Consider the following 48,502-nt stretch of genomic DNA (forward strand, 5'->3'; position numbering starts at 1 on the left):
AGTTAAGCTCTCTAGCGCCGATGGTAGTTGGGACCTTGTCCCTGTGAGAGTAGGACGTCGCCAAGCAACTAAAACACAAGTCTTTTGACTTGTGTTTTTTTGTATTGTTAAACAGTGCATAAAAGAAGTAATGGTAATACAAACACGTTGCCCAAGAGTAAATCATATTATATAAGAGGTGGATGTATATTTTTCTGTAAATTGTTAAGGAATAGAGGTATCAAATATGTTTATTTAAATACAGGGAGGGAAGGTTATGAAATTACAAAGTGAAATTTGCATTGTTTGTGAGACAAAAAGAGAAGAAGGTATATATGTTTATAATAATTTGATATGTCATGAATGTGAAAAAGATATGGTGAGTACTGAGACAGATGATCCAAAATATATACATTATTTAAAACAGCTTCGGAAGTTAGAAGTATCATATTTATAAATAGGCATCTGCCTATTATTTTTTTTTGCCTTAATATCTGTATAATAGATACAGAATGAATAATAAGGAAGAGATAGATATGAATCAAAAGCGTATGCCTTTATATGAGGCGTTAATAGAGTTTAAAGAAAGAGAACCACTGTCCTTTCATGTTCCAGGTCATAAGAATGGTGTAAACTTCCCTCAGGAAGCCATTGGGGAGTTTAAAGATATACTATCCATTGATGTAACCGAACTAACAGGGTTAGACGATTTACATAGTCCGTTTGAATGTATAGATGAAGCACAAAAATTATTAGCTGATGTATATGGTGCGGAAAAAAGTTATTTTTTAATTAATGGTTCAACGGTCGGAAATCTAGCAATGATTTTATCTTGCTGCGGTGAGCGTGATATTGTCCTTGTACAAAGAAATTGTCATAAATCAATCATTAATGGATTAAAACTAGCAGGTGCGAATCCAATTTTTCTAGACCCATGGATTGATGAGGCATATAACGTACCAGTAGGAATTGGTGATGAAGTTATTAAAGGGGCAATTAAAAGATATCCTAATGCTAAAGCCCTCATTTTAACGCATCCTAATTATTATGGTATGGGGATAGATTTAGAAGCAAGTGTTGCTTATGCACATGCACATAAAATCCCTGTTTTAGTAGACGAAGCTCATGGAGCACACTTTTGCTTAGGGGAACCATTTCCAAAGTCAGCATTAGCATATGGTGCAGATATTGTGGTTCATTCTGCACATAAAACATTACCTGCGATGACAATGGGATCTTATTTACATATAAATAGTCATTTAGTGAATGAAGAAAGAGTTTCTGCTTATTTGAGTATGCTACAATCTAGTAGTCCGTCATATCCAATTATGGCTTCACTTGATATAGCGCGCTTTACACTAGCAAGTATAAAGGAAAAAGGTCATGATGAAATTGTCGAGTTTTTACGGAGATTTAAAAAAGGATTGTGTTCCATTTCGCAAATAGCTGTTTTACAATATCCGTTGCAAGATGATTTAAAGATTACTGTACAAACTCGTTGTCAGTTATCAGGATATGAATTACAGTCTGTATTTGAAAGGGCCGGAATATATACAGAAATGGCAGATCCATATAATGTCCTACTTATTTTACCTCTACAAGCAAAAGAGGAGTACATGAGGGCTATAGAGATAATTCGAGTTGCGTTGGAACATTATGAGGTGAAAGACAAGAACGAATCTATTCGTTATACTTATAAAAGAGAATCCTCTCCTTTACCGTATACATATAAACAATTAGAAGGATACAAAACAAAAGTAGTACCTATAGAAGAAGCGGTAGGGATGATAGCGGCGGAAATGATAATTCCATATCCGCCTGGAATTCCATTGATTATGTATGGAGAGAGAATTACTTCAGAACATAAAGAACAAATTATGTATTTAGAGAAAACAGGAGCTCGTTTTCAAGGTAGCACGAAAGATATGAAAGTGTATGATATAGAAAGTAGGTTTTAGGATGAAGGGATTATTTGTAACAATTGAGGGGCCAGAAGGTTCGGGTAAAACAACGTTAATTAAAAAATTATTACCATACTTTGAGCAAAAAGAACAAAAGGTAATGGCGACGAGAGAACCAGGTGGTATAGCAATTTCTGAAGATATTAGAACAATTCTACATAAACAAGAATATACGATGATGGAAGCACGTACAGAGGCGCTTCTTTATGCTGCTGCACGTAGACAGCATTTAGTAGAAAAAGTTATGCCAGCGCTTAATGAGAACTATCTTGTATTATGTGATCGTTTTATAGATAGCTCTTTAGCGTATCAAGGATATGCAAGAGGCTTAGGAATGGATAAAGTATTTGAAATAAATCGCTTCGCAACAGAAGACTGTATGCCTAGTGTAACAATTTACTTAGACATTGAACCAGAGATTGGTTTAGCTCGCATTGAAAAAGATGCGGGGCGCGAAGTGAATCGATTAGATATGGAAGATATCTCTTTCCATAAACGTGTACGTGAAGGGTATTTAGAAGTTGTAGAACGTTTTTCTGATCGTATTGTATTAGTAAATGCTGATCAACCAATGGAAAAACTTATAGAAGAAGTTGTTCAGATTATAGAAGATAAATTGTTATAATAGAAGGAAAGAATGAAATAAGTGAGGTATGCATTATGACGAAGACGTGGGAGCAGCTTTCTGCTATACAGCCCATCGGTGTAAAAATGTTGATGAATAGCATTGCAAAAGAGCGTATATCCCACGCTTACTTGTTAGAAGGAGGGAAAGGAACAGGGAAGTTTGCAACAGCGATTCAAATGGCAAAGAGTTTCCTCTGCTCTCAAAGGAATGAGGTAGAACCATGTCATGTATGTACAAATTGTAAACGAATTGACTCAGGTAACCACCCTAACCTACATATTGTAAAACCAGATGGATTATCTATTAAAAAGCAACAAATTCATGATTTACAGGAAGAATTTTCAAAAACAGGATTAGAGGCAAATAAAAAAGTTTATATTATCGAGCATGCAGATCGTATGACAGCAAATGCGGCAAATACACTATTGAAATTTCTAGAGGAGCCGAGTAGTGATACAACAGCTATTTTACTTACTGAACAAAGTCATCAAATTTTAAATACGATTTTATCTCGCTGTCAAGTTGTTACATTTAGACCGTTACCTACGGAGTCTTTAAGTAGAAGATTACAGGATGAAGGCATTACATCCTCTTTATCAACTCTAGCTGCACAGCTTACGAATAGTTTTGATGAAGCTTTAGCTTTATGTAATGATGAATGGTTTGCACAAGCACGAACTTTAGTGATAAAATTATGTGAAGCGCTCGAAAAAGATAAAGCCTCTATTTTTTTTGTACAAGAAAAATGGGGAAAACACTTTGGAGAGAAAGAACAGTTACAGCAAGGTTTAGATATGTTGCTCCTTATTTATAAGGATTTATTATATGTTCAACTTGGAGAAGAAGATCGTCTTGTTTTTCATGAGCAGAAAGAGATGTTTGAATCTTTTTCCTATGCTCAGAAGCGCATTGTATCAGCTCTCTTTAATATATTAGAGGCAAAAAATAGAATCAACGCTAATGTAAATGCGCAGCTTGTGTTCGAACAGTTAGTGTTGCGGTTGCAGGAGGGATGACCGTTTTGTATGATGTAGTAGGTGTTCGCTTTAAGAAGGCCGGCAAGGTATATTACTTTGATCCGAATCAGTTCGATATCTCTGAGAATGAGTTTGTAATTGTAGAGACGGTAAGGGGTATTGAATACGGAAAAGTAGTTATTACCAAAAAGCAAGTTGATGAAAACGATGTTGTGTTACCGTTAAAAAAGGTTATTCGTATCGCAAATGAAAATGATCGTACCATTGTTGACGAGAACAAACATGCTGCGAAAGAGGCATATCAAGTTTGTCAACAAAAGGTAGTAGAGCATAATCTAGATATGAAACTTGTAGATGTAGAGTATACGTTCGATCGTAATAAGATTATTTTCTACTTTACTGCAGATGGTCGGATTGATTTCCGCGAACTAGTGAAAGACTTAGCGGCAATTTTTAGGACGAGAATTGAACTAAGACAAATTGGTGTTCGTGATGAAGCGAAGATGCTTGGTGGTATTGGTCCATGTGGTCGTATGCTTTGTTGTTCTACTTTTTTAGGAGATTTTGAACCTGTATCCATTAAAATGGCAAAGGATCAAAATTTATCATTAAATCCTGCAAAAATTTCTGGTTTATGTGGTCGCTTAATGTGTTGCTTAAAATATGAGAATGATGAATATGAGGCAGCAAAGGAACAACTTCCTGATTTAGATCAACGTATACAAACACCACATGGTACTGGCCGTGTTATCGGATTAAATATTTTAGAAAGATTAATTCAAGTGGAGCTAGTAGACAAGGAACGGATAGTAGAATATACGTTAGATGAGTTAGTGAATAAAGGGGTCGTTTCGAGTCAAACCACAGATTAATGAGGTGGGTGCTTGTGGAGAAAAAAGATATTTTTGCATCGGTTTCTAGTATGGAAGAGCAAATTGGACATTTATATAAACAGTTGGGTGAATTAAAACAACATCTTGCAGAGTTGTTGGAAGAAAATCAACATATAAAAATGGAAAATGAAAATTTGCGACACCGTTTTGAAGAAGTGCAGAATAAAGAAAAACAAAAAGCTCAAAAACGTAAAGAAGTGAAGCCGAAGACGGATATTGGTGAAGGCTATGACAATTTAGCAAGACTATATCAAGAAGGTTTCCATATTTGCAATCTACATTATGGAAGTGTACGTAAAGAGGGAGATTGTTTATTCTGTCTGTCATTTTTAAATAAAAAGTGAAATTACCTTTCCAATTATAATTGGAAAGGTAATTTTTTATACATGAGAATAGAACAAAATGTATTTGTATATTAGTAGAAGATGAAATAGGGTAGGTTAAGTGTAAGAAAAGGAGTAATATATGAATTTATACGAAGATGAACGTTTAGATTATTTATTAGCGCAAGATATGAAGATTATACAAAGTCCATCGGTGTTTAATTTCTCTTTAGATGCCGTTTTACTTGCAGATTTTGCTTGGGTGCCAATTCAAAAAGGAAATTTACTTGATTTGTGCACAGGTAATGCGGTTGTGCCCCTTCTATTAAGCACGAGAACAAAAGGGAATATTACAGGTGTGGAAATTCAAGAACGTTTATATGATATGGGAATAAGAAGTGTTCAATACAATAAGTTAGAAGAAAGAATTCAACTCATACATGGAGATTTGAAAGATATGCCAGAGAAACTTGGGCGCCATCAATATGATGTTGTTACATGTAACCCTCCTTATTTTCAAACACCTCAAACGTCTGAGAAAAATATGAATGAACATTTAGCAATAGCTCGTCATGAAATTATGTGTACGTTAGAAGATGTTGTATCTGCAAGTAGTCAGCTAGTAAAACAAGGCGGGAAAGTAGCGTTTGTACATCGCCCAGGTCGTTTACTCGACATTGTTACATTAATGCGTAAATACAAAATTGAACCAAAGCGTGTGCGATTTGTTTATCCTAAGGCAGGTAAAGAAGCAAATACATTGTTAATTGAAGGAATTAAGGATGGGAACGCAGATTTGAAAATCCTACCACCTCTTTTTGTATACGAAGAAAATAACGAATATACAAAGGAGATTCGTTCAATTTTATATGGAGAAGAATAAGCATTGTTTTTATGTGGTGGAATGTTCTGATGGAAGTTATTATGCTGGATATACAAATCATATAGAAAAACGGATTCAGACTCATAATAGTGGAAAAGGTGCTAGATATACACGTGCTAGACTTCCAGTTGTTTTAAGGTATGTAGAGAATCATGAGGATAAACGAACAGCTATGCAGGCTGAATATCATTTTAAGCAGTTAACGAGAAAACAAAAAGAAGAATATATGCAAAAAGGAGAACGCTATGTGGCAGCAAAAAAGCTTTCAACAAAATGAAAAGGGGATGTTATATCTAGTACCTACTCCAATTGGAAATTTAGAAGATATGACATTTCGTGCAATTCGGATTTTAAAAGAGGTAGATGTTATTGCAGCGGAAGATACAAGACAAACAAAAAAACTTTGTAATTATTTCGAAATTGAAACACCTGTCATGAGTTACCATGAGCATAATAAAGAAGTAAGTGGAAAGAAAATATTAGAGAAGCTAGAGGAAGGGAAGAATATAGCACTTGTTAGTGATGCTGGTATGCCGTGTATTTCCGATCCAGGCTACGATATTGTTGTCGAGGCCGTAGCTGAGCAATATCATGTGGTTCCGCTTCCTGGGGCAAATGCAGCCCTTACAGCGTTAATTGCATCGGGTCTTGAAACAAAGCAGTTTTATTTCTATGGATTTTTACAAAGAAATAAAAAGGAAAGAAAAATGGAATTAGAAAAACTTCGCTATGTGCAAACTACAATGATGTTTTATGAAGCACCTCATCGTCTAGATGACACTTTAATCTCGATGCAAGAAATATTAGGCAATAGGAAAATTGTATTATGTCGAGAGTTAACGAAAAAGTTTGAGGAATTTATTCGAGGAACAATCGAAGAAACAATTGAATGGACGAAGCAAAATGAAGTTCGTGGTGAGTTTTGTATTTTAGTAGCTGGTTCAACGGAAGAACCTGCTCCAGAAGAACAATGGTGGGAATCTATTTCGGTATATGATCATATTGAACATTATATAAATGAAAAAGGCATGAATTCAAAAGAGGCGATAAAAACAGTCGCTAAAGATCGAGATTTGTCGAAACGCGATGTGTATCAAATCTATCATGTCGATAAAAAATAAGCTTCTCATAATTGAGAAGCTTATTTTGCTGTTTCGATATAATCTTGAAGTTCGTTTAAGATTTGCTCAGCGCCTTCTTTGCTTAAGATAATTTTACCTTCAGCTAAAGATAGGTTACCATCAGATACTTCACCAGTTACTTGGCAAGTCATGTTTGGTTTATATTTTTTTAAGATGATTTTTTCGTCATCAACATAAATTTCAAGTGCATCCTTTTCTGCAATACCTAAAGTACGGCGTAATTCGATTGGAATTACAACACGACCTAATTCATCAACTTTACGAACAATACCAGTAGATTTCATAATTCTTTTCCTCCTAAATAAATAGTTTATAAGTTTCGAGTCTATTTTTTTGATTCGTCATTTTTCGACAAAATACCCTATGGACATATGATACCAATCATTTACATTTCCGTCAATTCTTAAATTCTATATTTTTTAAAAAGATTTATAGATTTCTTACTTCTTATATATAATAGAATGGGAGTAATTTTTGCAATTATTTTCTGAAAAATATATTTATTTAAAAGTAGGGTTGTATATTTTGTTTGAATATGAGTAATAGATGATAAAGATATGTAGCATTAACTGGTGTTTATCCCGCGTTAACGAGCAATAAGATTCCCGCTTTAAAATGCGGTTGGAGCAAAGAAGTTAAGTTGGAGTCGGGCTGCTCGTAAAAGCTTGATTAGTGAGAGTTAATAATTTGTGGGGGATAAACACCCCTACGGATTAAAGTTTCACTTTATATATGAGTTTTTGATATACTATTTATAAATACATATGAGGTTATTCGGGAGGTCCAAAACAATGACAAAGGAAAATAAGTCCTTTTATATTACTACCCCAATTTATTATCCAAGTGGAAAGTTACACATTGGACATGCTTATACGACAGTAGCAGGAGATGCAATGGCACGATATAAGCGTATGCAAGGCTACAATGTTCATTATCTAACAGGAACTGATGAGCATGGGCAGAAGATCCAAAAGAAAGCAGAAGAGTTAAATGTGACACCACAAGCATACGTGGATAATATTGTTGCAGGAATTAAAGAGCTTTGGGAGAAGATGGATATCTCTTATGATGATTTTATTCGCACAACTGAAGATCGTCATAAAGATGTTGTCGAAAAGATCTTCAAGCAACTAGTAGACCAAGGTGATATTTATCTTGATGAATATGAAGGTTGGTATTCTGTACAAGATGAAACATTCTATACAGCGCATCAATTAGTAGATCCAATTATGGAAGGTGACAAAGTAGTTGGAGGAAAAAGTCCAGATAGTGGTCATGATGTAGAACTTGTTCGTGAAGAATCATATTTCTTTAGAATGGGTAAATATGTCGACAGACTATTAAAGTTCTATGAAGATAATCCACATTTTATCCAGCCAGAGTCTCGTAAAAATGAAATGATTAATAACTTCATTAAACCAGGATTAGAAGATTTAGCAGTTTCTCGTACTTCATTTGATTGGGGAGTTCGTGTTCCAGGCAACCCAAAACATGTTATTTACGTATGGGTTGATGCATTATCTAACTACATTACAGCATTAGGTTATGGAACAGAAAATGAAGAGATGTATAAAAAATTCTGGCCGGCAGATGTGCATTTAGTCGGAAAAGAAATTGTTCGTTTCCATACAATTTATTGGCCAATCATTTTAATGGCATTAGATTTACCTCTTCCGAAAAAGGTCTTTGCTCATGGCTGGATTTTAATGAAGGATGGAAAAATGAGTAAGTCAAAAGGAAACGTAGTAGATCCAGTTACATTAATTGATCGTTACGGATTAGATGCATTACGTTATTACTTACTTCGAGAAGTTCCGTTCGGATCTGATGGCGTATTCACACCAGAAGGATTTGTTGAACGTATCAACTTCGATTTAGCAAATGACTTAGGTAACTTATTAAATCGTACAGTAGCTATGATTGATAAGTACTTTAACGGAGAAATACCTGCATTTAAAGCAAATGTAACGGAATTTGATGAAACGTTAGTAATGTTTGCAAAAGATACATTGCAAAAAGTAGAAGACGCAATGGAAAATATGGAATTCTCTGTAGCGCTAAGCTCAATTTGGCAATTGGTTAGCCGTACGAATAAATATATTGATGAAACACAACCGTGGGTATTAGCGAAGGATGAAAATGATCGTGAAAAGTTAGCTTCTGTAATGGCTCATTTAGCAGAAGTACTTCGTCAAACAGGTATTATGCTTATGCCATTCTTAACAGTAGCACCAAGCAAGATGTTTGCTCAACTTGGTCTTACTGAAGAAGCACATAAATCTTGGGAAAGCCTATCTACAATTGGATGTATTCCAGGTGGAACAAAAGTAGAAAAAGGAAACCCAATTTTCCCTCGTTTGGAAATGGAAGTAGAAGTAGAGTATATTAAAGAACAAATGAAGAGCTCTGCGCCTAAAGTAGAAGAGAAAAAAGAAGAAGAACCGCAGGCAGAAGAAATTACAATTGATGATTTCTTTAAAGTAGAATTACGAGTAGCTGAAGTAATATCGGCTGAACCTGTAAAAAAAGCAGATAAGCTGTTAAAAATCCAGCTTGATTTAGGTACAGAAAAGCGCCAGGTTGTTTCAGGTATTGCAAAATTCTATTCTCCGGAAGACTTACAAGGTAAAAAAGTTATTTGTGTAACAAACTTAAAACCTGTAAAATTACGCGGTGAATTATCACAAGGTATGATTTTAGCGGGTGAAGAGAATGGAGTATTGTCATTAGCAACAATCGACCAAAATCTTCCGAATGGTACAAAAATCAAGTAATTAAGGCAAGAAAAGAGATGTTTCACGTGTAACATGTGTGAAGCGTCTTTTTTCTTTTTAAATTTCCTTTTTTTGCATTAAAATTGTAGTATTGTTATCGTTGAGTTAGAAAGAAAATCGTTTTTCTCTATGATAGAATTGATTTCAATATAAAAGGAGTTATTTAGTATGTTGTTTGATACACATTCACATTTAAATGCAGAGCAGTTTGAAGAAGATTTACAAGAAGTTATTGCACGAATGAAAGAAGCAGGAGTTACATATACAGTTGTTGTTGGATTTGATGAAGTAACGATAAAAAAAGCGATTGAATTAGCTGAGGCTTATGATTTTATTTACGCTGCAGTTGGATGGCATCCTGTAGATGCTATCGACATGAAAGAAGAACATTTAGCTTGGTTAGAAGAATTAGCTTCACATCCTAAAGTCGTTGCAATTGGAGAAATGGGACTAGATTATCACTGGGATAAGTCCCCTAAAGAAATACAGAAGGAAGTATTCCGTAAACAAATTGCATTAGCTAAAAAAGTGAAATTACCAATCATTATACATAACCGTGATGCAACTCAAGATATTGTTGATATTCTAGAGGAAGAGAATGCGGCTGAAGTAGGGGGTATTATGCATTGCTTTAGTGGTAGTGTCGAAGTAGCACAGCGATGTGTTGATATGAACTTTTTAATTTCATTAGGTGGACCGGTTACATTTAAAAATGCTAAGAAACCGAAAGAAGTTGCAGTAGAGATTCCTTTAGAGAAATTGTTAATAGAGACGGATTGTCCATATTTAACACCACATCCATTTCGAGGGAAGCGAAATGAACCGAGTTATGTAAAGCTTGTAGCAGAAGAAATTGCGAATTTAAAGGGGATTTCTTATGAGGAAGTAGCAGAAGTTACAACAAAAAATGCAAAGGCTTTATTTGGTGTTGAATAAAAAAGGAATGGGAGAACCCATTCTTTTTTATTTTTTGAGAAAAGAAATAGTAGAAGTGAAAGAGAAGATAAGGGGAAATTAGGAAGTGTTACAATAAGGAGAGAGAACAAAGTTTGTACCAGTCTATTTTTTAAAATGTAAGAATGGGGAAAATAATAATGGAAAAGTCGTCATTTTTTTGTTTTACTAAGTAGAGACGAAATGAGTGTGGAGGCAAGCATGAAAATTAAAGAGATTATCGTTGTAGAAGGTAAAGATGATACAGTTGCAATTAAGCGTGCTGTTGATGCGGATACAATTGAAACGAACGGTTCAGCAATCGGTGATCATGTTATTGAGCAAGTTAAATTAGCGCAGCAAAAACGAGGCGTTATTATTTTTACAGATCCGGATTATCCAGGAGAGCGTATTCGAAAAATTATTTCTGACAAGGTACCTGGATGTAAGCATGCTTTCTTACCGAAGGAAGAAGCGCTTGCTAAAAGAAAAAAAGGTGTTGGAATTGAACACGCTTCTAATGAATCGATTCGCCGTGCTTTAGAGAATATACATGAAGAAATGGAAGCTTACACAAGTGAAATTAGTTGGAGTGATCTAGTCGATGCAGGCTTAGTGGGCGGAGAAATGGCAAAGAGTCGCAGAGAAAGAATGGGTAAGCTATTAAAGATTGGTTATACAAATGCAAAACAGTTACATAAACGTTTACAGATGTTTCAAGTTTCAAAAGAGACGTTTGCAGAAGCTTATAAACAAGTAATACAGGAGGAAAAGAAATGAAAGATATCGCAACGCCGAATCGTACGAAAGACATTGTTGAAAAGTATGGATTCTCATTCAAAAAAAGTTTAGGACAAAATTTCTTAATTGATACAAATGTATTAAATCGTATTGTTGATCACGCAGAAATCGGTTCAGAAAGTGGTGCAATTGAGATTGGACCAGGTATCGGTGCGTTAACAGAGCAGTTAGCGAAGCGTGCTAAAAAAGTGGTGGCTTTTGAAATTGATCAAAGATTATTACCAATTTTAGACGAGACGTTAGCTCCATATAGTAACGTTACAGTTATAAATAAAGATGTACTAAAGGCAGATGTACACGAAGTGTTTAGTGAGCAATTTGAAGAAGGACAAGATGTAATGGTAGTAGCTAATTTACCATACTATATTACAACGCCAATTTTATTTAAATTGCTTGAAGAAAAATTACCGGTTCGTGGATTTGTTGTTATGATGCAAAAAGAAGTTGGAGATCGTTTAGCTGCTAAACCTGGAACGAAAGAATATGGTTCTTTATCAATTGCTATTCAGTATTATACAGAGGTAGAAACAGTTATGACTGTACCGCGTACAGTGTTTGTACCACAACCAAATGTTGATTCTGCGATTATCCGTCTTCTAAAGCGTCCGAAACCAGTTGTAGAAGTGACAAATGAGACTTTCTTCTTTGAAGTAGTAAGAGCAAGTTTCGCACAGCGCCGTAAAACTTTAATGAATAATTTATCGAATAATTTAAATGGTTTCCCGAAAGATAAAGAGCTGTTGGATCGAATTTTAACAGAAGTAGGAATTGATCCAAAGCGAAGAGGCGAAACGCTATCTATCGAAGAGTTTGCAACATTAAGTAACGCATTAGTTCTTCATAAGTTATCATAAGGATATGAAAGGGACAGTTCAATTTGAGCTGTCCCTTTTGTCACCTTTCCTTTCCTAAATTCATACTTTAAAAACAGGTAAGATGGCCTAACGAGTTTGGAGGTAGGAGAATGGCTTTACATGTTGGAGAATTAGTGGAACGATATTCTCATAATAGGGATATCCTTTTTCGTATTATAGAAATAAAAGGCGAGATAGCTATATTGTTTGGGGAGGAAATTAGACTTGTGGCAGATGCGCCGCTTGAAGATTTAATTAGTATAGATCAACGAGAACATAAAAAAAGAGTGAAGCGTGAAAAAGAAACAATGGAGCGCACGTACCGTTTATTTCAACAAGATTATGTATTGATGAAACAAAGGCATGAACACACTTCAACTGGTGGATACACAAGTGAAGTGAATTACTTTCAAATGCCAGGACGCGTATTGCATATAGATGGGGACCCTTTGTATTTGCGCAAGTGTTTAGACCTATATAATAAAATTGGTGTTCCTGTACAAGGTGTTCATTGTAAGGAAACAGAGATGCACGAAAAGGTAGTAGACTTAATAGATCATTTCCGCCCAGACATTTTAGTTATTACAGGACACGATGCCTATACAAAATCCAAAGGGGTAAAGGGAGATTTAGCAGCATATAGGCATTCAAGGCATTTTGTACAGGCTGTCCGAGAAGTACGAAAAAAATATCCATCATTGGATCAACTCGTTATTTTTGCTGGGGCGTGTCAATCGCATTTCGAGGCGTTAATTCGAGCGGGTGCTAACTTTGCTAGTTCTCCGTCTAGGATTAACATTCATGCACTAGACCCTGTGTATGTGGTTGGTAAAATTAGCTTCACTTCATTTATGGAGAGAGTAAATGTATGGGATGTTGTACGTAATACGATTACTGGTGAAAAAGGACTGGGTGGAATTGAAACGAGAGGGATTTTACGAACAGGATTACCCTTCCAACATTATGAAGAATAAGCAAGGTACATACGTATCTTGCTTTTTTATGCGTAAGAGAATGAAATGAATTTGGATAAAAAGTGGTAAGAGCGTAAAGACTATACAATGATACTTTTACAATATAGTATTTCTTCTATCTATTCGAACGCATGATGCTTTTATAATGATATAGTCTGTGAATTGCGGTTAATAATTGGGATAGATATATCGTGTTTTAAGTGTTCAATCTAAATTACAGCGAGGTGTAGCAAGGTATATGTCAAAACGTTTAGATGAAATTAAAAGCGAATTAGATCACCATCTTGGACAGCGACTTATGTTAAAGGCGAATAGCGGAAGAAGAAAAACAGTGGAGCAATCAGGTGTACTTGCAGAAACTTATCGTTCTGTGTTTGTTGTACAGTTAGACCAACAAGAAGATGCATTGCAACGTGTATCTTATAGTTATGCAGATGTTTTAACAGAGACGGTAGAGTTAACATTTTATGGTGAACCCCATAATGAAATTATTTTATAACTCATGTGTCGTTACATATATTCCCACAAATGAAAAGTTATATTATTTTGCATACTAATTATACCGTAGCAAAATAAGGGGGGACTCTGCATTGAGTAGACGAAGAGGTGTCATGTCAAACCAGTTTAAAGAAGAGCTAGCAAAAGAGCTGGGCTTTTATGATGTTGTTCAGAAAGAAGGATGGGGCGGAATTCGTGCGAAAGATGCTGGTAATATGGTGAAACGCGCTATAGAAATTGCAGAACAGCAATTAATGAAACAAAACCAGTAGTTGTAAGATTACTTTCTATGCTACGGTAGCCGAGGAGAGATTCCTCGGCTTTTTGTACTCTGAAAGGTGCCATCATTTTACATAAGTAGTTTCATTCTGAATGCTTTTCGTTATAATTAGGGAAGTGTCATCGTCTTACTATAAATTTATGGTAAAATAAACGATAAAAGATTGAGTACATAGAGTGGGTGAATAGATTGAAGCTACTAGTGAAAGCACCAGCAAAGATTAATCTGTCGTTAGATGTACTGGGAAAAAGACAAGACGGATATCATGAAGTGAAAATGATTATGACAACAATTGATTTAGCGGATCGTTTAGAACTAATGGAATTAGCAGAAGACCGGATTGAAATTTTATCCCATAATCGGTATGTCCCAGACGACCAACGAAATTTAGCTTATCAAGCAGCGAAATTATTAAAAGAGAAGTTTAATGTGAAAAAAGGTGTATCTATTACTATTGAAAAAACGATTCCAGTAGCAGCTGGATTAGCAGGTGGAAGTAGTGATGCAGCAGCGACATTACGTGGTCTTAATAAATTATGGAATTTAGGGCTTACAATTGACGAATTAGCAGAGCTTGGCTCAGAAATTGGATCAGATGTATCGTTCTGTGTATATGGAGGGACAGCAATTGCCACTGGAAGAGGAGAGCGAATTGAGCATATAAAAACGCCACCTTCTTGTTGGGTTATTTTAGCGAAGCCACATATTGGTGTATCTACTGCTGACGTGTATGGAAATTTAAAACTAAATCGAGTTACACATCCAAATGTAGATAAAATGGTTGATGTCATCAATGCTGGGGATTACAAAGGGATTTGTGATACTGTTGGTAACATCTTAGAAGATGTAACATTTAAGATGCATCCCGAAGTTGCTCGTATTAAAGCACAGATGAAACGATTTGGAGCAGATGCTGTACTAATGAGTGGAAGTGGTCCAACTGTATTCGGACTTGTACACCATGATTCGCGAATGCATCGCATTTATAACGGATTAAAAGGATTTTGTGAACAAGTATATGCGGTACGTTTATTAGGAGAGCGAGAAACGCTTGAATAAAGACGTATAATACGTTATGATTTGTTTAGAATATTCGTGATTTGAGGTGGGCGTATGAAAATTAGACGAAGTACAAGATTAGTCGATATGACATATTACTTGTTACAAAACCCTCGTCAGCTAGTTTCTCTCACTTTTTTTGCTGAAAGGTATCAATCGGCTAAATCCTCTATTAGTGAAGATTTAGTTATTATTAAGCAAACGTTTGAACAACAAGGGGTCGGCACATTGCAAACGGTACCAGGAGCAGCAGGAGGAGTGAAATATATACCATATATAAGTGAAGAAGAGGCAGATCTAATTATTGATGAGCTTTGTAGCTTATTTGAAAATCCAGATCGTATTTTGCCTGGCGGTTACTTATACATGACAGATCTTTTAAGTAATCCTCGTCATATTAATGGTGCAGGTCGTTTGTTTGCTTCTGTCTTTGCTAGGCAACCAATCGATGCAGTTATGACGGTAGCAACAAAAGGGATTCCACTTGCTTATGCAGTGGCAAACTACTTAGATGTACCGGTAGTAATTGCGAGGAAAGATAATAAGGTAACAGAAGGTCCAACTGTTAGTATTAACTATGTATCAGGTTCTTCTAAACGAATACAAACAATGACGTTGGCAAAGCGTAGTCTTCCAGAGGGATCAAACGTTTTAATTATTGATGATTTCATGAAAGCTGGCGGAACAATTCAAGGTATGATGAGTATGCTAGAAGAGTTTAAGGCTAATGTTGTTGGTATCGGTGTATTAGTAGAATCCACAGATATCGAAGAACGACTTATTAATAACTTTGTATCATTAATTCGTCTTTCAGAAGTTGATGTGAAAGAAAAATCGATTCAAGTGGAGAAGGGGAATTATTCACTTACACCATTTGATGAAGGACTTGTAGAGGTTGAATAAAAAAGGTAAAGCAAATGGCTTTATCTTTTTTTTATTCTATTTATAAATTATAAAATAGATGGACAAACTGCTTTTCGTGCACTATTTTTAAAGAGTAAAAATAAATAATAAAAGGGTGAAAAAATATGAAAGTTGTTCAAACAAGCAAGGCACCACAAGCAATTGGACCTTATTCACAAGGGATTATTGTAAATAATATGTTTTACAGTTCAGGACAAATTCCATTAACAGCAAGTGGAGAGCTTGTAACGGGAGATGTAACAGTACAAACAGAACAAGTATTTGAAAATTTACAAGCAGTATTAGAAGAAGCAGGTGCTTCATTTGATACGGTAGTAAAAACAACAGTATTCTTAAAAGATATGGATGATTTTAATGCTGTTAATGAAGTATACGGTTCTTATTTCTCTACTCATAAACCAGCACGTTCTTGTGTACAGGTAGCAAAATTACCGAAAGATGTTTCAGTTGAAATCGAAGTAATCGCCCTAGTTAAGTAACCTTTTGTAAGCGATAACCTCTACTAATCCTTATATTCAATTGCAATAAAAATTTTTATCTTAAAAATTTTTAAAAAATTAAAGGGAAAATAGAAAATTTGTGGAATTTATACAAATATATCGCTTATTTAGAAAAGGGTGGTGAACACAAGATGGAAGTGACTGACGTAAGATTACGCCGCGTAAACACAGAAGGCCGCATGAGAGCAATTGCCTCTATTACTCTAGACCATGAATTTGTTGTTCATGATATTCGTGTAATTGATGGTAATAATGGATTATTTGTAGCAATGCCAAGTAAACGTACTCCAGATGGAGAATTCCGTGACATTGCACATCCGATTAATTCTAATACACGCTCTAAAATTCAAGATGCGGTTTTAACGGAGTATCATCGTTTAGGCGAGTTAGAAGAGGTTGAGTTTGAAGAAGCAGGTGCTTCGTAAAATTCGAATGAAAAGGGCTTTTGAAAGAAAGTCTTATAATTTTGTAGCAAACTCCTGTAAGCATTTACAGGAGTTTGTTTTTTTTTTGACTTTATATAATTTATATTTAAAACATTCATCGTTTATTAAAATGAAGAGAAGAAACTACTAATTTTTTCAAAATCATTTTAAATAGTATAGCTTATTTCTTAAAAAAGATACTAAAGAGTAAAACATCTTATAAGAATTATGGTAAAATTTAATAGTTAAAATGTGTTTCTTGAAATATATGATGATTTAGGATAATATCGTTAATGGATAAATAGGTTGCGATGGAGGGTCTATATGTCAAACAGATTTGCAGTGATTCTAGCTGCAGGTAAAGGCACACGTATGAAGTCTAAGCTATACAAAGTGCTGCATCCTGTATGTGGAAAACCTATGGTACAACACGTAGTCGATCAAGTAACTCAATTAGGATTGCAGAAACTTGTAACGGTCGTTGGACATGGTGCTGAAATGGTACAAGAACAGCTAGGAAACGTAAGTGAGTTTGCATTACAAGCAGAACAACTTGGTACAGCGCATGCTGTAGATCAAGCTGCTAGCGTACTTGCAAATGAAGAAGGAACAACTTTAGTTATTTGTGGTGATACACCTTTAATAACTGCTGAAACGATGGAAGCATTACTTCAGCAACACAAAGAAGCAGGAGCAATGGCAACTGTGCTAACAGCATACATAGAAGAGCCTGCTGGATATGGCCGTATCGTTCGTAACGAAAATGGTCATGTTGAAAAGATCGTTGAGCATAAGGATGCAAATGAAAAAGAATTAGCTATTAAAGAAATCAATACAGGTACGTATTGTTTTGATAATAAAGCTTTATTCGCTTCACTTTCTAAAGTTTCAAATGATAACGTACAAGGTGAATATTACCTTCCAGATGTTATTGAGATTTTAAAAAATGAAGGTCATATCGTATCAGCTTATCAAACAGAGCAATTCGATGAAACGTTAGGTGTTAACGACAGAGTCGCTCTATCGCAAGCGGAAATTATTATGAAAAATCGTATCAACCGAAAGAACATGGTAAATGGTGTTACAATTATTGATCCAAGTAACACGTATATTTCTGCTGATGCAATTATCGGTAGTGATACAGTTCTTCATCCAGGAACAATTATTGAGGGGAACACTGTAATTGGTTCTGATTGTGAAATTGGACCGCATACAGTAATTCGCGATAGTGAAATTGGAGATCGTACGACAATTCGTCAATCTACTGTACATGATAGTAAGCTTGGTACAGAAGTATCGGTTGGTCCATTTGCACATATTCGCCCAGATTCAGTTATTGGAGACGAAGTACGCGTTGGAAACTTCGTGGAAATCAAAAAAACTGTTTTTGGTAATAGAAGTAAAGCTTCACACTTAAGTTATATCGGGGATGCACAAGTTGGAGAAGACGTGAATCTTGGTTGTGGTTCAATTACGGTGAACTATGACGGCAAGAATAAATTTAAAACTGTGATTGGTAACGGGGTATTTATTGGATGTAATTCAAATCTTGTTGCTCCTGTAACAGTTGAAGATGGTGCTTATGTGGCAGCAGGCTCTACAATTACAGAGAATGTCCCATCAAAAGCATTATCGGTAGCACGTGCACGTCAAGTTAACAAAGAAGACTATGTTGATCAATTGCTGAATAAGAAAAAATCATAATGTGGAGGGTTAATCTAGATGTCGACTCAATATCTAAATTCTAATTTGAAAGTATTCTCTTTAAACTCTAATAAGGAACTTGCTGAGCAAATCGCAAAGCATATTGGAGTAGGACTAGGAAAATGTTCTGTTGATCGTTTTAGTGATGGAGAAGTTCAAATTAACATTGAAGAAAGTATCCGTGGTTGCGATGTATTCATTATTCAATCTACAAGCTTCCCAGTAAACGAACATATCATGGAATTACTTATTATGATCGATGCATTAAAGCGTGCATCTGCAAAAACAATTAATATTGTTATTCCTTACTATGGTTATGCGCGTCAAGACCGTAAAGCGCGTTCTCGTGAACCAATTACATCGAAACTTGTAGCAAACTTGCTTGAAACAGCAGGTGCAACTCGTGTAATCACTCTAGATTTACATGCTCCACAAATTCAAGGATTCTTTGATATCCCAATCGACCACTTAATGGGTGTACCGATTCTTTCAGATTACTTTGAAACAAAAGGTCTTAAAGACATCGTAATCGTATCACCTGACCATGGTGGTGTAACTCGTGCTAGAAAAATGGCAGATCGCCTAAAAGCGCCAATCGCTATTATTGATAAACGTCGTCCTCGTCCGAATGTATCAGAGGTAATGAACATTATCGGTAACATCGAAGGCAAAACAGCAATTTTAATTGATGACATCATTGATACAGCGGGTACAATTACATTAGCAGCAAACGCTCTTGTTGAGAACGGTGCTTCTGAAGTATATGCTTGCTGTACACACCCAGTATTATCTGGCCCAGCAATTGAACGTATTCAAAATTCGAATATTAAAGAGTTAGTTGTAACGAACTCTATCGTATTACCAGAAGAAAAGAAAATCGACAAAGTACATGAACTTTCAGTTGCTCCATTAATTGGAGAAGCAATCATTCGTGTATACGAAGAAGAATCTGTAAGTGTATTATTCAATTAATTGGATAGAATGAGACGTAACCAAGCTTGGTTACGTCTTTTCGTATCGAAAAAAGAAAGTAGTGGTACAAGAATGAAATTGATAGTAGGACTTGGGAACCCAGGTAGAGAATATGAATTAACAAGGCATAATATTGGATTTATGGCAATTGATGAACTTGCAAAGCGTTGGAACATTTCTTTGAATGAACAGAAGTTTAAAGGCGTATTTGGTGCAGGATTTGTTAATGGAGAAAAAGTAATCTTATTAAAGCCACTTACATATATGAATTTATCTGGGGAAAGTATTCGTCCACTTATGGATTACTATAAAATTGATGTTGATGATTTCGTTGTTATGTATGATGATTTAGATATCCCGGTAGGTAAATTACGCCTTCGTATGAAAGGGAGTGCCGGTGGACATAATGGCGTGAAATCAACAATTTCGCATTTAGGAACGCAAGAGTTTCAACGTATCCGTATGGGAATTGATCGCCCGAAAAATGGGATGAAGGTAGTAGATTACGTATTAGGACGTTTTACATCCGAAGAGATTCCTGATGTCAATCATTCCATTGAAAAAGCAGCGGATGCATGTGAAGAGTGGTTAAATAAGCCTTTTCTCCAAATCATGAATACTTTCAACAGTTAAGGTTATGATTGGGAATATTTTATTTTATTTTTACCCATACTAGTAGTAACTGGATATTTAGGAGGCTAGTATGGAAGGGTATTATTATTGTAGGCATTGCGGGAGTAATGTAGGCTCCGTTACCGCAGAAAAAGTATATAGCGACGTTTTATTTCAACTAACAGAGCAAGAGGTAGTAGAGATGATTCATTTTCATGAGAATGGAAATATATATATAAAAACGATTTGTGAATCGTGCCAAGAAACGCTCGCATCTTATCCTGAGTATTATGAATATGAAAAATTTCTACAATAAAATGTTGTCGCTTTGGCATGTCCAAAGCATTTTTCTGTTTTCTTTTTCCAAAATATTTGCATAAAATATGGTGACTTGCTCTTTATGTTGAGAGGAGTTTTGATAATGTTAGGTTTATTAGAGCAATTTTATAAAAATGAAGAAATACAATCGGTTATTAATGGGTTAGAAGATGGTTTAAAAGAACAACTTATATCAGGTATGGCAACATCTTCTCGTTCATTATTAATGGCAGCTTTATATAAAAAAACAAAGAAGTCGCAACTTATTGTCACACACAATCTATATCAAGCACAAAAGGTACATGAAGATTTAGTGGCATTACTTGGTGAAAAAGATGTATGGCTGTACCCAGTAAACGAATTAATTGCATCAGAAATCGGTGTTGCAAGTCCAGAATTAAAAGCGCAACGCATTGAGGTGCTAAATCGTTTAGCGGCAGGAGAGAATGGGGTTATTGTAGCGCCAGTCGCAGGATTACGTAGATTTTTACCGATAAAAGAATTATGGAAGCAAAAGCAAATTGAAATTAATCTAGGGCAAGAGATTGATTTAGAGGCGCTCTTGCATACATTACATCATATTGGCTACGAACGTAAGTCGATGGTAGAAGCTCCGGGGGAGTTCAGTTTGCGCGGGGGCATATTAGATATTTACCCATTAACTGAAGAATTACCATTCCGTATTGAATTCTTCGATACAGAAGTCGATTCTATTCGATTATTTGATGTGGATGAACAGCGTTCTCAAGATAAAAAGGAAAGTGTTAAGTTTGGTCCGGCAACAGAGTTTTTATTTTCACAGGAAGAATTGAAATCGGGAATTAAGCATCTTGAAGAAGGTTTGACTAAGACGATGCAAAAACTTTCCGATGACAAATTAAAGACTGCAGTGCTTGAGACAGTAAGTCATGAAATTGAAATGTTGAAAAATGGCCAAAGTATAGAACAGATGTTTAAATATTTATCTATTTTCTATAAAGAACCTGCTAGTCTGATAGATTATTTACCAGAAGATGGTGTTGTAATTTTAGATGAAATCTCTCGTATTCAAGAAACAGCATCACATCTTGAAACGGAAGAAGCGGAATGGTATATATCACTTCTTGGTGAAGGAACAATAATTCAGGATTTATCTTTCTCCCACTCATTTGAGGGATTTCTTCATCATAAAAAAAGAAGTTTTGTATATTTAACGTTATTCTTACGCCATATAGCACATACGCATCCGCAAAACATTGTGAATGTGACATGTAAAACAATGCAAGATTTCCATGGGCAGATGCAGTTATTAAAAACTGAAATTGATAGATGGAATGAAGGGCACTTTACGACTGTTGTGCTTGGAACAGATGATGAACGTGTAAAAAAACTACAACATATTTTAAGTGATTATGATATTGAAGCGGATATTGTAGAGGGCACAGATATTTTATTGCCTGGAAGGTTACAGATTGCTGTAGGTGATTTACATGCAGGATTTGAAATGCCGATGAAAAAGCTCGTTGTCATTACTGAAAAGGAGCTTTTTCATAAGAAAGTTAAAAAATCACAACGTAAGCAAAAGTTATCTAATGCTGAGCGTATTAAAAGTTATTCGGAATTAAAAGTTGGAGATTATGTAGTTCATGTAAATCATGGTATAGGTAAATTTTTAGGTATTGAGACATTAGAGATTAATGGTGTTCATAAAGATTATTTAAATATTAAATATCAAGGTAACGATAAGCTATATGTTCCAATTGAACAAATCGATCAAGTGCAAAAATATGTGGGTTCTGAAGGTAAGGATCCAAAAGTTTATAAATTAGGCGGGAACGATTGGAAGAAGGTCAAAACGAAGGTTGAAAAATCTGTACAAGACATTGCAGATGACCTAATTAAATTATATGCTGAGCGCGAAGCTTCAAAAGGCTATGCATATACACCAGATACGGCAGAACAACAAGAATTTGAATCTTCCTTCCCGTATCAAGAGACAGATGACCAATTACGTTCTATTGAAGAAATTAAGAAAGATATGGAACGCGGACGTCCGATGGATAGGCTTCTTTGTGGTGATGTAGGATATGGAAAGACCGAAGTAGCTATTCGTGCAGCATTTAAAGCAATCATGGATGAAAAACAAGTTGCGATTTTAGTACCGACAACAATTCTGGCACAACAACACTATGAAACAATTCGAGAGCGTTTTCAAGATTACCCGATTAATATAGGGTTACTAAGTAGATTCCGCACGCGGAAACAACAAAACGAAACGCTTAAGGGGTTAAAAGATGGCACAGTGGATATTGTAATCGGAACGCATCGTATTTTATCTAAAGATGTTACTTATAAAGATTTAGGACTTCTTATTATTGATGAAGAACAAAGATTTGGTGTGACGCATAAAGAAAAAATTAAACAATTAAAAGCAAATGTTGATGTGTTAACCCTAACGGCAACGCCAATTCCACGTACACTTCACATGTCTATGCTTGGTGTGCGTGACTTATCTGTCATTGAAACGCCACCAGAAAATCGTTTCCCAGTCCAAACGTATGTGGTGGAATATAATCCAGCGTTAATGAGAGAAGCGATAGAGCGAGAGCTTGCAAGAGGTGGGCAAATTTACTTCTTATATAACCGGGTAGAGGATATCGAAAGAAAAGCAGATGAAATTTCGATGCTAGTTCCAGACGCTCGTGTAACATACGCACATGGGAAAATGAACGAAAGTGAATTAGAGTCTGTTATGCTATCGTTTTTAGAGGGACAGCATGATGTTCTTGTAAGTACAACAATTATTGAAACAGGTGTAGATATCCCGAACGTTAATACGTTAATTGTATTTGATGCAGATCGTATGGGACTATCGCAGTTGTATCAGCTTCGTGGGCGTGTTGGGCGTTCTAATCGCGTTGCATATGCATACTTTGCATACAAACGTGATAAAGTGCTATCAGAAGTTGCAGAGAGACGTCTACAAGCAATTAAAGAGTTCACAGAGCTTGGATCTGGTTTCAAAATTGCGATGAGAGATTTATCAATTCGTGGTGCGGGTAACTTGTTAGGGGCAGAACAACACGGGTTTATTGATTCTGTCGGATTTGATCTATATTCTCAAATGTTAAAAGATGCAATTGAACAGCGCAGAGGAACCGATGGAGTTGAAAATACAGTTAATGTTGAAATTGATTTAGAAGTAGATGCGTATTTACCAGATGCTTATATTTCAGATAGTAAACAAAAGATTATGATGTATAAACAATTTAGAGGTGTTTCTACAATTGAGGATATTGAAGAATTACAGGAAGAGATGATCGATAGATTTGGTGATTACCCACAAGAAGTTGGTTATTTATTACAAATTGCAAATATTAAAGTATTGGCAATGAAAGAACAAATCGAATTAATTAAGCAAAATAAATTTGAAGTAACAATTCTGTTCTCAGAACAAGCAAGCCAAAATATTGATGGTGGAAAATTATTCATGCTTGGAAATAGTTTTGGGCGTATGATCGGTCTTGGAATGGAAGGATCACAATTGAAAATCGTTATGAAAACGAATGGATTAGAGACATCGAAGTGGTTAACAATTGCTGAAAATTTATTAAAAGGCTTACCAGATGTAAAAAAAGAAGTAATAAATGCCTAATATTAGATAAAAAAATACAATTCGACGTGCATAGAAGAACTAATGTGTAAAATACTATGTCTAACAGTTGGTGATTTTTACATGAACAGGTAAATTCACCACTTTGATCATCAGTAGAAAGTGAGGCAGCATTAGAATGAAAGCAACTGGAATCGTACGTCGAATTGATGATTTAGGCAGGGTAGTAATCCCGAAGGAAATTCGTAGAACTTTACGTATTCGAGAAGGAGACCCACTAGAAATATTTGTTGATCGCGATGGAGAAGTAATTTTGAAGAAATATTCTCCGATTAGTGAATTAGGGGATTTTGCAAAAGAATATACGGAAGCTTTATACGATAGCTTAGGACATAATGTGCTTGTATGTGATCGTGATTCTATTATCGCAGTAGCAGGCATATCTAAAAAAGAATACTTAAATAAAAGTGTTGGCGATTTAATTGAGAAGACAATGGAAGAGCGTAAGTCTGTAATTATGACGGACGAAAGCGAAATTTCAATTATTGATGGAGTAACAGAAAAAGTTAGCTCCTATACAATTGGCCCGATTGTTGCGAATGGGGATCCAATTGGAGCTGTTATTATCTTCTCTAAAGAGGCTATTATAAGTGAAGTAGAGCATAAGTCAGTAAATACAGCAGCGAGCTTCTTAGCGAAGCAAATGGAGCAGTAAAGATATATAATTTTAGAAGTTGCAATCTTTCCTAATTATGATATTTCTTTTGAAAAATCAATTATTTGGAGATATAGGTATATTGAATGAAGGTAGCGCTTTGCTACCTTTTTTCGTTGAACATTTTTAGTTTTGTAAGAACTTTTTATTACTCGTGGGTGTAAGGGAGCCTGTTTTTTCTTTGTGATATAATACGAGAGGTGAGAATAGAAAAAGGAGTTTTCTTGTATGGAAGCGAAGAAGTATCAAGCCTTTTGGCGTGGGGCTATTATATTAACGATCGCAAGTTTTATTACAAAAGTATTAAGCGCTTTTTACCGTATTCCATATCAAAACATAGCGGGAGATGTTGGTTTTTATATTTACCAACAAATTTATCCGTTTTATGGATTTTGTTTAATTTTAGCTACTTATGGATTCCCTATTATAATTTCAAAAATGGTTGCAGAAAGATTAGAAAGAGGAAAACAAAAAGAAGCAGAAGAAATAATTTGTGTATCTTTTTGGTTTTTATTAGGAATTGGCTTTATAGGGTTTTTCACATTGTTCTTTGGTGCCGAAACGATTGCATCGGCTATGGGTGATGTACACTTATATAAGTTATTACGTGTTATTTCATTTTCATTCATATTAATGCCATTCTTATCCGTAGCGAGAGGATATTTTCAAGGATTTAATAATATGATGCCGACGGCTGTTTCACAAGTAATTGAACAAACGATTCGTGTATCTATTATTGTCTTTTTATCACTATTCCTAATTGCTCACGGATTTGATCTATATACAGTCGGTGCAGGTGCTATGTTAGGTTCGATTGCAGGCGGGCTTATTGGGATTATCGTACTTTTACTTTATATGCGTCATGATTTTCGCGCCATTTTCTTTAAAAGCTTGAAGAGAGTTGGGGGAAAAAGAAGAATTGTTAAAATCCTTTTTTGGCAAGGAATAGCTATTTGTGTTAGTAATTTAGTCCTTATTTTTATACAAATGGCAGATTCGGTTTCCTTCTATACTTTACTCATTGGGGCAGGGGAACAGGCTGAAAGTGCAAAGGTACTAAAAGGTGTTTATGACAGAAGTATCCCTCTCATGCAATTAGGTACTGTCGTGACAACTTCTTTCTCATTGTCACTTATTCCGATTATTACAGCGGCAAAGGAAAGAGGAGATCTTGCTTTTATTCAAGAAAAGGTAAAGTTAGCGATGAAAATAACACTTGTTATTGGATTTGCAGCAGCCATCGGATTAACTTGCATTATTCAGCCTACAAATATTATGTTATTTGAGAATAGTGATGGATCAGATGTGTTATCGATTTTATCTTTATCTATTTTATTTAGTTCATTGTCAATTACAACTGCTTCTATTTTACAAGGGCTGGGACAAACATTAAAACCAGCAATATTCGTTGTATTTGGAGGTTGTTTGAAGTTAGTTTTAAACTATATGTTAATGCCGCATTTTGGAGTTAAAGGAGCTGCGATTGCAACTTTAATTGCGCTTGTTGTAATTGCCTTGTTAAATAGTGTGTTACTTATGCAATCTGTATCGGGGTCGCTTATTGATAAGCAGAAGATGTTCGGTATAGTTATTAGTGGTATCGGTATGGGATTTGTATTAATAATGTTTATTCGTGTGTTACAAATGTCTGGGTTAGTAATTGATGGGAATCATAGAGGGATCGCGACATTTGAAGCGTTGTTAGGTGTAGCTATTGGCGGATTGACATACATGTTTTTAATTTTAAAATTACGTGTATTTACAAAAGAAGAATTAGGATCTGTTATGAAAAAAGAGAAAAAAGAAGGTTCATTGAAGAAGAGTGGATAGAGGTGACAGGTTGTGAGTGGAATCATTACTATTTTAGGATTAGGTGCTGGTGAATTAGATCAGCTAACGATGGGCGTATACCGAAAGATAAAAGTAGCAGACCATATGTTTGTTAGAACGAAGGAGCACCCGGTTATAGAAGAGTTGGAGAAAGAAGGTATAAAATATACGGCTTTCGACAATATATATGAAGCGCATGATACATTTGAAATTGTATATGAAACAATTGCGAATACATTGCTAGAACAAGCTGAAGGTGCAGAAATTATTTATGCTGTTCCAGGTCATCCGCTAGTAGCAGAAAGAACAGTTCAGCTACTTTTAGAAAAAGGAGAAGTAGCAAATGTTGAAGTGCGAATTGAAGGTGGACAAAGTTTCCTTGATCCAATGTTCGCAAGTTTAAAAATCGATCCGATTGAAGGATTCCAATTAATTGATGCTACATCATTTGAAAGAGGGCAATTAGAATTACGTCAACATTTAATCTTTTGCCAAGTGTATGATGCGTTCGTTGCTTCAGATGTGAAGTTAACATTAATGGAAATATTGCCAGATGATTATGAAGTGTATATCGTAACAGCTGCAGGAACTTCGTTTGAACAAGTCAAAAAGGTACCGTTGTACATGTTAGATCATGAAACAGAATTGAATAATTTAACGAGTGTGTATGTACCACCAGTTCAAGAACGTGCATCCTTGTATCAACAATTTGATGTACTGAGAGAAATTATTGCAGACCTTCGTGGACCGAATGGTTGTCCGTGGGATAAAAAGCAAACACATCAATCTTTAAAGAAGTATTTAATTGAGGAAGCTTATGAAGTATTGGAAGCAATTGATGAAGAGGACGATGATCACTTAGTAGAAGAGCTAGGTGATATATTATTACAAGTCATGCTTCATGCCCAAATTGGAGAGGATGAAGGTTGGTTCTCCATCGATGATATTATTCGAACTTTATCGGAGAAAATGGTTCGTCGTCATCCACATGTGTTTGGAAATGCAGATGTAAATAATGCTGAAGAAGTGATTGCGAATTGGGAAGAAATTAAAAAACAAGAAAAGGGATTCGTAAAAGAATCTGTTTTAACTGGAATTCCAAAAAGTTTGCCGCAATTAATGCGTGCCTATGAAATTCAGAAGAAAGCTGGAAAGGTTGGATTTGATTGGGTTGATGTACAGCCAATGATAGAGAAAGCCCTAGAAGAATGGCAAGAATTCCAGCAAGAAGTTATAAATATGGATGAGGAAAAGATGCTAGGTGAATTTGGCGATTTACTATTTGCATTTGTTAACATAGCTCGTCATTATAAATTAGATCCAGAAGAAGCATTACGTTCAACTAATGAGAAATTTATGGGGCGTTTTTTATACATGGAAGCAAAAGTAGCTGAAATGAATAAAGAAATGCAAGATCTGTCATTAGAACAGTTGGATGTTTTATGGGAAGAGGCAAAGCAAACAGAGCGTTAATAGGGGGATTTGATATGCGTCTAGATAAATTTTTGAAAGTGTCACGTTTAATTAAAAGAAGAACATTAGCAAAAGAAGTATCTGATCAAGGAAGAATATCTATCAATGGTCAAGTCGCAAAAGCGAGTTCAGATGTGAAAGTGGCTGATGAATTAACAATTCGTTTCGGTCAAAAAATAGTAACGGTGAAAGTAAATGAATTGAAAGAAACAACAAAAAAAGAAGATGCAGCAAATATGTATAGCCTAGTTCGCGAAGAAAAAGTAAAAGCAGAAGAGGGCTTGTTCTAAAATCTGCTATCCCTTCATACATTACTATTAGCTAGTATAAAGCTATGGGGGGATTTTCGTGAATAATGGTTACTCACCTATGTCTTCTAATCAACAAAATGTTTCTGTAGAGCATGATATTATTATGCGTGGTAGGCGTGTGATTGATATTACTGGTGTAAAACAAGTAGAGAGTTTTGATAGCGAAGAATTTTTACTCGAGACTGTGATGGGTTTTTTAACAATTCGTGGACAAAACTTGCAAATGAAGAATTTAGATGTGGAAAAAGGTGTTGTATCGATTAAAGGCAAGATTCATGAGATGTTGTATATTGATGAGAATCAAGGGGAGAAAACTAAAGGCTTCTTTAGTAAGTTGTTTAAATGAGTCTAACAATTCAGTTGTATACAATGCTTTCGATGATCGGAATGGGTGCTTGGATTGGAGTATCATTAGATACATACCAACGTTTTTTAAAGCGTCAGGAACGTAAACGTTGGCTTGTATTTATACATGATATACTATTTTGGGTTGTCCAAGCATTATTCGTTTTTTATGTATTACTTCTCGTAAATGAAGCTGAACTACGTATATATGTATTTTTGGCATTATTATGTGGTTTTGCGGCATATCAAAGCTTATTGAAAGCACTATACATGAGGTTGTTAAATTTTCTCATCTATATTTTTGTGCAAACAACACATTTTTTTGTTCGAATTATACAGCTACTCATGATAAAACCTGTTATTATTATAGCGCAGCTATTTATTGCATTTATATTATTCTTATTTCGTATACTGCTTTCAATTGGACATGTGTTATGGAAAATGGTGATTTGGATATTACTTTTCATATGGAAAGTTTTTTTCTGGCCTGTTCGATTTATTGCTTTGCTCATATGGAAACTTCTCCCTAATCGTGTTAAACTTTTTATAATGAAACATGTAGGGTTCCTGCAATATATAGCAAAATTGAAGGGACACATCTTCCAACTATGGGAGCGTATAAAAAAGAAGTTAGGGGGACCTCGGAAATGAGGGAACTGAGACAAAGAACAATCGAAAAACAGAGTCCAAATCCTGTTAAAGAGCATATAATACAAACGGATGAGAACAGGAAGCGACTTTATCGCCGTTTAGCGGTTTTTCTTGTCTTTGCTTTTACAATTATTGCGAGTATTAGTGTAACTTTTTATCAACAAAACAGTTCCATTAAAGCAAAAGAAGCAAAAGTTAAGGACATGAAAAAAGAACTAGATTCATTAACGAATAAAGAAAAAAGTCTAAAAGACGAAGTTCAAAAGTTAAATGATGAAGAGTACGTATTAAAGATTGCTAGAAGGGATTATTTCTTCTCCGGAAAAGGGGAGATAATTTTTCCTGTTTCTAAGTAGAGTATGTCTTATTGACACTATATTTTAGGATTATATATAATAAAGTAAAATTTGACTTTTTAATCACTAAGGAGGAGCATTTTTTTTATGTCAATCGAGGTAGGCAGCAAGTTACAGGGTAAAGTAACAGGTATTACAAATTTTGGGGCTTTTGTGGAGCTGCCAGAAGGCTTAACGGGTCTTGTTCATATTAGTGAAGTTGCTGATAATTATGTGAAAGATATTAACGATCACTTAAAAGTGGGCGACCAAGTAGAAGTAAAAGTTATTAATGTTGAAAAAGATGGGAAAATTGGTCTATCTATTAAAAAAGCGAAAGAACGTGAAAAAACAGAAGGAGATCGTCCACGCGGTGAATACCAACGCGGTGGTGATCAACAACGTTCTGGACGTCCACAACGTAATAATCGCTCTTTCAACAGAGATAATCGCGGTGGCGGTAACGACCGAGCTCCAAAAGAAACATTTGAGCAAAAGATGGCACGCTTCTTAAAGGATAGCGAAGATCGTTTAACTTCTTTAAAGCGTAACACAGAGTCTAAACGTGGTGGCCGTGGCGCACGTCGCGGATAATAAGAACGTTTAGTTTTTAACATATAGAGAGGTACCCGGAGTGATGGCTCAGGGTGCTTTTTTATATGCGAAAATATATTTTTAAAAAAAGTTTTTGAGATGTGTTGACTTTAAATGATATCTGATGTAAGATACTAATTGTCCGTTAAATAAGACGACATGGCGGTGTAGCTCAGCTGGCTAGAGCGTACGGTTCATACCCGTGAGGTCGGGGGTTCGATCCCCTCCGCCGCTATATTTAATTTAACGGCCCGTTGGTCAAGTGGTTAAGACACCGCCCTTTCACGGCGGTAACACGGGTTCGAATCCCGTACGGGTCATCTAAAAAGATCATGCAAACTTGCATGATCTTTTTTTGTTAAATAAAAAAGTAAGACATACAATACTTCTACAAAATCACCTTAAATTTTCTGAATCTTCAATATAATAAAGAGAGATAAATTACATACTATGTATATATGTAGAGTTATTTCGAATATAAAGTCGAACGATTATAAAAGTGAAAACTGTTGTTTTGACAAAAATCCCAATAAGCATCTTTTATAATGACAGTAATTAAACTATGCAGGTGGTGTTAAAAATATGCCTAAAGCAGGAAGGAATACTATGAATACAAGTGCATTGGCAATGAATGAAAGTCAGCTTGGAGGAATAAAGTGGACGAGTAAGTTGCGAATGAAGTTTGAACAAGTTTTCTTTAGATGGGGATTTATTATTGTTGTTATTGGTTTTCTTTTGGGAAGAGCATATATATTAACAAACATTTTACCGTTTGCATTACCGTTTTTCGCTGCCGTTTATGTTATGAAGCGAGATAAAATGCCGCTCGCATTCCTAGCTTTAATGGGAGGAGCACTTTCAGTTTCGATAGATAATTTATTTTTTACTTTCGCGTCTATCTTTACTTTCTTCATTTATAATATCTTCTTTAGTCGGTTTACACGTAAAACTGTTGGACTTGTACCATTCCAAGTATTTATCTCCGCATTAACCGCACATTTGGTTGTTGTATATTTTGCACAGCAAACTATCACCATGTACGATTTGCTCGTTAGCACGATTGAAGCGGGGCTTAGTTTCGTATTAACGATGATATTTTTACAAAGTGTTCCGCTCTTAGTAGAAAGGAAAGGGAAACAACAAGCATTAGAGACAGAAGAAATTGTTTGTTTAATTATATTACTAGCATCTGTTTTAACAGGTACGACGGATTGGTTTGTATATGACGCTTCTATTCAACATATTTTCACTAGATATTTAGTGTTAGTATTTGCCTTCATCGCCGGCGCTGCTACAGGATCCACAGTTGGGGTTGTCACCGGCTTAATATTAAGTTTAGCGAATGTGTCCAGTTTGTCTCAGCTTAGCCTTCTTGCTTTTTCTGGATTGCTTGGAGGGTTATTGAAAGAAGGGAAGCGTCTAGGCGTTAGTTTAGGTTTGTTAATTGGGACAAGCTTAATTACATTATATGTAGATAAGCAAACGAACATTGTAACAACTTTAATTGAATCAGGTGTGGCAATTGTTTTCTTTTTATTAACACCGAAACTTGTTCTGGATCGCATTGCTAAATTTATGCCGGGAACACAAGAGCATTCACAAGATCAACAACAATATTTAAGAAGAATGCGCGATGTTACAGCGAACAAAATTAATCAATTTGCAAATGTGTTTGCGGCTTTATCTAATAGCTTTTCTGTATATGGTTATGTGGAGGAGGAAGATAAAGAAACAGAGGCAGATTTATTTTTAAGTACAATTACTGCGAAAACATGTCAAACGTGCTTTAAAAAGGATCAATGCTGGGTGGTTAATTTTGACAAAACGTATGATTATATGAAACAAATAATGAGTGAAACGGAAGAAGGAACACTGCAGCATAATCGGAAGTTAGTTCGTGAATGGGACAAGCATTGTGTGAGAGGTAAGAAAGTAACAGATTTAGTAGCCGGTGAATTAGATCACTTTTATGAGGGACAAAAATTACGAAAACAAATGAAAGAAAATCGCAGAATAGTAGCGGAGCAATTATTAGGCGTATCAAAAGTTATGGAGGATTTCGCACAGGAAATACAAAGAGAGCGAGAAAATCATCAAGTACAGGAAGAACAAATTTTGCAAGCGTTTCGTGATTTTGGCGTCGAAGTGGAGCATGTTGATATTTATTGTTTAGATAGAGGGAGCATTGATATTGAGATGTTAATTCCGGCTGCATCTAATGAGCATGGTGAGTGCGAAAAATTAGTTGCGCCGATGCTTTCGGATATTCTAAAAGAAAATATTGTCGTTAAACATGAAGAAAAGTCTTCTTATCCAAATGGTCACAGTTTAATATCATTTGGTTCAGCAAAGACGTATTCTCTTGATACGGGATTGGCTACAGCTGCAAAAGGCGGTGGGTTTGTTTCGGGGGATTCTTATGCGATGATGGATTTGAGTGTGGGTAAATATGCACTTGCGATTAGTGACGGTATGGGAAATGGGCAACGAGCTCATATGGAGAGTAAGGAAACGGTAAAATTATTACAAAAGATACTTCAATCAGGTATTGATGAGGAAATAGCAATTAAATCGATCAATTCAATTCTTTCTTTAAGAACGACAGAAGAGATGTTTACAACGCTGGATTTGGCGATGGTAGATTTACGGGATGCGAATGCGAAATTTTTAAAGATCGGATCGACGCCGAGTTTTGTTAAACGCGCAAATAATATTTTGAAAATTGAAGCAAGTAATTTGCCAATGGGGATCATTGAAGATGTTGAGGTTGATGTAGTGGGTGAGCAATTAAAAACGGGCGATATTCTTATTATGATGAGCGATGGTATTTTTGAAGGAGCGCAGCATGTGGAGAACCATGAATTATGGATGAAACGAAAAATTAAGGAACTGCAAACCGAGGACCCGCAAGAAATTGCTGATATCATTATGGAAGAAGTGATTCGTTCTTGTGATGGTTATATAAATGACGATATGACAATTGTTGTGGCGAAAGTAAAGAAGAATATGCCGAAGTGGGCTACGATTCCAATTGTAGGAATGCAGGCGCAATAAAGTAAAACTTTAATCAGTGGGGGGGCTCCATCCCCGCAGATAAAAAGCCCGTACCAATCGGGCTTTTTATCTGCTACTGATTCATATAGTCTATTCTGAAAAACCTAGGCGAATTCCTAGGTTTTTTTGCTTTAAAAGGTAATGTTATTATTTTTTTGAATATGTGCGGAGGATGTAAGATAAAAATGTAATTTTTGTATATCTTTTTTTTGCACAATGTTTGTAAAAGTTGTACCATTATAGACAAGGTAACTAACGTTGCTGTTCTTGTTTAATGAAAGGTGATTACGAAGTTGAAAGATACATTTGTTGAAAAGGTAGATGACTTTGTAAAGCAGCATGATGTATTAAAGGAACGTTCAACAATTGTTGTAGGAGTTTCGGGTGGACCTGACTCTTTAGCTCTTCTATATTATTTGTTAGAAAAAAGGGCAGAAAAACAGTTGGAAATTGTAGTAGCGCATGTGGATCATATGTTTAGAGGCGATGAATCTCATGAGGATCTACAGTTTGTGCAGGATCTTTGCAAAGGACTGGGAGTTATTTGCGAAACGATAAGGGTTAACGTGTCGCAATATCAACAGCAATACGGAATGAATGCGCAGGTTGCTGCTAGAGAATGCAGATATGCATTTTTGGAAAGAATAATGAAGAAATATGATGCGAGATATGTAGCTCTTGGGCATCATGGAGATGATCAAGTAGAAACGATTTTAATGCGCCTTGTACGAGGGAGTACTCCGAAAGGGTATGCAGGAATTGCAGTGAAGCGTCCTTTTCATAATGGATATTTAATTAGGCCTTTACTTGGAGTAACGAAGGAAGAAATTGTTAATTACTGTAATGAGCTAAATTTAATTCCCCGTATAGATCCGAGTAATAAAAAGGAAGTATATACAAGGAATCGATTACGTAAATATGTCCTTCCTCATTTGAAAGAAGAAAATCCACAAGTGCATGAGAAATTTCAAAAATTTAGCGTGCAGATGCAAGAGGATGAGGCTTATTTGCAGGAATTAGCTTTTGAGAAAATGAATAAAGTAATTACAAAAAAAAGTGATAAACAAATTAGCTTATCAATTCCTGCCTTTGAATCCATGTCTATGCCTTTACAAAGAAGAGGGATTCAACTAATATTAAACTATCTTTATGAATATAAGATTCCATCTTCTCTTTCCTCTATACATATTGACAAAGTGATTGAGTTTTTTAAGCGGACACAACCTTCGGGTTCACTTGATTTCCCAGGTGATTTAAAAATTGTTCGCACATACGAGGAGTGTAGCTTTGGATTTAAACAAGAAATTGTTTCTCCTTTTTCGCAAGATTTATCAGTACCCGGGACAATTACGCTATCGAACGGGGATGAACTTGTAATAGAGGTGAGCGAAGATATACCAAGTAACATGAATGAAACAGTATTTGTTGCTAAGTATAATGATATATCATATCCACTTCGTATTCGTTCTAGGGAAAATGGAGATCGCATGTCAATACAAGGTATGAATGGCACAAAAAAGATAAAAACTATTTTTATCGAAGCAAAAGTACCAAGAGAAAAAAGAGAAGCATGGCCGGTCGTTTGTGATGCAAGTGGGAATATTATTTGGATACCCTTGTTGAAGCGATCTGCATTTGCTGTTTCGAAAGAGATGGCAAAGAAGGATAAATATATGATTATTCACTACAAAAGCAAGGAGTCTTCCGGGAGGATAATGAAATGATGAATCAAGATATCGAAAAAGTATTAATTTCTGAAGAACAAATACAAGAAAAGGTGCGCGAATTAGGTGCAATTATTGCAGAGGATTATAAAAACACAGTACCTCTTGCAATTGGTGTATTAAAAGGCGCAATGCCATTCATGGCAGATTTATTAAAGAGAACAGATACATATCTTGAAATGGATTTTATGGCTGTATCTAGTTACGGTCACTCTACTGTTTCAACAGGCGAAGTGAAAATTTTAAAAGATCTTGATACTTCTGTAGAAGGTCGCGATATTTTAATCGTTGAGGATATTATTGATAGCGGTCTTACGCTAAGTTACTTAGTGGACCTATTTAAATATCGTAAAGCGAAGTCTGTAAAAATTGTTACATTATTAGACAAACCAACAGGCCGCAAGGTAGATTTGAAAGCGGATTATGTTGGATTTACTGTCCCACATGAATTTGTTGTAGGATATGGATTAGATTATAAAGAGCAGTACCGTAATCTTCCTTATGTAGGAGTATTAAAACCAAGCGTTTACTCAAATTAATTAAATACAGGCGTTACAATTGTATAGGAAAGTTTTTCTATGTTACGATTTACAATAGTGTTTATGCCGTGAGAGGAGGTTAGGAATGAATCGTATCTTCCGTAATACCATCTTTTATTTACTGATATTCCTAGTAGTAATTGGAATCGTGAGCTATTTTAATGGTTCAACGCAAAAAACGACATCAGTTAGCTACGATAAATTCATTACTAAACTAGAAAAAGGTGAAGTGCGCAATGTGCAACTTCAACCGAAAAATGGTGTGTTTGAGGTAAAAGGACAATTTAATACTTCTAGCCAAGGAGAACAATTCGTTACTTATGCACCAAATACTGAGGAATTACAAAAGAAAATTAATGATAAAGCGCAAGGTGCTGAAGTTAAGTATCAACCAGCAGAAGAAACAAGTGCTTGGGTAACCTTCTTTACTTCTATCATTCCGTTTGTCATTATCTTCATTTTATTCTTCTTTTTATTAAACCAAGCTCAGGGCGGCGGTAGCCGTGTTATGAACTTCGGGAAAAGTAAGGCGAAGTTATATAATGACGAAAAGAAAAAAGTTCGTTTCAGAGATGTTGCTGGAGCGGATGAAGAGAAACAAGAGCTTGTTGAGGTAGTTGAATTCTTGAAAGATCCTCGTAAGTTTGCTGAAGTTGGTGCCCGTATTCCTAAGGGTGTTCTGTTAGTGGGACCTCCAGGTACAGGTAAAACTTTATTAGCACGTGCTGTTGCAGGTGAAGCTGGCGTTCCGTTCTTCTCTATCAGTGGTTCTGACTTCGTAGAGATGTTTGTCGGTGTCGGTGCATCCCGTGTACGTGATTTATTCGAAAATGCAAAGAAAAATGCTCCTTGTATCATTTTCATTGATGAAATTGATGCAGTAGGACGTCAACGTGGCGCAGGTCTTGGTGGTGGCCATGATGAGCGTGAGCAAACGCTGAACCAATTACTTGTTGAAATGGATGGATTCGGTGCAAACGAAGGTATTATTATCATCGCTGCAACAAACCGTCCCGATATTCTTGATCCAGCATTATTACGTCCAGGTCGTTTTGACCGTCAAATTACAGTAGATCGTCCAGATGTAAATGGTCGTGAAGCTGTACTTAAAGTACATGCTCGTAATAAACCGCTTGATGATCATATCAACTTAAGAGCAATTGCAACTCGTACACCAGGGTTCTCTGGTGCCGATCTTGAAAACTTATTAAACGAAGCTGCTTTAGTAGCTGCGCGTCAAGATAAGAAGAAAATTGATATGAGTGACATTGATGAAGCGACGGATCGTGTTATTGCAGGTCCAGCTAAGAAAAGTCGTGTTATCTCTGAAAAAGAACGTAATATCGTTGCATTCCATGAAGCTGGTCATACTGTAATTGGTGTTGTCCTTGATGAAGCAGATATCGTTCATAAAGTAACAATTGTCCCTCGTGGTCAAGCTGGTGGATATGCAGTAATGCTTCCGAAAGAAGATCGTTACTTCATGACAAAACCAGAGTTACTTGATAAAATCACTGGTTTACTTGGTGGTCGAGTAGCTGAAGAGATTGTGTTTGGTGAAGCAAGCACAGGTGCTCACAACGACTTCCAACGTGCGACTGGTATTGCAAGACGTATGGTTACGGAGTTCGGTATGAGTGATAAGCTTGGACCGATGCAATTCGGTAGCTCGCAAGGTGGTCAAGTGTTCTTAGGAAGAGACTTCCATTCAGAACAAAACTACAGTGATGCAATTGCACATGAAATCGATGTGGAAATGCAAACGATTATAAAAGAATGTTATGCCCGCGCGAAACAAATTCTTACTGAAAAACGTGATAAGCTAGATATTATTGCGAAAACGTTACTTGAAGTAGAAACGTTAGATGCAGAGCAAATCAATCATTTATATGATTACGGCAGATTGCCAGAGCGTCCAACATCTTCAGATGATGTAAAAGTAAACATCAATATGAAGAAGGACGATGAAGACGTAGAAGATAAGTAAGAGATAAAGGAGTGACAATTGTCACTCCTTTTTTATTTGTAGAAAAATACTAAGTCGGAAAAATTTTTAATAAAATTAGTATTAAAAATTGAAATAGAGAGTAATCTTTTTGTAAAATGATGAGGATAGAAAAGCTGATTATATAAGTATGTGTGATATGATGTTTTTATAAGTTTTATACATACTACATAAATATAGATTAAATAAGATAAGTGGTGAGAATATGATTTTTGTATTGGATGTAGGGAACACAAATGCTGTACTAGGCGTATTTCAAGATGGGGAACTTCGTCAGCATTGGCGTATGGAAACAGATCGTCACAAGACGGAAGATGAATATGGAATGCTTGTAAAGCAGTTACTTGAGCATGAGGGTCTTTCATTTGAAGATGTGAAAGGTATTATTGTGTCTTCAGTTGTACCACCAATTATGTTTGCTTTAGAGCGCATGTGTGAAAAGTATTTTAAAATTAAACCGCTTGTAGTAGGGCCCGGGATAAAAACAGGGCTAAATATTAAATATGAAAATCCGCGTGAAGTAGGCGCAGACCGAATTGTAAATGCAGTAGCGGGAATCCATTTATATGGAAGTCCGCTTATTATTGTCGATTTCGGTACGGCTACCACATATTGTTATATTAACGAAGAGAAGCATTACATGGGTGGAGTTATTACACCGGGAATTATGATTTCAGCGGAAGCCTTATATAGTAGAGCGGCAAAACTTCCTCGTATTGAAATTACAAAACCAAGTAGTGTTATTGGGAAGAATACAGTAAGTGCGATGCAATCTGGTATTCTTTACGGATATGTTGGACAAGTGGAAGGTATTGTTAAGCGTATGAAAGAGGAAGCTAAACAGGAACCAAAAGTTATTGCAACAGGTGGATTAGCGAAATTAATTTCAGAAGAATCAAATGTAATTGATATCGTAGATCCGTTTTTAACGTTAAAAGGTTTGTATATGTTATATGAACGTAATGCAAATTTACAGTATGAGAAAGGTGAATAAATAAGTATGAAAGATTATTTAGTAAAAGCTTTAGCATTTGATGGAGAAGTACGTGCGTATAGTGTGCGTACAACAAATACAGTAAGTGAAGCGCAAAGACGTCACGACACGTGGAGAACTGCTTCAGCAGCGCTTGGCCGTTCTTTAACTGCGGGTACAATGATGGGTGCGATGTTAAAAGGTAATCAAAAGTTAACAATTAAGGTAGAGGGTAACGGTCCGATTGGTCCAATCTTAGTGGATGCTCATGCAAATGGGGATGTACGTGGTTATGTAACGAATCCGCATGTTGATTTTGAAGGAACAGAACAAGGAAAACTACGTGTATATCAAGCGGTGGGAACAGAAGGATTTGTAACTGTAATTAAAGATATTGGTATGCGCGAGCCGTTTATTGGTCAATCTCCAATTGTTTCAGGTGAATTAGGAGAAGACTTCACGTACTATTTTGCAGTTTCTGAACAGACGCCTTCTTCTGTTGGTGTTGGTGTTCTTGTAAATGGAGATGACAGCGTATTAGCGGCGGGTGGATTTATCCTTCAAATTATGCCGGGCGCGCAGGAAGAAACAATCTCATTCATTGAAGATCGTTTGCAAAAAATCCCTCCTGTATCAACATTGATCGAACAAGGTCTTTCTCCAGAAGAGCTACTATATGCAGTTCTTGGGGAAGATAAAGTAAAAGTATTAGAAACTATGGATGTTCAATTTAATTGCACTTGCTCACGTGAACGTATTGAGAGTGTGTTAATTAGTTTAGGTAAAACAGAATTAGAGCAAATTCGTGAAGAAGAAGAAGAGACGGAAGTGCACTGTCATTTCTGTAATGAACGATATAAATTCTCTAAAGAAGATATTACAAGCATAATTGTAAACTTGTAATAAGGAAGTTTGGGTGGAGAATTGTTCGCTCGGATAGATTGACAAACAGGGAATTTTCTGACAAAATCTAAATATAGATAAAACCAATAAAAATACTCGGTGTTAGGAGTGACAGGAATGCGAGTGGCACAATCAGTTTCAGAATTAATCGGGAAAACGCCGATCGTTAAGTTGAACCGCATCGTAGAATCAGACAGCGCAGATGTATACTTAAAATTAGAATTTATGAATCCTGGGAGCAGTGTTAAAGATCGTATTGCATTAGCTATGATTGAAGATGCTGAAAAGAAAGGATTATTAAAAGAAGGCGATACAATCATTGAGCCAACAAGTGGTAACACAGGAATTGGTTTAGCGATGGTAGCGGCCGCTAAAGGATATAAGGCGATTTTAGTAATGCCAGAAACAATGAGTATTGAGCGTCGTAATTTATTACGTGCTTACGGTGCTGAATTAGTATTGACTCCAGGTCCTGAAGGAATGGGTGGAGCAATTCGTAAAGCGACTGAATTAGCGAAAGAGCATGGCTACTTTATACCGCAACAGTTCCAAAATCAATCAAATCCAGAAATTCATCGTTTAACAACAGGTCCAGAAATTGTTGAACAAATGGGTGATCAATTAGATGCGTTTATTGCAGGTATTGGTACAGGTGGAACAATTACTGGTGCTGGTGAAGTGCTGAAGGAAGCGTATAAAGATATTAAAATTTATGCAGTAGAACCTGCGGACTCACCAGTATTATCTGGTGGGAAGCCGGGTCCACATAAAATCCAAGGAATTGGGGCGGGATTCATCCCAGAGACATTGGATGTAAAGGTATATGATGAAATTATTCAAGTAAAAACAGAGCAAGCGTTTGAATATGCGAGAAGAGTGGCTAAAGAGGAAGGTATTTTAGTTGGTATCTCTTCAGGAGCAGTTATTTATGCAGCGACAGAAGTTGCGAAAAAATTAGGTAAAGGGAAAAAAGTACTTGTTATTATTCCAAGTAACGGTGAACGTTATTTAAGTACACCACTTTATCAATTTGAATCATAATTGAATGTGATTGAAAAGCATCCTTGAAAAAGGATGCTTTTTTCTTTTTGGATTGGAAATAGGAAAAGAGTGATTGACTAGAAAACTTCATGTAAAATAAGAGGTAGTATAATTAATTTATTTTCACTAACCTTCGAGTATAATCATTTTCTATATAAAGAGCTTATGTAGTTTGAGGTGGTTAATCTAAGAGGGTGGGATAAAAGAAGACGGGGTGTTGATATGCAACGAAGAAAATCTTTAGCGCTTTCTATTCCATATCAGTTAGATTTCTTTAAGCAATATAAATTTCTTTCTCAGGATAAGCCGCAACATGTTTTGCTAGAAAGCGGACGTGGCGGTCGTTATAACATAGTGGGGTTAAACCCAGTAGCGGTAATCCAAGGGAAGGATGAAACGTTACATATAAGCGAAAGTGGTAAGGAAACAATAAAGCGAGGGAATCCATTAGATTTAATGCAAGAATATATGGAAAAATGGAAAACAGACTACAATCCAGAGTACCCGCCGTTTCAAGGTGGTGCGATTGGCTACTTTAGTTATGATTGTATCCGTTATATCGAAAAACTCCCTTCTCTTGCAGAGGATGATCTGAATATACCCGATATATTCTTTTTATTATTTGACGATGTGTTCGTCTATGATCAAGAAGAAAAAGTATTGTGGATTATTACACATTATGTAGATAAGCATGCAGAGGCGGAAGAACGATTACATGAATGGAAGAATCTTTGGGCGGCAGAAGTGCCTGAAGTGACTATGTCGTTTGAACGTCCTGAAAAGAAAAATGAAGCGGTTGCTTTTACAGAAGAAGGCTTTATGAAGGCTGTTGAACGTATTCAAGAATATATTGGAAATGGTGATGTGTTTCAAGTAAACTTGTCGACAAGGCAAGAAAGAACTTTACAAACGCATCCGCTAGAAATTTATACAAGTCTTCGTAAAATTAATCCATCTCCATATATGGGATACTTGGAGCTTGGGGATTTTCAAATTGTTAGTGCTTCGCCTGAATTGCTAATTAAAAAACAAGGGCAAGAAGTAAGTACAAGACCAATTGCTGGTACAAGATCCCGCGGTGCGAATGAACAAGAGGATGAAGAATTAGCGAGGGAATTAATTGAGAACGAAAAGGAACGAGCGGAGCATGTAATGCTTGTAGATTTAGAACGAAATGATTTAGGGCGCGTTTGTAAATATGGCACTGTAGAAGTAGATGAATTTATGGTAATTGAAAAGTACTCACATGTTATGCATATCGTTTCTAATGTGCGTGGTGAGGTGGAAGAAGATAAGGATGCTTTCGATTTAGTGAAAGCTGTATTCCCTGGTGGAACAATTACTGGTGCCCCGAAAATACGTACGATGGAAATTATTGAAGAATTAGAACCTGTTCGCCGAGGGATTTATACAGGTTCAATTGGTTGGATTGGTTATTCTGGAGATACGGAATTGAATATTGTAATTAGAACGCTTCTTGCTAAAGATGGGCAAGCGCATGTGCAAGCAGGAGCGGGAATTGTAATTGATTCAAATCCGAAAAATGAATATAAAGAGTCGTTAAAAAAGGCAATTGCTTTATGGCGTGCAAAAGAAAGTAGCGAAGAAACGGTTAGGTGAGAGAAATGATATTAATGATTGATAATTATGATTCTTTTACATTTAATTTAGTGCAATTTCTTGGAGAACTTGGACAAGAGCTTGTTATTAAGCGTAATGATGAAGTGACTATTGCAGATATTGAGAATATGAAACCAGATTTCTTAATGATTTCACCAGGTCCATGTAGTCCCAATGAAGCGGGAATTAGTATGGAAGCTATTAAATACTTTGCAGGAAAGCTTCCGATTTTTGGAGTTTGTCTTGGGCATCAATCTATTGCGCAAGTCTTTGGTGGAGAAGTTGTTCGAGCAGAGCGATTAATGCATGGGAAAACGTCGCCTATGCATCATGATGGAAAGACGATTTTCTCGGACATTCCTAATCCATTTACTGCAACGCGTTATCATTCCCTTATTGTGAAGAAAGAGACGTTACCTGATTGCTTAGAGGTAACATCTTGGACAGAGGAAGGGGAAATTATGGCGCTTCGTCATACAACATTACCGATTGAAGGTGTGCAGTTCCATCCGGAATCTATTATGACTTCTCATGGGAAAGAATTATTACAGAATTTCATTCGTAAATATAGTCCAAGCGTGGCATCATGTTAATTTACGTAAATGGTGAATATGTAGAAGCGAATGAAGCGAAAATTTCTCCTTATGACCATGGTTATTTATACGGACTTGGAGTTTTTGAGACGTTTCGTATTTATAATGGTCATCCTTTCTTGTTGGATGATCATTATAAACGTTTAATAGATGCGCTAGATACATTGCAAATCAAATGGACAATGACAAAAGATGATGTAATGCTTATTTTGAAAAATCTACTCGTTAAGAATGAATTGGAGCATGCATATGTTCGTTTCAATGTATCGGCGGGTGTAGATGAAATAGGATTGCAAACGGAAATGTATGAAGAGCCGTCGGTTATTGTTTTTATAAAACCTTTACCAGCCCCAGGGGATATAGTGGAAAAAGAAGGGGTTGTTTTAAAACAAGTGCGAAATACACCAGAGGGTGCATTTCGCTTGAAGTCCCATCATTATTTAAATAACATTTTAGGGAAACGCGAAATTGGAAATGTTGTGGATAAGGAAGGTATTTTCCTTACTGAAGCAGGTTATGTTGCAGAGGGTATTGTTTCGAATCTCTTTTTTGTGAAAGACAATGTTTTGTATACGCCTTCGCTAAAAACGGGGATTTTAAATGGTATCACTCGTGCATTTATTATAAAGGTTGCAGAGGAGCTTCGTATAGAAATAAAGGAAGGTTTCTTTACGAAAGATGAATTGCTTTCAGCAGATGAAGTTTTTGTAACGAATTCCATTCAAGAAATTGTTCCGCTTTATCATATAGAGGGACGAGATTTCCCGGGTAAAGTCGGAATGATTACAAAAAGGTTTATGCATCTTTATGAAATGCAGAGAGAGAAATTGTGGAGTAGAAATGAATTGCGAAGAGGAGATGTGTAATTTGAAGTGGGATTATGATTTGCGCTGCGGCGAATATACATTGAATTTAAATGAAAAGACATTAATTATGGGGATTTTAAATGTAACGCCAGATTCATTTTCTGATGGTGGGAGTTACAACGAAGTAGATGCTGCGGTGCGCCATGCGAAAGAAATGAAAAATGAAGGTGCTCATATTATTGATATTGGTGGTGAATCTACTCGCCCGGGTTTCGCTAAAGTTTCGGTGGAAGAAGAAATTAAACGAGTTGTTCCGATGATCCAGACGGTTTCGAAGGAAGTGAAATTGCCTATTTCTATCGATACGTATAAAGCAGAAGTTGCGAAACAAGCAATTGAAGCTGGTGCTCACATTATTAATGATATTTGGGGGGCGAAGGCGGAACCGAAAATTGCTGAAGTTGCAGCTCATTATGATGTACCTATCATCTTAATGCATAACCGTGACAATATGAGTTATCGTAATTTAATGGCGGATATGATTGCTGATTTGTATGACAGTATTAAAATTGCTAAAGCTGCTGGTGTACGAGATGAGAATATTATTTTAGACCCAGGTATTGGTTTTGCTAAGACGCCTGAACAAAACTTGGAAGCGATGCGTAATTTAGAACAGTTAAATGTACTAGGTTATCCAGTTCTTTTAGGCACTTCAAGAAAGTCCTTTATTGGACATGTACTAGATTTACCGGTAGAGGAACGTCTTGAGGGAACTGGAGCTACCGTTTGTCTCGGTATTGAAAAGGGCTGTGAATTTGTTCGTGTTCATGATGTGAAAGAAATGGCGCGTATGGCTAAAATGATGGATGCGATGATTGGTAAGGGGGTAAAGTAATTGGATAAAATTTATATCCATGATATGGAGTTTTACGGTTATCATGGTGTATTCCCAGAGGAAAATAAATTAGGTCAGAGGTTTAAAGTTGATTTAACGGTAGAATTGGATTTGAAACGTGCAGGAGAAAGTGATGACTTAGAGCATTCTGTCAATTATGGAGAGCTTTTTGAATTGTGTAGGAAAGTTGTCGAAGATAGAACGTATAAGCTTGTAGAGAGCATCGCTGAAAATATCGCTACAAATATATTGAAACAATATGAGAGTATTTCACGATGTACAATTAAGGTAATTAAACCAGATCCGCCGATACCGGGGCATTATCGCGCTGTAGCGGTAGAAATTACGAGAGAACGTTCATGAATAATATAGCGTATATTGCATTAGGTTCGAATATTGGAGAGCGTTATACGTATTTAACTGAAGCGATTCAGTTTTTAAATAAAAGTCCGTATATCCAAGTTGATGATGTTTCATCAGTGTATGAAACTGATCCAGTTGGCTATACTGACCAAAGTTGCTTTTTAAATTTAGTTATAAAAATTTCTACCAATTTATCACCACAAGAATTATTGAAAGTAACGCAAAAAGTAGAGAATGACCTAGGAAGAAAAAGGGAAATTAGATGGGGTCCGAGAACCATCGACCTTGACATCTTACTCTATAATCAAGAAAATATTGAAGCAGAGAATCTTATTGTTCCGCATCCGCGGATGTTCGAAAGAGCTTTTGTTATCGTTCCGTTGTTAGAAATTAATCAAGATATAAAACAAGACATTTCACGTTCACAAGTAGAAGAAATGAAAAGGCGAGAGGGAGTAACGGTATGGAAGCAGAAAAATGGGGAAGACGCATTCGTGCTTTTCGAAAGCTGAAAGGCTATACACAAGAAGGTTTTGCAAAAGAATTAGGGGTATCTGTATCTGTTTTAGGTGAAGTTGAGAGAGGGAATCGATCGCCTTCCCAAGATTTTGTAGTAGAAGTTGCTAAAGCATTAAAGGTCTCGATAGATGAACTAATGCCAAAGTAATTATGAAGGAAGGAGTAAATCGAGTGTTAAAGATTGCAAATATTGAGATGAAAAATCCGGTTGTACTAGCACCGATGGCGGGAGTGTGTAACTCTGCATTCCGTTTAACAGTAAAAGAATTTGGTGCAGGCTTAGTTTGTGCTGAAATGGTAAGTGATAAGGCGATATTACTTAATAATAAGAGAACGTTAGATATGTTATATATCGACGAGAGAGAAAAGCCATTAAGTTTACAAATTTTTGGTGGAGAGAAAGAAACGCTTGTAGATGCTGCGAAATATGTAGATAAATATACGACAGCAGACATTATTGATATTAATATGGGTTGTCCAGTACCAAAAATCACTAAGTGTGATGCGGGAGCAAAATGGCTTTTAGATCCAAATAAAATATATGAAATGGTAGCGGCAGTTGTAGATGCTGTTGAAAAGCCAGTTACAGTTAAAATGCGTATTGGTTGGGATGAAGAACATATTTTCGCAATAGAAAATGCTAGAGCTGTTGAGCGTGCTGGTGGACAGGCAGTGGCAGTTCATGGACGTACACGAGTGCAAATGTATGAAGGAAAAGCAGATTGGGATATTATTAAACAAGTAAAGCAAGCTGTGAATATCCCGGTTATTGGAAATGGTGATGTTGAAACACCGCAAGATGCGAAGCGTATGCTTGATGAAATTGGTGTAGATGGTGTTATGATTGGCCGTGCTGCTCTTGGGGATCCGTGGATGATTTATCGTACGGTAAAGTATTTAGAGACGGGTGAATTAATGCCGGAACCAACAGTGCGCGAGAAAATTGATGTATGTATGTTGCATCTAGATCGTCTTATCGATTTAAAGAATGAAAATGTTGCTGTAAGAGAGATGAGAAAGCATGCGGCTTGGTATTTAAAAGGTGTTCGTGGTAATGCGAGTGTGCGTAATGGCATCAATACTTGCAACACACGTCAAGACCTTGCGAATGTATTAGGTGCATTTGTAGAAGAAGTAGAAGCGAAACAACAAACAATTTATGTTGGTTAATAAGGGAATGTAGAAGATTGACATTCTTCTACACACTTCCTATAATTACGTGAAAGAAAGAAGAACTGCCAGTTAGTTGCTGGCAGTTTTTCTAGTTGAGTAGAAAATGCTATACTGTATATATTGTAAAAATTAATAGAGCTGGAGTGATATCAATATCATGGATAACATGAACCACGAAGAATTAAACGACCAATTGCTTGTTCGTCGTGAAAAGCTACATAATTTACGTGAGCAAGGAATCGATCCGTTCGGTAAACGATTTGAACGCACAAATTCAACAACGGACTTAGTAAGTCTATATGGAGAATTTTCTAAAGAAGAATTAGAAGAGAAAGAAATCACTGTTTCTATCGCTGGTCGTATTATGACAAAACGCGGTAAAGGAAAAGCTGGATTCGCGCACATTCAAGATTTACACGGACAAGTTCAAATTTACGTTCGTAAAGATACTGTTGGAGATGAAGAGTACGAATTATTTACGACAGCAGATTTAGGTGACTTAGTAGGTATTGAAGGTAAAGTGTTCAAAACGAACGTTGGAGAACTTTCAGTAAAAGCAACAGGATTTACACTTTTAACGAAATCCCTTCGTCCATTACCGGATAAATACCATGGATTAAAAGATGTTGAACAACGTTACCGTCAACGTTACTTAGACTTAATTACAAGTATGGAAAGTCGTGAAACATTTGTTACTCGTAGTAAAATCATTCGTGAGATGAGAAGATATTTAGATGACAACGGTTATCTTGAAGTAGAAACGCCTATGATGCACGCGATTGCAGGTGGAGCATCTGCTCGTCCTTTCACAACGCACCATAATGCGTTAGATATGGAATTATATATGCGTATCGCAATTGAACTTCATTTAAAACGTCTTATTGTGGGTGGATTAGAAAAAGTTTATGAGATCGGCCGTGTATTCCGTAATGAGGGTGTATCAACTCGTCATAACCCTGAGTTTACGATGATTGAATTATATGAAGCATATGCTGATTATAATGATATTATGAAACTAACAGAAAATATGGTTGCTCATATTGCGAAAAAAGTATTGGGTACAACAACGATCCAATATGGTGATTATGAAATTAATCTAGAACCAGAATGGACACGTCTTCATATGGTAGATGCAATTAAGCAACACTCTGGAGCAGATTTCTGGAATCCAATGAGTGTAGAAGAAGCGCGTGAACTTGCAAAAGAACATAATGTAGAAATTAAGGATACAATGGAAGTTGGTCATATTATTAATGAGTTCTTCGAACAAAAAGTAGAAGATAAATTAATCCAACCGACATTTATTTATGGTCATCCGGTAGAAATTTCGCCACTTGCGAAAAGGAATGACGAGGATCCACGATTCACAGATCGTTTCGAGTTATTTATCGTTGCACGTGAACATGCGAATGCATTCACTGAGTTAAACGATCCAATCGATCAAAAAGAACGTTTTGAAGCTCAATTAAAAGAGCGCGAGCAAGGTAATGATGAAGCTCACATGATGGATGATGATTATATCGAAGCTCTTGAGTACGGTATGCCTCCTACGGGCGGATTAGGAATCGGTATTGATCGTTTAGTTATGTTATTAACAAATGCACCATCTATTCGCGATGTACTATTATTCCCTGCTATGCGTCATAAGCAAGACTAAGCTTTGGAGATTTCTCCAAAGCTTTTTTTACTTTACTATGAGTGATTTGAAGGAAGTGGGTTTTGATAGGGATTGTTTAGAAATTATATTTATATAGAAGAAACATGCTATTTTTATGCTTTTTTACTAAGTTAAAAATTTTATTAGAAAAACTATTGCATTTTAATAAGCGAACTGGTATATTTATATTCGTTGCCACGAGAGGTAACAAAAGAAACAAACGAAAAATAACTTATTTAAAAAAGTTGTTGACGAAAATATAACAAAATGTTATATTAATAAAGTCGCTTCTGAGCGACGAAGTAGTTCTTTGAAAACTGAACGAAACAAACAACGTGAAACGTCAATTTTTATTTTTAGATGCTAGACAAACTAAC

At 36.0% G+C, this 48,502-nt stretch carries 50 protein-coding genes and 2 tRNA genes; 51 read left to right on the plus strand and 1 reads right to left on the minus strand.

What is annotated here, in order from left to right; translation table 11 throughout:
- Positions 1–256 precede the first annotated feature (256 nt).
- From JDS81_RS27150 to rsmI, 9 genes are all read left to right on the plus strand, one after another.
- Positions 257–436: a sigma factor G inhibitor Gin gene (locus JDS81_RS27150; RefSeq protein ID WP_000776275.1), complete on the plus strand. Its 180-nt coding sequence runs from the start codon at positions 257–259 to the stop codon at positions 434–436.
- Positions 437–515: 79 nt separating this feature from the next.
- Positions 516–1,937 (plus strand): aminotransferase class I/II-fold pyridoxal phosphate-dependent enzyme, encoded by a 1,422-nt coding sequence (locus JDS81_RS27155; RefSeq protein WP_097954960.1) that lies wholly within the window; start codon positions 516–518, stop codon positions 1,935–1,937.
- Between the two features lies 1 nt (position 1,938).
- On the plus strand, positions 1,939–2,565 hold the full coding sequence (gene tmk, locus JDS81_RS27160; RefSeq protein WP_000677211.1) for a dTMP kinase: 627 nt from the start codon (positions 1,939–1,941) through the stop codon (positions 2,563–2,565).
- 35 nt (positions 2,566–2,600) lie between these two features.
- The gene (gene holB, locus JDS81_RS27165) at positions 2,601–3,584 is read left to right on the plus strand and encodes a DNA polymerase III subunit delta' (protein ID WP_000169567.1); all 984 of its coding nucleotides are present in this window, start codon (positions 2,601–2,603) and stop codon (positions 3,582–3,584) included.
- A 5-nt stretch (positions 3,585–3,589) separates the two neighbouring features.
- Positions 3,590–4,417, plus strand: coding sequence for a PSP1 domain-containing protein (locus JDS81_RS27170; RefSeq protein ID WP_000272428.1), 828 nt, complete (start codon positions 3,590–3,592; stop codon positions 4,415–4,417).
- 14 nt (positions 4,418–4,431) lie between these two features.
- Positions 4,432–4,782: a DNA replication initiation control protein YabA gene (gene yabA, locus JDS81_RS27175; RefSeq protein ID WP_000412058.1), complete on the plus strand. Its 351-nt coding sequence runs from the start codon at positions 4,432–4,434 to the stop codon at positions 4,780–4,782.
- Positions 4,783–4,903: 121 nt separating this feature from the next.
- On the plus strand, positions 4,904–5,644 hold the full coding sequence (locus JDS81_RS27180) for a tRNA1(Val) (adenine(37)-N6)-methyltransferase (protein WP_001055365.1): 741 nt from the start codon (positions 4,904–4,906) through the stop codon (positions 5,642–5,644).
- Entirely contained in the window at positions 5,631–5,921 is a 291-nt protein-coding gene (locus JDS81_RS27185; protein ID WP_000414346.1) for a GIY-YIG nuclease family protein, read from the plus strand. Before JDS81_RS27180 ends, JDS81_RS27185 begins: the two co-directional genes overlap by 14 nt.
- Positions 5,890–6,765 (plus strand): 16S rRNA (cytidine(1402)-2'-O)-methyltransferase, encoded by an 876-nt coding sequence (rsmI, locus tag JDS81_RS27190; RefSeq protein WP_097954959.1) that lies wholly within the window; start codon positions 5,890–5,892, stop codon positions 6,763–6,765. The genes JDS81_RS27185 and rsmI overlap by 32 nt, the downstream gene beginning before the upstream one ends.
- A gap of 20 nt (positions 6,766–6,785) precedes the next feature.
- Here rsmI and JDS81_RS27195 read toward each other — a convergent pair whose 3' ends face one another.
- Positions 6,786–7,070, minus strand: coding sequence for an AbrB/MazE/SpoVT family DNA-binding domain-containing protein (locus JDS81_RS27195; protein WP_000843036.1), 285 nt, complete (start codon positions 7,068–7,070; stop codon positions 6,786–6,788).
- Between the two features lie 507 nt (positions 7,071–7,577).
- On the opposite strand from JDS81_RS27195, the gene metG reads away from it, so the two are divergent.
- The 42 genes from metG (at position 7,578) to lysS (ending at position 48,125) form a co-directional block, all read left to right on the plus strand.
- The gene (gene metG / locus JDS81_RS27200; RefSeq protein ID WP_098836723.1) at positions 7,578–9,560 is read left to right on the plus strand and encodes a methionine--tRNA ligase; all 1,983 of its coding nucleotides are present in this window, start codon (positions 7,578–7,580) and stop codon (positions 9,558–9,560) included.
- Between the two features lie 168 nt (positions 9,561–9,728).
- Entirely contained in the window at positions 9,729–10,496 is a 768-nt protein-coding gene (locus JDS81_RS27205; RefSeq protein ID WP_000895828.1) for a TatD family hydrolase, read from the plus strand.
- Between the two features lie 219 nt (positions 10,497–10,715).
- Positions 10,716–11,273, plus strand: a complete 558-nt coding sequence (gene rnmV / locus JDS81_RS27210) for a ribonuclease M5 (protein WP_000692838.1) — start codon at positions 10,716–10,718, stop codon at positions 11,271–11,273.
- Entirely contained in the window at positions 11,270–12,148 is an 879-nt protein-coding gene (gene rsmA, locus JDS81_RS27215) for a 16S rRNA (adenine(1518)-N(6)/adenine(1519)-N(6))-dimethyltransferase RsmA (RefSeq protein ID WP_000651557.1), read from the plus strand. The genes rnmV and rsmA overlap by 4 nt, the downstream gene beginning before the upstream one ends.
- A gap of 110 nt (positions 12,149–12,258) precedes the next feature.
- Positions 12,259–13,122, plus strand: coding sequence for a sporulation peptidase YabG (gene yabG / locus JDS81_RS27220; protein WP_001173740.1), 864 nt, complete (start codon positions 12,259–12,261; stop codon positions 13,120–13,122).
- A gap of 238 nt (positions 13,123–13,360) precedes the next feature.
- Positions 13,361–13,621, plus strand: a complete 261-nt coding sequence (gene veg, locus JDS81_RS27225) for a biofilm formation stimulator Veg (RefSeq protein WP_000044348.1) — start codon at positions 13,361–13,363, stop codon at positions 13,619–13,621.
- 91 nt (positions 13,622–13,712) lie between these two features.
- A complete protein-coding gene (sspF, locus tag JDS81_RS27230; RefSeq protein WP_001985066.1) occupies positions 13,713–13,892 on the plus strand; it encodes an acid-soluble spore protein SspF in 180 nt (59 codons plus the stop codon).
- Between the two features lie 197 nt (positions 13,893–14,089).
- Complete coding sequence (ispE, locus tag JDS81_RS27235) at positions 14,090–14,959, plus strand: 4-(cytidine 5'-diphospho)-2-C-methyl-D-erythritol kinase (RefSeq protein WP_142316352.1); 870 nt, start codon at positions 14,090–14,092, stop codon at positions 14,957–14,959.
- Between the two features lie 54 nt (positions 14,960–15,013).
- Positions 15,014–15,862: a pur operon repressor gene (gene purR / locus JDS81_RS27240; protein WP_000702479.1), complete on the plus strand. Its 849-nt coding sequence runs from the start codon at positions 15,014–15,016 to the stop codon at positions 15,860–15,862.
- Positions 15,863–15,987: 125 nt separating this feature from the next.
- Positions 15,988–16,362, plus strand: coding sequence for a RidA family protein (locus JDS81_RS27245; RefSeq protein ID WP_000869822.1), 375 nt, complete (start codon positions 15,988–15,990; stop codon positions 16,360–16,362).
- A 152-nt stretch (positions 16,363–16,514) separates the two neighbouring features.
- On the plus strand, positions 16,515–16,808 hold the full coding sequence (spoVG, locus tag JDS81_RS27250) for a septation regulator SpoVG (RefSeq protein WP_000454042.1): 294 nt from the start codon (positions 16,515–16,517) through the stop codon (positions 16,806–16,808).
- A gap of 324 nt (positions 16,809–17,132) precedes the next feature.
- Positions 17,133–18,512, plus strand: a complete 1,380-nt coding sequence (gene glmU / locus JDS81_RS27255) for a bifunctional UDP-N-acetylglucosamine diphosphorylase/glucosamine-1-phosphate N-acetyltransferase GlmU (protein ID WP_097954956.1) — start codon at positions 17,133–17,135, stop codon at positions 18,510–18,512.
- A gap of 18 nt (positions 18,513–18,530) precedes the next feature.
- Entirely contained in the window at positions 18,531–19,484 is a 954-nt protein-coding gene (locus tag JDS81_RS27260; protein ID WP_000107420.1) for a ribose-phosphate diphosphokinase, read from the plus strand.
- A 72-nt stretch (positions 19,485–19,556) separates the two neighbouring features.
- Positions 19,557–20,117 (plus strand): aminoacyl-tRNA hydrolase, encoded by a 561-nt coding sequence (gene pth / locus JDS81_RS27265; RefSeq protein ID WP_079520253.1) that lies wholly within the window; start codon positions 19,557–19,559, stop codon positions 20,115–20,117.
- Positions 20,118–20,187: 70 nt separating this feature from the next.
- The gene (locus JDS81_RS27270; protein WP_000399441.1) at positions 20,188–20,412 is read left to right on the plus strand and encodes an anti-sigma-F factor Fin family protein; all 225 of its coding nucleotides are present in this window, start codon (positions 20,188–20,190) and stop codon (positions 20,410–20,412) included.
- A gap of 105 nt (positions 20,413–20,517) precedes the next feature.
- Positions 20,518–24,048 (plus strand): transcription-repair coupling factor, encoded by a 3,531-nt coding sequence (mfd, locus tag JDS81_RS27275; protein WP_097954955.1) that lies wholly within the window; start codon positions 20,518–20,520, stop codon positions 24,046–24,048.
- Positions 24,049–24,184: 136 nt separating this feature from the next.
- Entirely contained in the window at positions 24,185–24,721 is a 537-nt protein-coding gene (spoVT, locus tag JDS81_RS27280) for a stage V sporulation protein T (protein ID WP_000648310.1), read from the plus strand.
- A gap of 228 nt (positions 24,722–24,949) precedes the next feature.
- Positions 24,950–26,551 carry a putative polysaccharide biosynthesis protein gene (locus tag JDS81_RS27285; protein WP_085451296.1) on the plus strand — a complete coding sequence of 534 codons (1,602 nt, stop codon included), beginning with the start codon at positions 24,950–24,952 and terminating at the stop codon, positions 26,549–26,551.
- Positions 26,552–26,563: 12 nt separating this feature from the next.
- A complete protein-coding gene (gene yabN / locus JDS81_RS27290) occupies positions 26,564–28,024 on the plus strand; it encodes a bifunctional methyltransferase/pyrophosphohydrolase YabN (RefSeq protein WP_087948811.1) in 1,461 nt (486 codons plus the stop codon).
- A gap of 14 nt (positions 28,025–28,038) precedes the next feature.
- On the plus strand, positions 28,039–28,314 hold the full coding sequence (locus JDS81_RS27295) for an RNA-binding S4 domain-containing protein (RefSeq protein WP_001234879.1): 276 nt from the start codon (positions 28,039–28,041) through the stop codon (positions 28,312–28,314).
- Between the two features lie 58 nt (positions 28,315–28,372).
- A complete protein-coding gene (gene yabP / locus JDS81_RS27300) occupies positions 28,373–28,681 on the plus strand; it encodes a sporulation protein YabP (protein WP_001059100.1) in 309 nt (102 codons plus the stop codon).
- Complete coding sequence (gene yabQ, locus JDS81_RS27305; RefSeq protein ID WP_097954954.1) at positions 28,678–29,331, plus strand: spore cortex biosynthesis protein YabQ; 654 nt, start codon at positions 28,678–28,680, stop codon at positions 29,329–29,331. Before yabP ends, yabQ begins: the two co-directional genes overlap by 4 nt.
- Complete coding sequence (gene divIC, locus JDS81_RS27310; RefSeq protein WP_001208736.1) at positions 29,328–29,687, plus strand: cell division protein DivIC; 360 nt, start codon at positions 29,328–29,330, stop codon at positions 29,685–29,687. The genes yabQ and divIC overlap by 4 nt, the downstream gene beginning before the upstream one ends.
- A gap of 87 nt (positions 29,688–29,774) precedes the next feature.
- Positions 29,775–30,260 carry a S1 domain-containing RNA-binding protein gene (locus JDS81_RS27315; protein WP_000021451.1) on the plus strand — a complete coding sequence of 162 codons (486 nt, stop codon included), beginning with the start codon at positions 29,775–29,777 and terminating at the stop codon, positions 30,258–30,260.
- A gap of 161 nt (positions 30,261–30,421) precedes the next feature.
- Positions 30,422–30,495, plus strand: a tRNA-Met gene (locus JDS81_RS27320).
- A 13-nt stretch (positions 30,496–30,508) separates the two neighbouring features.
- Positions 30,509–30,580, plus strand: a tRNA-Glu gene (locus tag JDS81_RS27325).
- Positions 30,581–30,842: 262 nt separating this feature from the next.
- Positions 30,843–33,314, plus strand: coding sequence for a stage II sporulation protein E (gene spoIIE / locus JDS81_RS27330; protein WP_001123547.1), 2,472 nt, complete (start codon positions 30,843–30,845; stop codon positions 33,312–33,314).
- Between the two features lie 293 nt (positions 33,315–33,607).
- On the plus strand, positions 33,608–35,038 hold the full coding sequence (gene tilS, locus JDS81_RS27335) for a tRNA lysidine(34) synthetase TilS (protein WP_070174023.1): 1,431 nt from the start codon (positions 33,608–33,610) through the stop codon (positions 35,036–35,038).
- Positions 35,035–35,577: a hypoxanthine phosphoribosyltransferase gene (gene hpt, locus JDS81_RS27340; RefSeq protein WP_000981842.1), complete on the plus strand. Its 543-nt coding sequence runs from the start codon at positions 35,035–35,037 to the stop codon at positions 35,575–35,577. Before tilS ends, hpt begins: the two co-directional genes overlap by 4 nt.
- 85 nt (positions 35,578–35,662) lie before the next feature.
- Entirely contained in the window at positions 35,663–37,564 is a 1,902-nt protein-coding gene (ftsH, locus tag JDS81_RS27345) for an ATP-dependent zinc metalloprotease FtsH (RefSeq protein WP_001079666.1), read from the plus strand.
- A 223-nt stretch (positions 37,565–37,787) separates the two neighbouring features.
- Positions 37,788–38,576 carry a type III pantothenate kinase gene (locus tag JDS81_RS27350; protein ID WP_000578374.1) on the plus strand — a complete coding sequence of 263 codons (789 nt, stop codon included), beginning with the start codon at positions 37,788–37,790 and terminating at the stop codon, positions 38,574–38,576.
- A gap of 6 nt (positions 38,577–38,582) precedes the next feature.
- A complete protein-coding gene (gene hslO, locus JDS81_RS27355) occupies positions 38,583–39,458 on the plus strand; it encodes a redox-regulated molecular chaperone HslO (protein ID WP_000656375.1) in 876 nt (291 codons plus the stop codon).
- Between the two features lie 117 nt (positions 39,459–39,575).
- The gene (gene cysK, locus JDS81_RS27360; RefSeq protein ID WP_001261721.1) at positions 39,576–40,499 is read left to right on the plus strand and encodes a cysteine synthase A; all 924 of its coding nucleotides are present in this window, start codon (positions 39,576–39,578) and stop codon (positions 40,497–40,499) included.
- A gap of 222 nt (positions 40,500–40,721) precedes the next feature.
- Positions 40,722–42,119: an anthranilate synthase component I gene (gene trpE / locus JDS81_RS27365; RefSeq protein WP_097954953.1), complete on the plus strand. Its 1,398-nt coding sequence runs from the start codon at positions 40,722–40,724 to the stop codon at positions 42,117–42,119.
- A 5-nt stretch (positions 42,120–42,124) separates the two neighbouring features.
- Entirely contained in the window at positions 42,125–42,712 is a 588-nt protein-coding gene (gene pabA / locus JDS81_RS27370; protein ID WP_000602280.1) for an aminodeoxychorismate/anthranilate synthase component II, read from the plus strand.
- Entirely contained in the window at positions 42,706–43,578 is an 873-nt protein-coding gene (pabC, locus tag JDS81_RS27375; protein WP_000909854.1) for an aminodeoxychorismate lyase, read from the plus strand. The genes pabA and pabC overlap by 7 nt, the downstream gene beginning before the upstream one ends.
- Entirely contained in the window at positions 43,553–44,413 is an 861-nt protein-coding gene (gene folP / locus JDS81_RS27380) for a dihydropteroate synthase (protein WP_141499451.1), read from the plus strand. Before pabC ends, folP begins: the two co-directional genes overlap by 26 nt.
- Complete coding sequence (gene folB, locus JDS81_RS27385; protein ID WP_000358065.1) at positions 44,414–44,776, plus strand: dihydroneopterin aldolase; 363 nt, start codon at positions 44,414–44,416, stop codon at positions 44,774–44,776.
- On the plus strand, positions 44,773–45,288 hold the full coding sequence (gene folK, locus JDS81_RS27390; protein WP_001059455.1) for a 2-amino-4-hydroxy-6-hydroxymethyldihydropteridine diphosphokinase: 516 nt from the start codon (positions 44,773–44,775) through the stop codon (positions 45,286–45,288). Before folB ends, folK begins: the two co-directional genes overlap by 4 nt.
- On the plus strand, positions 45,240–45,443 hold the full coding sequence (locus JDS81_RS27395) for a helix-turn-helix domain-containing protein (RefSeq protein WP_000387027.1): 204 nt from the start codon (positions 45,240–45,242) through the stop codon (positions 45,441–45,443). Before folK ends, JDS81_RS27395 begins: the two co-directional genes overlap by 49 nt.
- A 23-nt stretch (positions 45,444–45,466) precedes the next feature.
- Positions 45,467–46,465: a tRNA dihydrouridine synthase DusB gene (gene dusB / locus JDS81_RS27400; protein WP_000912241.1), complete on the plus strand. Its 999-nt coding sequence runs from the start codon at positions 45,467–45,469 to the stop codon at positions 46,463–46,465.
- A gap of 160 nt (positions 46,466–46,625) precedes the next feature.
- A complete protein-coding gene (lysS, locus tag JDS81_RS27405) occupies positions 46,626–48,125 on the plus strand; it encodes a lysine--tRNA ligase (RefSeq protein ID WP_097954951.1) in 1,500 nt (499 codons plus the stop codon).
- The last annotated feature ends 377 nt before the right edge of the window (positions 48,126–48,502 follow it).

It is taken from the genome of Bacillus cereus group sp. N31 (assembly GCF_016483245.1).
Classification (GTDB): Bacteria; Bacillota; Bacilli; order Bacillales; family Bacillaceae_G; genus Bacillus_A; species Bacillus_A toyonensis.

Coding starts and splice junctions, on each gene's coding strand:
- JDS81_RS27150 (WP_000776275.1), top strand. CDS start 257: ATGAAATTACAAAGTGAAATTTGCATTGTTTGTGAGACAAAAAGAGAA.
- JDS81_RS27155 (WP_097954960.1), top strand. CDS start 516: ATGAATCAAAAGCGTATGCCTTTATATGAGGCGTTAATAGAGTTTAAA.
- tmk (WP_000677211.1), top strand. CDS start 1,939: ATGAAGGGATTATTTGTAACAATTGAGGGGCCAGAAGGTTCGGGTAAA.
- holB (WP_000169567.1), top strand. CDS start 2,601: ATGACGAAGACGTGGGAGCAGCTTTCTGCTATACAGCCCATCGGTGTA.
- JDS81_RS27180 (WP_001055365.1), top strand. CDS start 4,904: ATGAATTTATACGAAGATGAACGTTTAGATTATTTATTAGCGCAAGAT.
- JDS81_RS27185 (WP_000414346.1), top strand. CDS start 5,631: ATGGAGAAGAATAAGCATTGTTTTTATGTGGTGGAATGTTCTGATGGA.
- rsmI (WP_097954959.1), top strand. CDS start 5,890: ATGTGGCAGCAAAAAAGCTTTCAACAAAATGAAAAGGGGATGTTATAT.
- JDS81_RS27195 (WP_000843036.1), bottom strand. CDS start 7,070: ATGAAATCTACTGGTATTGTTCGTAAAGTTGATGAATTAGGTCGTGTT.
- metG (WP_098836723.1), top strand. CDS start 7,578: ATGACAAAGGAAAATAAGTCCTTTTATATTACTACCCCAATTTATTAT.
- JDS81_RS27205 (WP_000895828.1), top strand. CDS start 9,729: ATGTTGTTTGATACACATTCACATTTAAATGCAGAGCAGTTTGAAGAA.
- rnmV (WP_000692838.1), top strand. CDS start 10,716: ATGAAAATTAAAGAGATTATCGTTGTAGAAGGTAAAGATGATACAGTT.
- rsmA (WP_000651557.1), top strand. CDS start 11,270: ATGAAAGATATCGCAACGCCGAATCGTACGAAAGACATTGTTGAAAAG.
- yabG (WP_001173740.1), top strand. CDS start 12,259: ATGGCTTTACATGTTGGAGAATTAGTGGAACGATATTCTCATAATAGG.
- veg (WP_000044348.1), top strand. CDS start 13,361: ATGTCAAAACGTTTAGATGAAATTAAAAGCGAATTAGATCACCATCTT.
- purR (WP_000702479.1), top strand. CDS start 15,014: ATGAAAATTAGACGAAGTACAAGATTAGTCGATATGACATATTACTTG.
- JDS81_RS27245 (WP_000869822.1), top strand. CDS start 15,988: ATGAAAGTTGTTCAAACAAGCAAGGCACCACAAGCAATTGGACCTTAT.
- spoVG (WP_000454042.1), top strand. CDS start 16,515: ATGGAAGTGACTGACGTAAGATTACGCCGCGTAAACACAGAAGGCCGC.
- glmU (WP_097954956.1), top strand. CDS start 17,133: ATGTCAAACAGATTTGCAGTGATTCTAGCTGCAGGTAAAGGCACACGT.
- JDS81_RS27260 (WP_000107420.1), top strand. CDS start 18,531: ATGTCGACTCAATATCTAAATTCTAATTTGAAAGTATTCTCTTTAAAC.
- pth (WP_079520253.1), top strand. CDS start 19,557: ATGAAATTGATAGTAGGACTTGGGAACCCAGGTAGAGAATATGAATTA.
- JDS81_RS27270 (WP_000399441.1), top strand. CDS start 20,188: ATGGAAGGGTATTATTATTGTAGGCATTGCGGGAGTAATGTAGGCTCC.
- mfd (WP_097954955.1), top strand. CDS start 20,518: ATGTTAGGTTTATTAGAGCAATTTTATAAAAATGAAGAAATACAATCG.
- spoVT (WP_000648310.1), top strand. CDS start 24,185: ATGAAAGCAACTGGAATCGTACGTCGAATTGATGATTTAGGCAGGGTA.
- JDS81_RS27285 (WP_085451296.1), top strand. CDS start 24,950: ATGGAAGCGAAGAAGTATCAAGCCTTTTGGCGTGGGGCTATTATATTA.
- JDS81_RS27295 (WP_001234879.1), top strand. CDS start 28,039: ATGCGTCTAGATAAATTTTTGAAAGTGTCACGTTTAATTAAAAGAAGA.
- yabQ (WP_097954954.1), top strand. CDS start 28,678: ATGAGTCTAACAATTCAGTTGTATACAATGCTTTCGATGATCGGAATG.
- divIC (WP_001208736.1), top strand. CDS start 29,328: ATGAGGGAACTGAGACAAAGAACAATCGAAAAACAGAGTCCAAATCCT.
- JDS81_RS27315 (WP_000021451.1), top strand. CDS start 29,775: ATGTCAATCGAGGTAGGCAGCAAGTTACAGGGTAAAGTAACAGGTATT.
- spoIIE (WP_001123547.1), top strand. CDS start 30,843: ATGCCTAAAGCAGGAAGGAATACTATGAATACAAGTGCATTGGCAATG.
- hpt (WP_000981842.1), top strand. CDS start 35,035: ATGATGAATCAAGATATCGAAAAAGTATTAATTTCTGAAGAACAAATA.
- ftsH (WP_001079666.1), top strand. CDS start 35,663: ATGAATCGTATCTTCCGTAATACCATCTTTTATTTACTGATATTCCTA.
- JDS81_RS27350 (WP_000578374.1), top strand. CDS start 37,788: ATGATTTTTGTATTGGATGTAGGGAACACAAATGCTGTACTAGGCGTA.
- hslO (WP_000656375.1), top strand. CDS start 38,583: ATGAAAGATTATTTAGTAAAAGCTTTAGCATTTGATGGAGAAGTACGT.
- cysK (WP_001261721.1), top strand. CDS start 39,576: ATGCGAGTGGCACAATCAGTTTCAGAATTAATCGGGAAAACGCCGATC.
- trpE (WP_097954953.1), top strand. CDS start 40,722: ATGCAACGAAGAAAATCTTTAGCGCTTTCTATTCCATATCAGTTAGAT.
- pabA (WP_000602280.1), top strand. CDS start 42,125: ATGATATTAATGATTGATAATTATGATTCTTTTACATTTAATTTAGTG.
- pabC (WP_000909854.1), top strand. CDS start 42,706: ATGTTAATTTACGTAAATGGTGAATATGTAGAAGCGAATGAAGCGAAA.
- folP (WP_141499451.1), top strand. CDS start 43,553: ATGAATTGCGAAGAGGAGATGTGTAATTTGAAGTGGGATTATGATTTG.
- folK (WP_001059455.1), top strand. CDS start 44,773: ATGAATAATATAGCGTATATTGCATTAGGTTCGAATATTGGAGAGCGT.
- JDS81_RS27395 (WP_000387027.1), top strand. CDS start 45,240: ATGGAAGCAGAAAAATGGGGAAGACGCATTCGTGCTTTTCGAAAGCTG.
- lysS (WP_097954951.1), top strand. CDS start 46,626: ATGGATAACATGAACCACGAAGAATTAAACGACCAATTGCTTGTTCGT.